Here is a 50004-nt window from a genome sequence, read left to right on the forward strand (position 1 = left end):
TCGTGAGGCGTTTAAGGAAAGATTAGACCATTATGCAGGTCAGTTTTTAATTGCCTTTGACGGGGATACGCCAATCGGTTTTATCGATGGTTTTGTATCTGATGATGAAATATTAACAGATGAAATGTTCGCCGATGCTTCCTTGCATAATCCTAACGGAGCATGGCAGATGATATTTGGACTAAATACATTGCCAGCGTATCGGAATCGTGGCATAGGTGGTAAGTTAATTGAAGCTTTTATCGACCTTGCGAGAGAGGAAAAGCGTAAGGGTGTTATTCTAACCTGTAAGGAAGAAAAGATTCATTATTATGCCAAGTTTGGCTTTGTGAATGAAGGTGAATCTGTATCTGATCACGGCGGTGCTAAATGGTATCAGATGCGTGTTGTGTTCTAGCCCTATAATTACATACAAAAGAAGAAGCTGAAATCTTGCAGAGTAGCATTGATTTCAGCTTCTTTTTTGTTGGGAAAATATGTATTTTTGAAGGAGTCTAATTAATATTCATTAAATAAAATTAATTAAATGATTTCCTTTACCTGCGCTACACCTTTATCGGTAAGCATATAGTAGCCGTTTGTTACATATAGCAAGCCTTGTTTCTTAAGGTGTGATGCGGCTTGGTGTGTATAGTCTGGCTTCCAGTTCAAGTGTTCGTGAATGGTGCCGATGCCGTTTTCAATGGCCGCTATAGGTGTATTCATATGGGTATAGATGTGACAGAGCATCATTGTTTCTCGATAGTGACGACGTAAGTGGCGTTGGCGACGATAGGTTGCTATATAGCCCGTCTTTGGCGTGCCAATAACAGCGATTAATAGGGCGAGACCTATGGTTGTGGCGATAGCACCTGCAATGGATACGTCTAGGGTGAAAGCAACTTCTGTACCGATGACAGCGCAGATAATGCCGATGATAATACTGCTAATGAGCATGGCTTTCACAGAGTCAGTCCATAAATAAGCGATGACCGCAGGTCCGATCATGAGTCCGATAACGAGGATGGCCCCTACCGCTTGGAAGGAAGCCACCACGGTAAGGGACACCATGGTCATGAGCACGTAATGGATGAGTGCTGGCATAAAGCCGAAGAGCCCTGCTAATAGTGGATCAAAGGTGGATAGCTGTAATTCTTTGTAGAAGAGCATAACCAATACGAGGTTGATAAGCGCCACCCCTAGAGAAATCCATAGCGATACGGGACCTAAGTCAGTGCCGTTTACAATCCATCTATCAAAGGGTGCAAAGGCGATTTCTCCTAGAAGTGCCGTATCTACGTCGAGGTGTGCGTTACCACTGTAGAGACTGACGAGGATGATGGCAATAGAGAAGAGGAGGGGGAAGATGATACCGATAGAGGCGTCCTCGTTGACGAGGCCCGTGTTATGGATCATTTCTGTAAGCCATACAGTGCCTACGCCGACTAGTGTTGCTCCTACTAGAAGCAAGGGCGAGTTTAAGTCTTCCGTCACAAAGAAGGCGAGCACGATGCCGAGGAATACGGTGTGTGTAATAGCGTCGGCCATCATGGACATGCGGCGTAGCACTAGGAATACACCAGGAATGGCGCATGCGATGGATACCGCGATGGCGATGAGTAAAATCTCTGTATGTACTGTCATGGGGCACCTCCTATGCGAGGCTGTCCACCCTCGGCTCTATATATCCTTTGTTGTAAATCAGCAGGACTTATCTTTGCAGTTTCCGATAGTAAAGCTCGTTTTGATTGTCTATTTTTACGAAGCTGCCAGAGCATACCTCTGTTTGGCGCAAAGATAAGGCTCAACAGTACGATAACCGATAGAATGACGATGATGGCAGGGCCTGTTGGTAGTTTTTGTACTGATGTACTCCAGATAGTGCCGCCGATGGCGGATATCATGCCGAAGAATCCTGCTAGTATACACATGGTACCTAGCTTGTTCGTCCACTGACGGGCCCCTACGGCCGGTGCAATGAGTAGGGAACTGATCAAGATAGCACCTACTGATTGAATGCCGATGATGATGGTCATGATCAATAGTGAACGATATAAAATGAGGGTAAAGGTGACGGGAATTTGCAAAGTTTTAGCGTATTCTACGTCAAAGGAAATGAGCTTTAGTTCTTTCCAAAATAAGGCTGTTAAAACGATAATGATGAGCGCTGCCGCCGATGTAATGTACACATCGCGGGCTAATATGGTGGCGGCCTGTCCAAATATAAATTTTGAAAGCCCCGCCTGACCTGCATTGTTTAGACTTTGAAGGTAGGTGAGTAGGACCATACCAAGACCAAAGAATGCAGATAGTATAGTAGCCAGAGCACCATCGAATTTGATTTTACTGTTTTCGACGGTAATGGTAATGAGCCAAGCTGCAGTAATCGAGGAGAGGGCGGCACCTATAATCAGTACCTCGATATCTTTAATGCCGGTCAGCAAGAACGCGATGACTACACCGGGCAGTGCCGCGTGGGAGAGGCCGTCACCGATGAGGCTTTCCTTGCGCAGTACTGCAAAGGTGCCTGCAATACCACTGGCAAGGCCTAAGAGAGCTGTGCCGAGCAATACCATCTGCGTCGTGTAGGATTGGAGTATGGTCATACAATCCTCCCCTTGCCGTAGGTGCGCTCGATGGCTTCTTCAGTAAAGGTCTCTGTGACAGGACCATAGGCAACAGTTTGCTTGTTGACCATCGTTACCCAGTCGAAATACTGAGGCACCGTATTTAAATCGTGGTGTACGACAATCACCGTTTTACCGCGCGCTTTCATTTCTTGTAAAAGGGAGATAATGGCGTGCTCCGTCGTTTTATCTACGCCCTTGAAAGGCTCGTCCATGAGGTAAATGTCAGCTTCTTGTACGAGGGCTCTCGCGAGGAATACACGCTGTTGTTGTCCCCCTGAAAGTTGACGAATTTGTCTGTTTACATAGTCGCTCATGCCCATTTTTTCAATCATGGAGAGGGCCAGCTCCTTATCCTTTTTACTTGGTCGTTTGAACCAACCTAGATGACCATAGCGGCCCATAAGTACAACGTCTAATACGGTAGTAGGAAAGTCCCAGTCTACGCTACCGCTTTGAGGAACATAGGCGATTTTCTTGTAATCCTTTTTGTCCATTGCAAGGTGGTGGTCGATATAAAACTTAACACTACCTGAGATAACTGTTAATAGGCCTAACATGGCCTTTAATAATGTAGATTTGCCGGCTCCATTAGGGCCGACGATGGCCGCTAAGGAACCGATGGGTACCTTCATATCTACGTCCCATAATACGGGTTTTGTCGTATAGGCTACGGTCATATCTTCAACTTCAACGGCCCATTCCATGGAGACCTCCTTTTATCAATAGTGCTACTATCGCTGTATTGTTAGTAGTACTTATACTTACATAGGACGTACCCTGTATGTCGTCCTTGTTTTGAAACGTTATTTGTTATTTAAGTGCTTTAGCGATGGTATCGATATTGGCTTTTACCATGCCAATATATGTGCCGCCTTCAGTGCCTTCAGAACCGAGGGAGTCGGAGTATAATTCACCACCGATAGCAACGTTCCAGCCTTTAGACTTAGCTGCTTCTTGAACGGCTTCAATTGTTTTGTGTGGTACAGAAGATTCTACGAAGATCGCTTTAATTTTGTGATCTACGATAAATTGAACAAGTTCATTCACATCTTGTGTGCCTGCTTCTGTAGCAGTACTTACACCTTGCAAACCTTTTACTTCAAAGCCATAAGCGCGAGCAAAGTATTGGAAGGCATCGTGTGCTGTTACGAGGACGCGAGATTCTTTAGGAATTGATTCTGCTTGTGCTTTGATGTATGCATCTGTTTCATCTAATTTAGTGAGGTACGCATCATAGCGTTTTTTGAAATCCTCTTTGTGAGCTGGATCTGCTTTTGCAAGACCTTCGTAAACCGCTTTGGCAGCAAGTTTCCAGTTAGCTACATCGAACCAAATATGAGGGTCTTTGGTTTTCACGCCATCTTCTTCGTCAAAGTCGAGTAGAGTAGCTGGATCAATGGCGTCAGATACGCGGATAGTAGCTTTATTTTGTTTTGTTAAATTGTCGAAAATGGAACCCATTTTACCTTCTAAGTGAATGCCGTTGTACACCACAACATCTGCCTTAGACATAGTTGTTACATCGCCAGCGCTCGCTTGATAGAGGTGAGGGTCTACGCCAGGGCCCATAAGTCCTTGGACGGATACATGGTCACCGCCAATTTCTTTTACTAAATCCGTTAACATTGTTGTTGTGGCAACGACGTTTAATTTCTTTTGACTGTCCTGTGCTGCATCCTTACCACAACCTGCAAGAGCTAATAACATAAGTGCTAATGATACGACGACTAATACGATTCGATTGAATTTCATGACAAACCTCCTTTTGGGGAAAATCAATTTAAAAACTTTAATACTCTAGTTTGAGGATATATTTCTCCTAATAATAAAACATTGAAGAAGGAGAATACTTCCCTAAATTTAAACAGAAAAATAGCCGCTACTAACGTAGCGGCTATTGGCAGTTATACGGTTTTCTGCTAAGGTCATGATCGTTTAGTGGATGAGAGATTGTAGATGGTTTGGCCCAATGATGGCAACAATACCAAGTACCATCATGACCTTCATTTGAATACGCTTTCTACGTCTCATGATGAACCTCCTTTGTGTAATTTTTTTTGTCATATCAACCTGATATGTAAGTCCGAACAGTTATCTTGAACCCAATATATCATAAATGAGAAAATTTATCAATAAGGAAATGTTCTTTAAATATTCATCTTTATTTAGTATGATATTATTCATAGACTTAAAATAAATAAGGAGGCATATTATGAATAAATTATTCCGATTCACTGCGGCGGCTTTACTTGTTGCATCCTTTGGCGTATTAGGTAACTATACAGCTGATGCGGCTAAGTTCTTAGAATCTCCGCGCGAAGTGGAAATTGTAAAACCTGAGTTGCCTGAGGTTCCTCAAACAGCTACAGTAGCGCCTAATATGCGTGTACGATTCTTGATTGATAAAAAAGGGAATGTAAAAAACGTATTCGTAGAACGTTCCTCTGGGTATGCACCAGTTGATGAAGCTGTGAAAAAAGCCATTCTACAATGGAAATTTACACCTGCTATCGGAGTAGACCAAAAGGCTCATGAATCTATTATTGGGATGACAATTACTCTACCTAAACAAGCTGTAACAGCTAAATAAGGAGAATGTGATGAATAAAGTGTTGCGTTGTACTGTATTAAGCGCATTGTTTGCAACTAGTATGGTAGCCTCTGTGTTGGCGGCTCCATTTCAATTGCCTGTAGCAATATCTACACCATCTATAGATCAAATTAATATTGCTGGTTATGGCGATTCCATTCATAGTGCAGATGTGCGTTTTACAATTAATGAAGATGGCTCTGTAGGGGATATAGAGGTCGTAAAATCTAGTGGAGTTAGTGCTCTTGATGAGGCTCTTGTTGATAAAATCTCCACATGGCGATTTAATCCGGCTACAGATTCTAATGGTAATCCTGTGGCATCTTCTAAAACTGAATATATAGATTTTAGAAATTAATAGAAGGCACTCATACATTGTATGGGTGCCTTTTTCTCAAATATATTTAAATGTGTATCCATAGCAACTGAAAATTACTTTCAAAATGGGTATAATAAAAGTATATTTAATATAGTAATAATATATTGTATATACTAATAGTCTTTGACCCGTGGAGGTATAAGCATATGAATCCATTACAGCAAAAGCTAGACATTAATAACGAACGGTACAGAATTATTGTATCTATTAAAGAGGATTATTTAGACGGCAAATTATCCTTAGAAGAGGGTAACCGTATTCTAAAAGAGAAGTTAGGTACTTGCACGCCTGATGAGTTTGCCTATGCAGAGCAAAGTTTGAAAGGTGTATATAAGGATGAAGAAATCCTAGATAAGATGGATGATCTATTGAACTTATTTGACGGTGTGTTGGTGCGTGCCGAAAATGAGTACCCTGAAAATCATCCGTTGTGGGTGTACTTAGAAGAAATTAATGCTGTTGAAAAGGTAGCTCTTGAAGCGGATGAATTGTTAAAGCACGATACGTTTATTAAAAATCCTTGGCTTGGGGTATTCGATTCCTTAGCACAATGGCGTATTCATCTATCTCGTAAACAAAATCAATTATATCCAATGCTTGAAGATCATGGATTTGATCGTCCTACCCGTATTATGTGGACCTTTGACGATGGTGTGCGTGATGCTATCTCTGCGTCTTATGCATTACTCCGTGAAGATAAATATGAAGAGTTTCTAACATCTGTACCAGATACATTGGCAAAACTTCGTGATTTAAACTCTAAAGAGTTAGAGGTTTTATTACCAACATCCTTTAAATTACTAAGCGATGAAGAATTTGTGCGCATGAGCAAAAATGATCATGAAATTGGTTATGCTATCATCAATCCACCAGGTTTGTATGTAGTGCCAGGCATCAATGATTCTGCAGCGCAACTAAATGCCAATAACTCCGGTCAAAATGGTGCAGTATCTAACGAATTCTTAAACGATTTAGCAGGCCTATTGTCTAAATATGTTGGTCCTGTAGGTGGAGCACAAGTTGGTAAGGATGCTGTCCTCGATGTAGCTACTGGCAAATTAACATTAGAACAAATCAATCTACTGTTCCGACATCTACCTGTAGATTTATCCTATGTAGATGAAAACGAACTTGTTAAGTTCTATAGCGATACGCCACATCGCATTTTCCCTCGCAGTGCTAATGTTATTGGCCGTGAGGTGAAGAATTGTCATCCCGCAAAATCTGTTCACGTAGTAGAAGAAATCGTTGAGAAGTTCCGTTCTGGTGAGCAAAGCCAAGCTGAATTCTGGATTAATAAACCAGGATTGTTTATCTATGTAATCTATACAGCAGTACGTGATGAATATGGTAAATTCCGCGGTGTCTTAGAAATGATGCAAGATTGCACTCATATACGTGAGCTTGAAGGATCTCGTACATTGTTGACATGGGATAAGACGGATTTTGTAGGAAATACAGATAATAATGGTAATGATAAATCCTTAGCTCAAGAGGCGGCAGAAGAGGTCGATGAAGAACCACTTACTACCGATGCAGATGGGAGATTCCATATCGATGCGAAGACTACGCTATCTAACTTGATTAAGCAAAGTCCTGAAGTGGTAGATTATTTAATTTCTTTGAATCCTAAATTTGAGAAATTGAAAACACCGATGGTAAAGGTTATGGCTAAGGTGGCTACCATCAAGATGATTGCAGAGCGCGGTGATTTTGATGTAGATGAATTAGTCGATAAAATTGATGGCTTTATTAATAAAGCTAAAAAATAAATATGTTGCACTAATTCAAAATAAACATACAATAATTTCCTATAATTCATCTATTTTATGTATACAAATTTGTCTGAAAAGGGTACAATAAAACATAATGAAAGTATTTGCGGATGCAGTATTTTCTTATCTTAAACTACTTTTACAAGAGAAATTACGTATATATTAAAGGTGAGGATCTGGATACTATGTCGACAAGACGCGTTTGGAAGCAAAGTGAAATTAAAACAAACCCATTATTTTCTAAGATGCGCAGTACTATTGAAACTGCATTTTATGGAAACAATGTAACGCCTATTACATCTGTGGCACAAGCGTACCAATTTGCCACTGAAGAACCAGGTGTTATCGTCCTCGATATGCCTGTATATAAACCATGCGAGCAAGGTTTGCCAGCTGATGCAAAGGTACTAGTTACAAACGATGGTAAAACTACAGGTCGCTATGCAAAAGCTCGTCGCATTATTGGCGATGAAGGCATTGACGAAGTGGAACTTGCTAATATTGCACGTGATGCAGTCTATGATAGCCGCGGTAAAGAATGGATTTCTGCTGATACTATCGTAGGTCTTGATAAAAAGTTCACAGCTCGTGCGCATTTGATGATTCCGAAAGACCATGCATCTATTTTGTATTCTTGGATCATGAACTTCAAGTTCTTTGATGCAGCTGTAAAAGAATTCTACAATGATAGCGTAGAAATTCCAGAAGGCGACATTTATATCTATTCTGATCCTGACTATGTGGTACCAGGTCATCCAGGTGGGCTTGCTATTTTTGACCCAGCTCATAACTGCGCTATGATTCTTGGTATGCGCTACTTCGGTGAACATAAAAAAGGTACCCTTACATTGGCGTGGTCCTTGGCGAATCGTTTTGATTATGTAGCATGCCACGGTGGTATGAAACGTTACAATCTTGACAATGGTAAAAGCTATACAATCGGTGTATTTGGCTTGTCCGGTTCTGGTAAATCCACATTAACTCATGAAAAGCATGATGGTCGTTATGATATTTCTATCTTGCATGACGATGCGTATATCATCAATACTAATGACTTGAGTTCTATTGCTCTTGAACCTACATATTTCGACAAAATGCAAGACTACCCTGTGGAACATCCTGCTAATGAATTCTTGTTGACTCTACAAAATGTTGGCGTAACTATGGATGAGGATGGCCGTAAGGTTGTGTTGGCAGAAGATGTGCGTAATAATAATGGTCGCGCTATTAAATCTCAATTCTGGACAGATAATCGTGTAAACTACGTAGATCAACCAGTTAATGCCATTGTATGGCTTATGAAGGATAAAACGTTGCCACCAATCCTTAAAATTAATGACCCTGTTTTGGCATCTACAATGGGCGCAACACTGGCGACACGTCGTTCTACTGCTGAAAAGCTGGATGCTCACGTTGATCCAAATGCACTTGTTATCGAACCATATGCAAATCCATTCCGTACATATCCATTGGTTCGTGACTATGAAAGCTACAAAAAATTATTCTCTGAATGTGGCGTACAATGTTACATCATGAACACAGGCTTCTTCTTGGAAGACAAAATTCCTAAAGAGGTAACTCTTGATTTATTGGAACGTTTGGTAGAAGGCACATTGGACTTCAAACCATTTTATAAATATGAAAACCTCTCTTATGTTGAGGTTCCTGGTTTTGAACCACCATTCCAAGTGCGTGAATACCATCACCAATTACACAAAGCGTTTGAGTTCCGCTATGACTATGTAGAAAAACTTATTGGTCATAAAAACGAATTGCCCCGAGAAGTATTGGATGTATTAAAAACGCTAATGTAATATATTGAGTCAGTTGCATTTCTGTCTTGAGATTATTTAAAACTTTAAAGAACGAGCCCTCCTTGTGGAGGGCTCGTTCTTTTGTGGTAATATATACTTATGATAAATCAATAATGTTTTGTTATAAGGTGTTTTTATGGATATAAAGGATATTAAATATATAAGTACCATCGTTGAGATGGCATCATTTTCAAAGGCGTCTAAAAAACTATATATCTCTCAACCTGCATTGAGTCAAAGTATTCGTCGCATTGAGGCTGAGTTAGGGGTGCCTTTATTTGCTCGAGATCGGACAAAGGTTGTACCCACCGCTGCAGCCTTACAAATTGCTAAAGAGGGTATGCCTTTAGTAGGAAAGGTAGAGGCTTTAACGCAGTCTATCATTAATCAAGGGTCTGATGCAGCTTATCATGTGCGGATTGGATTGTCTCAATTTTATGGCCATCATATGTTGGGGAAAACATTGAAGAGCTTTCAACAAATTGAACCGTCTTGGGAATTCCATGTAGTAGAAGGGGAGTCCCATTTTTTGGAGCAACAAATTTGTGATGGATTGGTTGATGTAGGTCTATTTCCAACACCAATTTACTCGCAAGCTCTTGAAAGTTATCCTGTGTTAGATGAGCAAATTTTATTAGCTGTTAGTGTAGAGAATAAAAAAGCTATAGCTATTGCTGACTCGCTTATGACACCGAATGGAATACATGAGATAGCACCATTTGGGTCTTTCCCTTTTATTCTCATAAGAGAAGGCCTTAAGTTGCGAACCTTGGTAAATCGTCTATGTCAGGCTGAATCCTTTGTGCCTAAAGCGGTTATTGGTTCTGAGAATCTTGATACTTGTAGATCCTTGGTAGAAGATGATTATGGTATTACATTCTTACCAAGCACATTAAATAGTAAGGGCGATGATGATAAAGTTAAATTCTATCCTTTAGCATCAAAACTATGTTTCCGTCAATTAGTTCTTGTAGCGAGATCAGATAGAGCAAAGCGATTCCATTTGCCTGAAGTGGCTCAAGTTATGCAACAATTCTTATAAATTATACAGATGGAATGTTAGAGTATTAAGTACTGTTTGCAAATAATAATTCATATAAAACAATATATAAATATAGTATTCTATAGATAAAAGAGGTTAATTCCCTGAGTTCACAGGAATTAATCTCTTTTGTTTTATGAAAGAAATCTGAAAGTATCGAATTTGATAAATGTAGTTATTATAATAATTTATAAGCATAAATGAGTCAAAAATTTCTCAAAATTTAATTGACAAATGTCCTTTCAGAAAATATACTTAAATAAGGTTAAAACATATTTAGGAGATAGGATTTAAAACCCACAAGTGTGGTGGATTTAAAAAATAAAATAAAAGTAGAATATGTTTTCTTATTATTGTTAGTTGGCCTACGTAGGCCCTTAGGAGGTTTATTATGAATAAAGATGTGGAAAACAAAAACACCCATGACCACAGCCATGGCGAACATCATCACCATCATGATCATGACCATCATCATGACCATGATCACTGCCATTGTGGCGGTCACCATCACGATCACGACCATGATCACCATCATGACCATGACCATAGTCATGGCAAAGCGTTGCCTACGGATAAATGGGTGCCACACACTCATGAACCAGGGGTACCTCATGAACATGGCGTAAACGACTACATGAAAGCCGTTGCAGAATATCGTAAAACTTGGCCTACAAAACAAGATGTTATCGAACAAACACCAGATCCAGCTGTACGCGAAATGATTCTTCGCATGGAGCAAATTGGTTGCGATACAGTATTTGACCGTTTCGATAAACAACAACCACAATGTACTTTCGGTATTGCTGGCGTATGTTGCCGTATCTGCTTCATGGGTCCATGTAAAATTACACCTAAGAGCCCTCGCGGTGTCTGCGGTGCTGATGCTGACCTTATCGTAGCTCGTAATATGACACGTGCTGCTGCAGGTGGCTTGACTCAACATGGTGCACATGCTCGTGAAATCTTGATTTCTTTGAAAGCTGCCGCTAATGACCAATTGGATATTCCAATTATGGGTGAAGAAAAAATTCGTACTGTATGTAAAGCTTTCAACATCCCTGAAGAAGGCCGTTCCTTAAAAGAAGTGGCTAATGACTTGGCAGATGTATTGCTCGAAGATTTGAGCCGTGCATTGCCTGGCGAATATAAAACAATTACAGCGTTAGCTCCAGCTGAACGTCGTGAAGTATGGAAAAACTTGGATATCTTGCCTATTTCTGCGTATAATGAAGCATTTGATGCATATCATCGTACATGCGTAGGTACAGATGGCGATTGGGAAAGCAATATGAAACAATTCTTGCGTTGTGGCCTTGCTTTCACATTCACTGGCGTAGTGGCAGCGGACATCGCAACAGATGCATTATTCGGTCTTGGTGGTCGTCGTACATCCAAAGTTAACATCGGTGCTTTGAAAAAAGGTTATGTTAACATCGCTGTTCATGGTCACTTGCCAACATTAGTATCCCAAATTTGTAAAATTGGTGCCTCTGAAGAGTACTTAGAAAAAGCGAAAGCTATCGGTGCTAAAGGTATCCAATTCTACGGTATCTGCTGCTCTGGTTTGTCCAGCATGTACCGCTACGAAAACGTTATTCCATTGTGTAATGCTATCGGTGCGGAACTTGTACTTGGTACAGGCGCTCTTGATTGCTGGGTAGCTGACGTTCAAGACGTTTACCCTGCTATCATGGACGTAGCACGTTGCTTCAACACAAAAGTTATTACTACATCTGATGCAGCTCGTTTACCAGGTGCAGAACACATCGGTTACGATCACCATCACACTAACTTGTCTGAAACAAAAGCATTGGCTCGCAAAATCTTGGATCGCGCTCTTGAAGCTCATGAATTGCGTAAAGGTATGCCTGTATTCATTCCGCCATACGAAATCACTGCTGAAGTTGGTTTCTCTCCAGAATCCACTGTTAAACATTATGGTTCCTTCAAACCATTGGCAGAGGCTTTAAAATCTGGTAAAGTTCGTGGTATCGTAAACGTAGTAGGTTGTTCCAACCCTCGCGTTATCTACGAAAAAGCAACTGTAGATATCGTTGATACACTTATCAAAAACGGCTGTATCATCTTAACAAATGGTTGTGCATCCTTCCCATTGATGAAACTTGGTTACTGTAATACAGATGCTATTAAGAAATGTAGCCCTGCATTGCAAGAGTTCTTGGGCGATGATCAACCACCAGTATGGCATGTTGGCGAATGTGTAGATAATGCTCGTTCTTCCGGTATCTTTGCTGGTATTGCAGGTGAATTAGGTCTTAACTTGCCACAAATGCCATTTGCAATGTCTAGCCCTGAATGGTCTAACGAAAAAGGTATCGATGCATCCCTTGGCTTCCGCTTGATGGGTATCAACTCTTACCACTGCGTTGAGCCACCTACACAAGGCTCTGATGCTGTTACAAAATGGCTTAAAGAAGACACTAAGGATATCTTAGGTTCTGTTATGTATGTAAATACTGATCCTGCTAAAGTAGCTGAAAAAATCTTAGCTGATATCGATGCTAAACGCGCTGCTTTAGGTTGGGCTGAAGTAAAATAGTTTATCTTTTGATAGATAATAATTTGTAGTTAAGTATAAAAACACCCTCTATAGATCTTATAGTTATTATGACTATTAGAATTAAGAGGGTGTTTTTTATTGTTTGTGGATATATTTTTTACTAGTCTTGTATTAGCCGTAGTATGATGTACTAATTGTTTTAGACCTATTAAAGTGTGATGGTTTCACCATCTTCAGGCACTGCTACATGGCTTTCAATGTTGTTGCCTTTGATAAATTTGCGCACATCCTCACGGCTTGTTGCTGTGTGATTAACTGTATCCATGTGAACCGCAATAATTTTTGCCTCTGGTTTGCGTACCACCATGCGGCCAATATCTTTTGTACCCATAATAATACTATCTTCAAAGCCTAAAACTTGAGCATATCCAGTGTTCATAATAATAACGTTAGGGTCGAAGCGAAGGAGGGCCTTCTCTACATCACTTGTCCAAACTGTATCGCCTACAAGGTACACAGTTGGTTCGTCTGCTGCTTCAAAAATAACACCCATCGCATCGCCTGCTAATGGTGCGAGAACTGGATTTGCATACATTTCTACCGTGCCGTGGGAGCCACCTGTTTTTCTTAATGTGATACCATTAAACTCCAGACTTTCAAAAATGATGCGTACATCATTAAAGCCTTGTGAAGTAATAAGTTCTTTGTCCGCTGTATTTTGTACAAAAATAGGAAGTGATTTTGGAATAGCATTAATTGCCGTTTCATCCCAATGGTCAAGATGTGTGTGTGTAACTACCACTGCAGTTACATTGCTTAATAGATTGTCCATTGATAGAGGTAAATCAACCATAGGCATTCTTTGTTGATAGTTAAATGTTCCTTCAAAACCAGGATAAGTATCTTTTGGTGCTAAAAATGGATCAATAAGGAATGTTGTATTTTTTATTGTTAATTTTCCTGTAGCATTTCGAATGTGAGTATATTGTGTCATAGTTATCTCCTTAATTAAATTATTGTCGATTTAATTGAATAGATTATTATTTGTAATCTCTAGAACTAGTGTACCTTGTTTTGTTATACTAGTCTCAACAATAATTAACACTATGTTTATTAATAGACACATTGTATAAAAGTGTCTATATTGGAGGTTATATGATAACTCGAAAAGAAATGACACGTATGTTGTTAAAAGAAGGCTTGCTTAGTTGTTTAGCAAACAATTCTTTTGAGTCTGTAACAGTAACATCGTTGTGTAAAGCTTCGGGTATAACTCGTTCTACTTTTTATTTACACTATAGTAATATCATGGAAATTGTTGATGATTTAGTGGATGATGCAATCGCTTATTCAAAGCCAGGAATGGTAGATAACAACAATTTACAAACTATAGCCAACACCTTATCAGCTGCTTCTAATTCTGTTTTGTTGAGAGAAGCATACGATTCTATTTTTGATAGATTGCCTTTATGTCAGCGTATTATACGACATAAAAAGTATTTACCTTTATTTTTAGATGAACAAATTTCAGAATATGTATTACAACGCATTATAGGACGTGAAAAAGATCGGCAAGGGCTCGTTATGGCAGAAGCACTTGGGGTTTCGTTTGATGTGGGGGTATCCGTTTTTGTATTTTTAGTACACGGTCTATATGCTGTTAATAAACAATATAAGTGGTCTCAGAGCGATGAGTGGTTAGAAGCTCAGAAAATTATTTTTGAACTCGTTTATCGTGGATTACAAAGTAAATAGAATTTATACACGCTTGTATTTTGAGATTTATTGAAGTTTTATATAACGAAAAAAGGACTCCAACTGGAGTCCTTTTTTCATGTAAGGGGAGTGTTAGTATTAATATCAAATGAACCATGTATTTAAACAAGTAGTAGGTTTGGGGTTAGTATTACTTGTCGGGAGATAAATACACGTATGGTAACCAGGGAATTGTTACCTCTATTTATCATTTGACATTGTCATTATAAGAACAAAAAATGAGTTGAAAATGAAATTTTTTAAGAAATTTCTTTTAATTTCTTGAAATTCTAAAAAAGATAATAATTAAGTTTAATTATTGTTGATAAATATGGGACAATTTTGGTATTATATATAAAGGAGAAGTTGTATATTTTATAAAGGTTTAATGGCTATTAAAGTTTTATAAAGTATACAGCTCTTAGGCATGAGAGGAGCAGTCATATGAGGAAAATATTAACCATATTGTCCCTTTTGTGGCTACTCAGTATAGGGGGGACCGCTAACGCAACGGACTGGTATTATGTTGGACCAGATGCGTCAGGAAACCAATTATTTATTGACAATGACAGTGTTCAAAAAAGTGATTATGATGCGCTTTTGTGGCTGCGGGTCAATGAACTGGGTGGCGACGAATTGCGATATAAAGTGTATATAAGTAGATATAATCGTACCATGGAAACGTTAAAGGTAGATGCGTACATGGCAGACGGTACACCTTATGAAAATGTAGAGTATAATGAAAACCCAGAACCTATTGAAGGCAATACAAATGGTCAAGCCATTTATAATTTATTGTGGCAATAAAAGAACCATCTAGCACAGCAAACTAGATGGTTCTTTTTTATATGTGTAAAAAATTTATAAATCTTAGGAATATTTTTTATATACAACATTCTCAAACGAGAATGGTATATACGAAAATTTAAACTTGGGCAGAATTGCGACTTAGCTCCAAGTCTTGAATCATTTGGAGATCGTCTTGTGGAGAGCGACCACCAGTTGTTAAGTAGCCACCAACCATGATGCCGTTAAGACCACCTTTTAAAGCATAAGCTTGTAAGTCACGAAGATTTACTTCACGACCGCCAGCTGTACGAATCAATGCGTTTGGCAAGATGAAACGGAACACAGCGAAGGTACGTAAAATATCTAGAGGACGTAATGCTTTATTATTTTCAAATGGTGTACCTTTAACAGGATTTAAAATGTTGAGTGGTACAGAGTCAATATGCAAACGTTTAAGCTCGAATGCCATCTCTACGCGTTGTTCTAATGTTTCATTAAGACCGAAGATGCCGCCAGAGCAAACTCGAATACCTGCTTTTTGAGCATTATCGATAGTAGACATTTTATCTTCGTAGGAATGGGTTGTACAAATATCTGGGAAGTGACTAGGCGCTGTTTCGATATTGGAGTGGTATCGAGTTACACCCACTTCTTTTAATTTGAGAGCTTGTTCGTAAGTTAACAAACCAAGAGAACAGCAAATTTCGAGACCTACTTCGTTTTTAATACGGTCTAATACGCGAATGATTTGGTTAAATTCATTTGGGTTATTAGTATTACGACCACTCGTTACGATAGAAAAACGAATAGCGCCTGCTTCTTTAGCTTTGCGCGCCGCATCGAGGATGCTTTCATCATCCATGAACGGATATTCTTGAACACCTGTTTCGTGATGGGCAGATTGGGCACAGAATTTACAGTTTTCAGGACATTTGCCAGAACGTGCATTTACAATGGCGCATACATCCACGGAGTTGTCATTGAAATGCTGGCGAATTTTATCGGCCATAGCAAGTAAAATCATAGTGTCATCATCTGAAGTATGAATCAGCTCGATTGCTTCTTTCTTAGTGATTTCGCCGCCGTTCATAATGCGGTTGGCAATAGTAAGGATTTTTTCGTATGTACCCACTTGGGTTGATTGTTGATCTGTAGGCAAAGCCATAATAGCCTCCAAGAATTGTTAACTTAATAAAAACATAAAATATTGACAATTTGATTGTAAACGTTCGTGTATAAATTGTCAACTTAATGTATTTTTAAGTTAACAAAAATATCGCAGTAGGTTTTAGACTATTTTGAATACAGGTAAGACCTATAGTTTGAATCTAATGGGAGATACTATATTTTAGTATCTATTTTGATAGATTGATTGATAGTTATTTTTAAGTAATCTTTACGGTTTTGTAGTATAATAAAATATTGTAATTACTATATATAACTATAATAAAAGTACTAATACAAGGAGTGGATATAGATGCAGCCATTTCGATTTATACACTGTGGTGACCTGCATTTAGGGGCACCCTTTCAATATGCTACAGGTATTAGCCGCGCCGTTGATCGTGCCGTGAGCGAATCTACCTATGTAGCCTTTGATACAATTATTGACACTGCTATTGATGAGCATGTTCATGCTGTTGTCATAGCTGGTGATATTTATAATAGCGAAGATCATAATTTAGAGGCACAGGTGCGATTTGTGCGCGCCATGTATCGCTTGGCAGAACATCGCATTGCAGTATATATGGTGCAAGGTAATCATGACCCTGCTGAAAGCTGGAAGGCTCAATTGCAGATGCCTGACAATGTGCATGTATTCTCTAGTGAACAAGTACAACGTTTCCCATTAATTGTTAACAATATAGAAATTGGTGGCGTTTACGGTATTAGCTGTGGCCATGGTAATGAAAGCGACAATTATGCGCGCCAATACCGCGCCTTTGAACGAGATGAGTTTTCTTTGGCTGTCATGCACGGCACAGTCGGTTCTAGTGTAGGCTCTGAAAACCATAATGTGACCGGCCCGTGCAGTTTAACTGATCTAGCAGAGGCGGCTATGGACTATTGGGCGTTAGGACATATTCACAAATCTCAAGTTCTTAGCGAGGAACCTCTTGTTGTCTATTCCGGTAATCCCCAAGGTTTACACCGCAAGGAAATAGGCCCTAAGGGGTGCTATCTCGTCTCTGTATCTCATAATGGTCATTGTGAACCTCGTTTCATTGAAACAAGTGCAATCCGTTTTGAAGAAATCAAAATTGATATTGCAGGCATGAAAACGGAAGCAGAATTCTTAGAAATTTTACGCCATAAAAAAGAGAATCTGCGTAAGCAACATAAGAAAAATATCTTGCTTTCCATTGTTCTCGTAGGTACAGGTCCATTGCATCGTTTATGTACACAAGAAGGTGTGCGCAAATTATGGTTGCAAGAGTCCCAAAGTGAAGAGAAAAGCAAGTCTATATTTGTTATGCCTTATCGCATGATGTGTAATACGCGACCTAGCATTAATTTGGCTGAACGTAGATTGTTATCCGATGTGGTAGGGGATTATTTACGCGCCTATGATGATATGGTTGATGGCAATGCGGTACAGACGGTACGTCAAATTTTGGCAGAACGACCTGAGTTTAAACGCTTAGGTGTATATGCCGATTTGTTGAGTGATGAATTATTGCTTCGCGCCTTGAAGCGCTGTGAAATTGAAGGTGTTACTGTATTGATGGGGGCTAACGATGAACATTAAACGCATACGATTTGATGAATTTGGCCCGTATCGCGACTGGTCTTTTACTACGGGAAATCATGGTGTTCAGCTCATGTATGGACCTAATGAGAGTGGCAAAACCTCCTTGCTGGAAGGGATGCGCACACTTCTATTTGGTGGTACGCATAAGGCTTATGGGCCTATGACGGGTGCCCTTGATGTAGAGCGTAATGGTGAAAGCTACTACATTGGTCGTAAGGGTAAACAACTAGACTTTTACAGTCCTGGAAATCCAGCCATTCATGAGGAGCCAGCTCAACACTGGTGGCATGGTATTGATAAAAAAACATATAACCGAATTTTTGCATTGACCCTTGATGATTTACAAGGTCTCGATGTTCTACAAGAGGTAGAGGTTCGGTCTCGTTTCTTCGGCGCTGAAGGGGGCGAGCATTTAGGTTCGGTCGTAAAAGATGTGGAAAAAGGCGCTACTGATCTATTAGTAGCTTCCTCCAATGGTAAACGGCGCATCAATGTGTTGATGGATGAGCTTAAAGAAAATCGTCAAAAATTAAGCCATTTAGTCGAACATGAAACGCAATATGTAGAATTGCAAAAAGCCTTTCACAGTACGGAACAGACTGAGGCAGAATTGCAAGGTCAGTTGCAAGAGTGGAAGGAATACCGCGATGGTATAGATGTGGTATTGCGCGCGTGGGATACGTATCGCCGTAGCGAAGAAGCGCGTATGCACATGCAGCAGTATAATAGCGAGCTTGCTTTGAGCCGTGATGAGTTCCTTCGCATCGATGAGGAAATCAAACGAGCTCGAGACAATATGCAGTTGTGGCAGGAAAAGGAAGCGGCCTTGATGCCAGCTAACTTTAGCCCGGATAGTCCATTTGGTACGTATGGTCAAGATATTGAAGACCTTATTCAACAAGGTGCCAAGTGGGAACAATTGCGCCGGGAGTGTGAAGAAGGGGATGCGTATATCTTTAAGGTACGAGAACAATTAGAGTTTTCTCGTTCTATGCATTCTGCATGGCGTGATGATGAGCCGATGGCTGACGATGTGAATTGGTTTGAAGGAGAGCGCTTAGCAAGTCGCTTACGCACTGCTAAAGATCAATTATTACATTGGCAATATCGCAAGCCTGCTGAGGCTTCTGATGATTTGCCAGTAGCCAATCTCGACGGAGCATCGTTACCAAATTACAGCGAAGAGGATTTGGCGAAAAAAGAGCATCTCGAACGTGAACTAGAGCTTATCATGATGGATATTGATCGAGTTACAGAAAAACGGGATAGCTATGGTCCTGATGCACAACCGACCAATTTGCCAAAGTGGTTACAACGCATTAGTGGCGTAGCTGCAGTGATTGGCGTTTTGCTCGTATTAGCAGGCTTATTAGTATTAGAGTCTGTACTCTATACGATTGGCGGCTTTATACTATTAATCCTATCTATGGCATTGTTCTGGTATGCTACATGGAGACGTCATAACGGCAATTCTGATGTGTCTAAACTGAATTATGAGTTACAAATCTTGTCATCTCGTAAATCTGATGTAGAACATCAGTTAGAGGCGCTTGTGAAAGCCGCAACACCTATGGTGAGCCCAATTCCATCCATAGAGGGTGCAGCACATCTTGATCGTTGGGTCCAAGAAGGTCATACGTTGCAAGCTATTTATGATGAAGCCCTTGCAGCTTGGCAGAATTGGTTACCTCAAGGGGCGGCGAAGAGTCTTAACGAAGATGATTTCTTTGGCCTCAAACAAGAGTATGATCAATATCATGAACAATTGCGCACCATTGAAGGTTATGAAAAGCGATTAGCTGAGCATAAAGAAGGGTTGCGCGTTATTGAAGATCAAGCGATGACCTTGTGGTATAACCTTGGTGTTGAAGCGCCAGTATCTCCAACAGAGTTAAAACGTATTTATAACCAATACAAAAACTTCCAACAAAATAAAATTGTGTGGGAACAAAAGGAAGCACAACGTAAAAGCTTCCGCAATGAATACGATAATTGGCATCGCAAAGAAAAAGAATTGCTACTTCGTCAACAAGAGCTATTGCATAAGGCTGGCATGGATAGCTCTAACGAGTATCGTCAACATCTTATTGATGAAGATCAATACAAACAATGGCAAACCATTTACAAGCAAAGTCAGGTTCAGTTAGATTTATTAGCGCCTGATGCGGAGAATAGAGATTTATTCTATCGCCGCTTGCGTGAAGGTAATAAGGATAATTGGTTAGATGAGTTAGCTCATTCTGAACGAGAAATAGCTTCCATTGAAGATAAGTTGGCTATCTTGTATGAACGTCGTGGTCAAATTGTAGAATCTATGCGTGCCCTAGGTTCCGACCAAGAGCAACACCAAATGCTTCAAGAACGGGAAGCGTTGCAAAATGAATTAGAATCTGCTCTCGAAGATTGGGCTACACAAGTGTTGATGAGTCACTGCATGGATAAGGCTCAACAGTCCTATGAGCAAGAAAAACAGCCTCATATGTTAGAGCTTGCATCTTCTTATATAGAACGTTTGACTGGCGGTATCTATACCTTTGATATCCTCGGGATCAACGAAGGCGTAGCACTGGTTAGTGGCAATGGAGAACGCTTAGAACTTAAGTTCTGGTCTAGTGGCTTAGCCGACCAAGTATACTTGGCATTGCGCCTAGCATTAGCTAAGGTATTCTCTTACCAAGTTGAATCCTTGCCAATTATCCTAGACGATATTCTTGTGCGCTTTGATGAAAACCGTCAACGTAGTGCGTTAGAATTATTAGCAGAAATAGGCAAGAACCAACAAATCTGGTTGTTTACATGCCAACGCTCTGTATTTGATATGGCTCAATCTGTTACAGGTATTGATCGGCATAGATTAAGTCGCAATTAAATGTAATCCCTGTGAAGGTATATAGCTTTCACAGGGAATAGTAATAGCAACGTTATAAGTGATGTAACTAAAGTAACTGTTTTAGTTATCATAGTGTGTTAGTATAAATTAGAAAGAAAGGGGTTGAGTACTTGAATACAGCATATTTAGATATGATCCAAGGGAAGAACCCTGGTGTAACACCTGTGTGGTATATGCGCCAAGCTGGTCGTAGCCAAGCGGAATACCGCAAAATCAAAGAAAAATATACGCTCTTTGAAATTACAAAAGAGCCTGAGTTGTGTGCTCGTGTTACAGAGCTACCTGTAAAAGAATACGGCGTAGATGCAGCGATCCTTTACAAGGACATTATGAGCCCTATGGTAGGCATGAATGTAAACGTAGAGCTCAAGGCGGGTGTGGGACCTGTGTTTAATACACCGATTCGATCCATGGCTGATGTAGATACATTAGATACCTTTGACCCTACAAAGGTAGATTATATTGGAAAAACGATTACATTATTAACATCTGGTATGCTCGACGTTCCGCTCATTGGGTTCTGTGGCGCACCATTTACGATTGCGTCTTACCTCATAGAAGGGGGACCAACAAAGAATTATAATAAGACTCGTGGCATGCTTATAGGTGCACCAGATGTGTGGAATGCATTGATGACAAAGTTAGCAGATATGTCCATTGAATATTTGTCTATGCAAGCCGAAGCCGGTGCGAACGCACTACAAATCTTCGACTCTTGGGTTGGTGCAGTGAATGCGGACCAATATAAACAAGGTATTTATCCTCATATGGAACGCATTATTAAGACTGTAAAAGATCGATACCCTCACTTGCCTATGGCCATGAATGGTGTTGGTACCGATCATCTCGTATCTATTTGGTCTCATTTGCCATTGGATGTAATCGCTCTTGATTGGCGTAGCTCCATCGTTATGGCTAATGAACGAGGCGTAACACAAACGGTACAAGGTAATCTCGATCCAGCCTACTTATTCGCTGATGAAAAAACATTAGCTCACGAAGTGGATCGCATCTTACTTGATGGTGTTCGTTATGGCCGTCATATCTTTAACTTAGGTCATGGCGTATTCCCAGAGGCAGATCCTAAAAAGCTTCATTGGCTTACAGACTATGTACATGAACGCAGTCGTGAATTATGGGCACAAGAGGGGTAAGCTAGTGAACATCGAGAAAAAAGGATTATTATTCTTATCCTATGGTAGCCCTTCGAGTAAGGCTGATTTAGTGCCATACATGACGAGTATTCGTCATGGTCGCGTGCCGACCGATGCTGAAGTTAATAATCTTACCCATCGTTATGATGTCATTGGTCAGTGGTCCAACGTAGAATTACAAACGATGGCAGAACGTCAATATAATAGACTGCTTACTTTGTTGCCATCCATACCATCGGCCATTGGATATCTTCATATGAAGCCGTCCATTGCTGATGCGGTAGATGCATTAGTCAAACAAGGTGTAGAGCATATTATCGCTATCGTAACGGCCCCATTCTTTACGTCTCTTGGTACTGGCGCTTATGAGAAACAAGTGCAGGCTGCAATTGGTGACTTTCAAGATGTAACCTTTGATGTTATTCGTGCTTGGTGGGATCAACCTTCCTTTATCGAGTATTGGGTAAAAGCAGTTTCAGACTGCATCAATGATACTAAAGATGTATTTGTTATTTTTAGTGCTCATAGCATACCTCTTATTAATAGTCATAATGCAGACTCTTATGCTTTGGCCTTAGAGGAAAGTGCAAAAGAAATCGCTCAACGTTGCGATTTAGAACAGTGGTCTGTAGCTTGGCAGAGCGCAGCCCCTCATGGACAATGGTTAGGGCCAACCGTAGCGGAAGCGATCAATCAAGCTTTGCGTAGTGGTGCGATACATATAGCCTTTGTACCATTTGGCTTTGTAAGCAATCATGTAGAGGTATTGTACGATAATGATGTAGAGTGCAAAGAACTCGTTGATGCTGGCGGCGCTGTATATATGCGTGCAGAAATGCCGAATTGTGATGAAACATTCTTGCAAGCGATGGCGAGTGCAATAATAGAAAGGATTCATTCGTGAATGTAACAATAGTGGGCGGTGGCCTAACCGGATTGACAGCGGCTTATTATTTAGGCCATGCAAAGCCGAACTGGACCATTACTCTTTATGAACAAGCACCACGATTTGGTGGGAAAATACAAACACAACGCGTCGATGACTTCGTGGTAGAGCTCGGACCTGATTCTTACTTAGGCCGTAAAACGGAAATGACGGATCTCGTCTATGATCTCGGATTAGGGGACACCCTTGTATCGAATGAAACAGGGCAAGCCTTTGTGTATGACAAAGGTTCTATTCATCCTATTCCAGGGGGCTCTATCATGGGCATCCCTACGGAAATGATGCCTTTTGTGAAAGCAACGCTTATTTCTTGGCCTGGCAAATTACGAGCTGGTTTAGATTACTTTAAAAAGCCATACCAGCTAGATAAAAATGGAGATGTATCTATTGGTCATTTCTTTCAATACCATTTAGGTCAAGAAATGATGGATAAGCTCATCGAGCCTCTATTGGCGGGGATCTATGGCGGCGACATTTATAAAATTAGCTTGTTATCTACATTCCCTCATTTTATTCAAGTAGAACAAAAATACGGGAATATGGTAAAAGGCATGATGGCTGCTAAGATGGGCCACTCTAAAGCGGGGGTTACTAAAGCGGCTAAAGGTGCCGTAGCTGAAGGCGACGTACCGCGTGCTGGTAAAGGGACTATGACAGACCGTCAATTTGAAAGTCATGAAGCGAAGTCCACTAAGGCCCATGCGGATATAGCGAGTCGCAAGGGCACTGCTGCTCAATCTGGCATGTTCCGTCAATTGACAGGTGGCCTTGAAAGCGTTATAACAGCCATCGTTGAGGCCATGCCTAGCAATGTACAGTTACATACGGGGACACTAGTATCTAATATTCGATATGTTGAAGGTATGTATGCTATCGATGTGGTGAATTCTGTAAACAATGCTTGTGGCTGTCAATCTACTACAGATTCAGCTACAGAGGTTCTTCTCGATAAAGCTCCTGCTATGGCGGATCATGTGATTATCGCGACACCGCCTGCCACATATACGCAATGGTTTAAGGATGATCCGGGTTTTGATTTCTTGCGCTCCATGGAGCAGTCTAGCTGCGCTATTGCTATTATGGCCTTTGATAAAGCTACCTTTGATGGTGATTTAAAAGGTTCGGGTCTCTTGATTACACGCAATACAGATACGCCTCTTACAGCGTGTACTATTCTTAATCAAAAATGGCCTCAAACAACGCCTGACGATAAAATCGTATTGCGCGTCTTTATCGGTAAACCTGGCAATGATGTGGTAGAACATCTCGATGATAAGGAACTTTCAGCATTAGCAGTAAAGGAAATTCAACGTATTATGAATTTCTCCACGCAACCTGAGTGGGTGCGCATCAATCGTCTCATTCACTGCATGCCGCAATATAATGTAGGACATCGAGCAGGCATCACAGCAGTACGTGAACATGTGGCAAAACACTATCCAAACTTACATCTCATTGGTACACCGTTTGATGGCATCGGTATTCCTGATGGTGTAAAACAAGCAAAAGAACTCGTAGAGTCTATTGCAGAGAGCAATTGAAAATTAATATTAATAAATAATTATAAGAAAAGACTCCATATGCTATAATAGTATATGGAGTCTTTTCGATTCTTAGAGTAATAGAAAGATATTCTTTAAATATAATCACCATAGATAGGAGTGATCACAATGGGAAAAGCAATCCCTACAGTAGAAGGTTGGCATAGCCAACACATGGTCTTTGCCATGGATTTCAGTGCATGGAACTGCTTTACAGCTGAAGAAAAAGCAGAAGCGCGCAACGAATTAAAAGCATTTTTAGCGGATCTTGAAGCTAAACATCAAGCTAAAGAAGGTAGCTATGCATTCTATGATTGTAATGGCGCAAAAGGGGACTTAATCCTATGGATCCTTGGTCCATCCCTTGAATACTTGGCACAAGTAGAACGCAAATTCCGTCGTTTGGCTATTGCAAGCGTATTAGTGCAAACATATTCCTATACATCTGTAACAGAAGTAAGTGCTTACGTTAAAGCTAAACTCGATACAGAAGAAGTTAACCAAAAACTATACCCTCATGTACCTCGTGACAAATACATCTGCTTCTATAACATGAGCAAAAAACGTGAAGGTGATGACAACTGGTTCATGCTACCACCGCAAGAACGAGGCATGTTGATGAAATCTCACGGTGAACTTGGTAAAACATACTTAGACGTTTTATCCGAATTTACAACAGGTGGCTGTGGCCTAGACGACTGGGAATGGGGCATTACAATCTTCAGTAATGACGACATCCAATTCAAAAAAATCGTATATGATATGCGCTTTGAAGTAGCCAGTGCAAAATACGGCATCTTCAGCGACTTCTACGTTGGTACCATCATCGACGATGCACTACTAGAAGAAATCTTTGGATAATAAAAGAAAACCCCGCATCGATCCGACTTACGAGGTCCTCCCTTCGTGCTTAGATAACAGAAACTATAATTTACATTCCCCTAAAATGCTAATACATGTCTAATTTTTAATAAAAGGCTTATAGGACAAAAAGTGTGTGTAAAAACCCTTATAACACTAGTAAATATCTAGTGTTATAAGGGTTTAATCTTTTTCTGGAGAAGTTTGAGGGTGGACAAAAAGTGTGGGTGAAAACATCAATTAACCCTTGTAATTACTGACTAAAATGAGGTTATATCTTCCTATATATAAACAAATATGGAGGAAGAGTTTATGCGACAAATAAAATGTCCTGATTGTAATGAAACATGCATTAAACACGGTGTTTTAAAATCTGGTTCTCAGCGTTGGTTTTGCAAACATTGTAAGGTGGCATTTACCGTTAAAATTAATAATTTAAGTAAAGAGTTAAGCCTATTCTTGAATTGGTTATTCAGCACCAATATTCAAGCTGATATGCCTGGTAAAGGTCGTACATTCAGGCGTAAAACCGCTAAATTTTGGTCCATATGGCCATTGCCACCAAAAGTGGAAGAAGTACATGATGTGGTATATCTTGATGGAATTTACTTAGCTAGGAATTTATGTGTATTGATTTGTTGCAATGATACTCATGTTCTAGGATGGTATGTCTGCCGTTATGAGCATGCTAGAGCTTGGCAGTGCTTAATGGAACGGATTGCTGAACCTAAAGTCGTTGTATCTGATGGCGCTAATGGTTTACCTAAAGCATTACGAAAAGTTTGGCCTCATAGTAGCCACCAAAGATGCCTATTTCATATTTTTTGTCAGGTTAGACGATATACGACAAGTAGACCTAAAACGTTAGCAGGAAAGGATCTTTATACTCTTGCTAAAGATTTATTTAATGTGAAAACAATGGATCAAGCTTTTATATGGATTAATAAACTTTCGGCGTGGCGAATGACATATTCTGATTTTTTACGAGAAATGACGATTGATGAATTCGGAAACAAACGCTCTACACATGAGCGTTTGCTTAAAGCTGAATCATCATTATGGCGTCTGATTAGGCAACAAACTTTATTTACATTTTTGGAATGTATTGATATTACAATACCTACAACAAATAATCGTATTGAAGGTGGAGTAAATGCTCAATTAAGAAGTATGTTACGGGCTCATAGGGGCCTTTCACTTGAAAGAAGACTAAAAGCGGTCTATTGGTGGTGCTATATGCACTCACCAAGACCGCTTTCTATTTCAGATATATTAAATTGTATGCCTACAGATGAATCGATTGCTGCTATCTACAAACGGTTATCTGATTATTGCCAAATAGATCGTTCAATCCCTCAATGGGGTGATGCTCCTGTTTGGAATGAGCTACATATGTCTACAGATTTTCCAACTTATTGGGATTAGTCACACACACTTTTTGTCCTATAACCCTAATAAAAGAACTCCCTCATAAAATCCGACTTGCGGGTTCAAGGCCTATGGCCGCAGAACCAAATCGCATGGAGGATTGTTGAGGGAGTCTTTTATTACCTTATTGGGTTGTAAATTATAGTTTCTGTTACACCCTATACGTTCATGTTTGCGCTTTTACGTACATAGAACCAGTAGCATACTGCTACAGTTACGATGTTGAAGGCTAACAATACAGCAAAGGCTGGATGGATATTACCAAATGTGGAATATACAAAGCCGAAGATTTTAGGTGTAATAAAGGCACCGTATGCAGCTACGGAAGCAACGAAACCTGTAATTAAAGAGGAAAGCAATGGATTGCCAAATACGTGTGGAATCATACGGAATGTTGCACCTGTTGCGAAACCACAGCATACGAAGGTCAATACGGACATTGCAAAGAAGAATGGGAAGTTGTGCATGTCTACGCCAACTGCAATCAGAGCCGTTGTAGCACATAGGCCGAGAAGGCTTACAAAAGTAACTTTTGTACCGCTGTTAATTTTATCGGCTAACCAACCACCTACAGGGCGAAGGGCACCTGCTACGAGTGGACCTACGAAGGCGATAGAAGCAAATGGAACTTCAGGGAATTCTTTGCCTACTAATAAACCAAGTGCTGCCGCGTAACCCGAGAAGGCACCGAAGGAACAAGTATAAAGCAATGTAAGTGCCCACGTGTGTTTGTTACCAAAGATTTGTACGAGGTTTTTAGGATTTGGTTTCTCCAAAGGCAAGTTATCCATGAAGCGTGTCATAAGAGCAAGGATAACAACGAGTGGTACGATCCACATGAAAGCCGCATTGGCAAGGTATACTGCATTACCTTTAATGATGGCTGGTGTTACACCAAATACGCTACCTAATGCAGCAGAACCCATAGCGAATGGAGCTAAGAAGTAGATTACGGAGACACCAAGGTTACCAACACCGCCGTTGATACCAAGAGCTGTACCTTTTTCAGATTTAGGGAAGAAGTTGCCAATGTACGCCATGGAGGACGAGAAGTTGCCTCCCGCTAAACCGATAAGGACAGTCAAAATCATGAATGTCGTATAAGAAGTTGTTGTATCTTGAACAGCAAAGCCAAGCCATACAACAGGAACTAATAAAATAAGTGTAGAAATAAATGTCCAGTTCTTACCACCGATTAAGGCTGGCATGTAGGTATATACGAAACGTAATGTAGCACCTACAAGACCTGGTAATGCGGCTAATGTAAATAATTGATCTGTTGTAAAGTTAAAGCCAGCGCCATTTAGTTGTGCTGCAATGGTTGCCCATAAATACCATACACAGAATGAAAGGGTTAATGCAATTGTGGATATAACCAAGTTTTGTTTAGCAATTTTTTTACCAAACTTTTCCCAAAATTCTGGATTTTCTGGTTGCCAATTAGCCACAATTTCGCTACGGCTTGCCCCTACTTGAGGCATTTTTAGTTCGCTCATTTTGAACTTCTCCTTACTAAAAAACTATACATGCAATGAAGACATGGAAGATACAATTATCAGTCAATGTATATGAATATTGCAATTTATAGAATTTCTATAGAAAATATTCGAATTACCTAGAGAACTGAGTTATAATTATTGTATCAACAAAATTTGCAATGTCTTATATCACAAATATATTATATATTGTAAAATTTTTTGTGAATGTGACATAAAACACACATATTCTGAAATTAATAAGTTATAATAATCTTATATATACAAAAAAGTATATAATACATGTGCTTTTACTATAAATAGATTAGTATAACTAATGGATTTTATTTTAAAAGTACAATGGAGTGGTGAAGGTATGGATAAAAATTTAATTAACCAATTACTTGCTTTGCCGGGCGAGGAACTCCATCTTAAAAAAGGTGATTTTCTCTTCCACGAGGGGGACAAGGCAGAACACTTTTACGTAGTGTTAAAAGGTAGAATGAGCATTAAGAAATTCGAATCTAGTGGGCACATTTTTGCGTTGCGTCTAGTAGGTCCGAATAATGTAATTGGTGAGGTTCCGTTGTATGAGGAGAACACAAGAACTTATGTGTTCAACGCCATCGCTCGGGAGGATTGCTCTGTTTATTCCATTCGCTATGATGTGTTAGAGCCAGCTATTGCAAAAGATCATTCATTGGCTATTGCGATGATGCAAATCTACACATTACATATGCGTCGTCAACAGGCAAAATACCGAGACTTGCTACTATATGGCAAGAAGGGAGCATTTTATTCTACCTTGTTGCGCTTAGCCAATAGTTATGGTGTAGAGCGCGAGGATGGTATCTTTATCGATATCGCCCTAACAAATCAAGAGTTGGCTGAATTTGCTGCCACATCAAGAGAAAGTTTAAATCGCATGCTAAGTGAGTTGCGTAAGTTGGGCTATGTAGCCTATGACAAACACCATCTAGTAATCTGTGATTTTGATGCTTTAATCGGATTGCTTGATTTAGAGGTTGATAATATAGACCCTAATATTAGTAATATCGAATAACAGTATTTTCTCCTTTGTGTTAGCTCAGCTAGCACAAAGGATTTTTTTGTAGTTTTGAAGGAGGACACGAGATGAGCTTGTTGTCTCAAAAGTTTAAGTTTCTTCGCAAGAAGAACGTATCTCCAAGCGGCCATCAAATAACTGAAGATGGCGGTCGCGAGTGGGAAAATTTTTATCGTGACCGTTGGTCTTACGATAAAGTTGTCCGCACAACGCATGGCGTAAACTGTACTGGTTCTTGTAGCTGGAATATCTACGTTAAGAATGGTGTTGTAGCGTGGGAAAATCAGGCTACTGATTACCCTGAAACACCAGATGATATGCCGGATTACGAACCACGTGGGTGCCCTCGTGGTGCAACATTCTCTTGGTATCTCTATAGCCCATTGCGCGTAAAATATCCATATGTACGCGGCGAATTGGCTGAGCTTTGGAGAGAAGCTAAAAAGCATGCTAAGAACCCGATCGAAGCTTGGAAATCTATCGTAGAAGATCCTGAAAAAGCGAAAAAATACAAATCTGCCCGTGGTATGGGTGGCTTTGTGCGCTCCACATGGGATGAAGCGACAGAAATTACTGCTGCATCCTTATTATATACTGCAAAAACATACGGCCCTGACCGCAACGCAGGCTTCTCTGTAATTCCAGCGATGTCCATGTTGTCCTATGCAGCAGGTGCTCGTTTCCTTAATTTAATGGGTGGTTCACCATTGTCCTTCTATGACTGGTATGCCGATTTACCACCTTCTAGCCCTCAAGTTTGGGGTGAACAAACTGATACACCTGAATCTGGTGACTGGTACAATGCTGGTTACATCATGACTTGGGGTTCTAACGTACCATTGACTCGTACGCCAGACGCTCACTTCTTAACAGAGGTTCGTTACAAAGGTACTAAAGTAGTATCCGTATCCCCTGACTATGCAGAATCTACAACTTCTTCTGATGCTTGGCTCAATGTAAAAGCCGGTACTGATGCGGCTCTTGCTATGGCAATGGGCCACGTAATCTTAAAAGAATACTACATCGATAAAGAAACTCCATACTTCAAAGAGTATGCTAAAGAGTTCACAGATATGCCATTCCTTGTACGCGTTGAAGAAATCAACGGCACTGTACAACCAGGCCGCTTCTTGAATGCTAAGGATTTGGGTCGCCAAGAGGAAGGCGCTAACTTCCAAATGGTATTAATCGATGATACAACTAATGAAATCGTTGTTCCTAATGGTACAATGGGCGAACGTCACACAAATCCACAAAAATGGAACTTACGCCTTGAAAACCGCGATACAGGGGCTAAAATCGACCCTCGCTTATCCGTGTTTGATCAACGCGAAGATGTGACTATTGTTAAATTGCCATACTTTGGCGATGAAGAGCACGAAGGCGTAATTGAACGTGCTATTCCTACCATTACAGTACAAACTGTAGATGGTCCTGTAAAAGTAACTACCGTATATGACCTTATTCTTGCTAACTATGGTATCGATCGTGGTATCGGTGGTGAAGTGGCAACATCTTATACAGATGACACTCCTTACACACCTACATGGCAAGAAAAAATTACTGGCGTAAAAGCAGATATCGCTATTGCCACAGCTCGTGAGTTTGCAGATAATGCAGAAAAAACTAAAGGTCGTTCCATGATTATCATGGGCGGTGGTATCAACCACTGGTACCATGCTGACGTGATTTACCGTACAATCTTGAACCTTATCATGTTCTGTGGTACAGAAGGTGTTAATGGTGGTGGCTGGGCTCACTACGTAGGTCAAGAAAAACTTCGTCCTATTGAAGGCTGGGGCGGTATCATGACAGCTAACGACTGGAGTAAAGCTCCTCGTTTGCAAAATGGTACATCTTGGTTCTACTTTGCTACAGAACAATATCGTTCTGATTGCATCGACTTGGCAGACCGCGTATCTAAATTAGCTAAGCCTCGTTATCGTCACCCTGGTGATTACAACGTATTAGCGGCTCGTTTAGGTTGGTTGCCATCATATCCTACTTTCAATAAAGGCAGCCAAGACTTGATTAACGATGCTCGTGCAGCTGGTGCTGGTACAGAAGCAGAAATTAATCAATATGTGGCGCAAGCGTTGAAAAATAAAGAATTACAATTCTGCGTAGAAGATCCTGCGGCTAAAGAAAACCATCCACGCAACTTGTTTGTATGGCGTGCGAACCTTATTGGTTCCTCTTCTAAAGGCCATGAATACTTCTTGAAACATTTATTAGGTACTAAAAATGCGGTATTAGAAGATGACGATGCACCTACACGTCCAGAAGAAATCAAATGGCGTGAAGCTGATGGGGCAGGTAAACTTGACCTCTTAATCGACATCGACTTCCGTATGGCTTCTACAGGCTTGTACTCTGATATCGTATTCCCTGCAGCTACATGGTATGAAAAAGAAGACTTGTCTTCTACAGATATGCATCCATATGTACACGTATTCCAAGCTGCTGTTGATTGCGCATGGGAAACTAAATCTGACTGGGATACATTCCGTACCCTTGCAGAAACAGTATCTCGCGTAGCAAAAGAGTCTGGCTTCACAGAATACGAAGACATCGTAGCATTGCCTCTTGGTCATGACAGCCCAGGTGAAGTGGCTCAACCAGAAGGTAAGGTTCTCGACTGGAGCAAAGGCGAATGTGAACCAATTCCCGGTAAAACAATGCCTAACCTCGTTCATGTAAAACGCAACTATAGCCAAATCTTTGAAAAATTCATTGCTTTGGGGCCTAACATCGAAAACAAAATGGGGGCTCATGGCTTGGCTTGGGATGTATCTGATGAATATCAAACATTGTACGCACAAAATGGTACAATCGATAATCCAGAATTCATTTCTCATGGCCGTCCAAGCATTTACGAATGTAAAGAAGCTTGTAATGCTGTATTGACATTGTCTTCTTGTACAAATGGTAAATTGGCTGTTCGTTCTTGGAAGGCAATGGAAGAAAAAACTGGTCTTTCTGATCTTGAAAAGAACGCAAAAGGTCGTGAACAAGAAAAAATTACCTTTGATGACATGGTTCGCCAACCACGCTTCATCATTAGCTCTGTAACAAGTACTGGTAAAAACGATAAAAACCGTCGTTATTCCCCATTCACAACATCTACAGAAGATAAAGTACCATTCCGTACCGTAACAGGTCGTCAATCCTTCTATTGCGATCATGAAATGATGCGCGATTACGGTGAAGCTATGGCGTTGTACAAACCTGTATTGTCCTACAAACCGGTACAAGGTGACTACAAACAAGAAGGTATTCCAGAAATTACATTGAAATACTTAACACCACATAATAAGTGGTCTACTCATAGTATGTACTTCGATAGCCAACAAATGTTGACATTGTTCCGTGGTGGTCAAACTATTTGGCTCAACGAAGATGATGCAGCAGAAATTGGCGTTAAAGATAATGACTGGGTAGAAGCTTTCAATAAAAATGGTGTAGTTGCAGCTCGTGCAGTTGTATCTCCACGTATTCCTCGTGGCATTTCCTATATGCATCACTCTCAAGATCGTCACATCAACGTTCCTGGTACGCAAGTTAAGAAAGACCGTCGCGGTGGTACACACAACGCACCAACTCATATTCACATGAAACCGACACACATGATTGGCGGTTATGGTCAATTGAGCTATGGCTTTAACTACTATGGCCCAACTGGTAACCAACGTGATATGACAATTGTGGCTCGTAAGTTGAAGGAGGTGGATTGGCTTGAAGATTAAAGCTCAAGTATCCATGGTCCTAAATTTGGATAAGTGTTTAGGCTGTCATACATGCTCTATCACTTGTAAAAATACATGGACGAACCGCGAAGGCGCGGAATATATGTACTTTAATAACGTGGAAACTCGCCCAGGTGTAGGCTATCCACGTAATTGGGAAGACCAAGAAAAATGGAAGGGCGGCTGGACGCTAGATAACTCTGGTAAATTAGCTCTTTCTACAGGTTCTAAAACAAATCGTTTGATGAAATTATTCTTCCATCCTGAACAACCAGAGTTGAAGGATTATTTCGAACCTTGGACTTACGACTATGAAACATTGATTCATGGCGGTCGTAAAAATAACCAACCAGTTGCTCGCCCTCGTTCTCTTGTAACGAAACAAAAAATGGAAGTTACTTGGGGTCCTAACTGGGATGATGATTTAGCAGGTGGTCAACATGCTCGCTCTGATGTGAACTTAACTAAGATGGGCCAAGATATCGTATTTGACTACGAAGAAGTATTCATGCGTTATTTGCCTCGTCTTTGTAACCACTGCTTGAACCCTGCATGTGTAGCTGCATGTCCATCCGGCGCGATTTATAAACGCGACGAAGATGGTGTGGTTCTCGTATCTCAAGATGTATGCCGCGGTTGGAGACATTGCGTTCCATCTTGTCCATACAAAAAAATCTTCTATAACTGGGAAACTAATAAAGCTGAAAAATGCGTATTCTGTTACCCACGCTTAGAAAATGGCTTGCCTCAAATATGTGCTGAAACTTGTGTAGGTCGTATGCGCTATGTTGGCGTTGTATTCTACGACATGGACAAAGTTGAAGAAATGGCAGCTACAAAAAATGAACAAGACATTTACGAAAATACATTAGATTTGATTTTGGACCCTCATGATCCAGAGGTTATCAAAGCGGCTCGTGCTGAAGGTATCTCCGAAGCCTGGATTAAAGCAGCTCAAAAATCTCCTGTATACAAACTTGTAAAAGAGTGGGGCGTGGCATTGCCATTGCATCCTGAGTATCGCACATTGCCAATGGTTTGGTATGTACCACCACTCAGCCCAATCTTGCAACGTGTAACATCTGATGTATACTTGCCAGATGCACATGAAATGCGCGTACCTGTACAATACCTTGCTAACTTGTTTACAGCAGGTAATACAGAAATTTTAGCTCGTACATTGCAACGTGTTCTCGACATGCGTGAATACATGCGCCGTCGTGAAACAGGTGACGGTCCTATTGAACATAAAGTTGATTTAACAGAGGATCAAATGTACGGTATGTACAAATTGTTGGCATTGTCCAAATACAATGATCGCTTTGTTATTCCATCTGACGTAAAAGTATCTCGCGAAGGTCGCCTAGAAATGCAACATAATCGCGGTTTTGCTTGCCCTACAGGGGGATGTCAATAATGAAGGATGCTCAGAAAATCGCTCTTATTGCGTCATTTCTTCTACGCTATCCTGATGAACAATGGTATAACGAACTACCTGAATGGAGAGAGGACGCCCAATCTGTTGGGCATCCTCAACTTCGTCAAGGTTTATTAGAATTCTTCGACTATGTAGAGGAATCCGATAAAAAAGAATTTGAAGACCAATATGTTCGTACCTTTGATTTTAGTCAAAATACAACTATGTATTTGTCGACTTATGAATTACAAGGTACTGGGGAACAAGCAGAAGAACTCGTTAAATTTAAAGCTTTCTTCCTAGAAAACGACTATGATTTGCCAAAAGAAATGCCAGACTATGTTCCAGCACTTCTTGAATTATGTGCCGTTATCGATGATGAAAAAGCAAAAGAAATTTACGACTATTGTAAGCCAAAATTGGAATACATTAGAGAACGCTTCATTGAGGCTAAATTGCCTTATGCATTCTTGTTTGATATTATCTTGTCTGTTGCAAATGGATTGGAGGACGGTGCACGATGAATCTATTCCTTTGGGGCGCTTTGCCTTACATCGCTTTCACCTTCTTAATCGTAGGTACTTTGGTTCGTTTCTTCTACTTTGAAAGAAACTGGACTACAAAATCGAGTGAATTTTTAGAGAAAAAACAATTGCGCATTGCCAATCCATTGTTCCACTTTGGCTTGCTTTGCGTTATCGGTGGTCACGTAGTAGGTGTGTTAATCCCTAAAACTTGGACTGCTGCAATCGGTATTAATGACCATTTGTACCATGAAGGTGCGTTATACATGGGTGCTGTAGCTGGTATTATCTTCATCGTAGGCTTCTTGCTCTTGATGAAACGCCGCTTTACTGTGCCTGCTATGAAAGTTAACACATCTGGTCTTGATAAATGGTTATATTTGTTCTTAACATTAGCCATTTTCAGTGGTATGGCTGGTACATTGCTTAATGCATCTGGTTTCTTTGATTACCGCGTATCTATCGGCCCTTGGTTCCGTAGCTTACTATCCTTTATGCCTGATCCATCCTTGATGGAAGGCGTACCATTCATGTTTAAATTCCATATGTTAGCGTGGATGGTGGTAGCTATTATCTTCCCATTCAGCCGTTTGGTACACTGCTTGAGTGTTCCACTCAACTACTTAATACGTCCGTTCATTGTATATCGTAAACGTGACGAAAAATAATTAGGATAATGATTGATTTGTATGCCCTTCATGATATGACAAATTAATCTTAGCCCCTTGTAATAGTGAATGCTGATGCTCACTACTACAAGGGGCTTTTATTTATTAATTTTTGTTAGAGTAGTTTAGATAACATAACATAACATAACATAACATAACACTCTTTCTGATTGAATTACCTAGCTTTTACCGAAACACTTTTGAGTTGTTTATATAGTTAGAATGAAAGACTAAATTAGAATTATTCTTATAATGAATGCTACCTATCTAATATAAGTAATCTGCAAATTTCGATTTAAATGATAAAATATGTTAAGTAAAATTGATATTTCAGGAATTATGTTAGAGAGGTTTATGATGAATCAAGTGGAAACGAAACAGTATAAGAGTATTTACCATATCTTTATATGGATTGCAGTATTCTCCTTAATTATGATCGGTTTGCTAGAGTGGGGCTATATCGTAGGTGGTCGTGCCTTCGGGAACTATAAAGTCTATACAGGTCTTGTACCTTGGTGTACGTGGATTGTGATGACTTATTTGGCAACTCGTCCTAAATGGTTTACAAGTCGTTATAATTTATGTGAAATGTTCAAGGTTCACCGTGCATTAGGTATTGCATCTGTAGCTGTTATTGCATTCCATTTGTATCTCTATTTCGGTAAAGCTGCTAAATCCGTTCTCGGTTGGTGGGGTGGCTATGTAGCCCTTACTTCCTTCGGTATTGGTACAATCTCTGGCCTTGCGTTCTTGACGCCAAAACTTAGAAAAGTAACTGCATCTAGCCGTAATATTGGTATTTGGCTTCATCGTTTAAATCTTGTAGCATTAGTTGCTGCGGATATCCATATTCATGGTTTTAATCGTATTTCTAAAATGGTACCATTCTTACAAGTCTTTGATATCATTACATATGGCCTTGTTATCTACTGCATCTACTTGATGTTTAAAAAGAAATAATAAGATACATACAAATCCCTTCTGTATTATACAGAAGGGATTTTTTCGTTATTGTCTTTAGACTGGTTCGCGACGTAGTCGCGAATCATTAAACCACCCGCTATGCGGGTGCGGCAACGAAAGTTATACAAAAAAATCACCTTGCTTAAGTATAATGTAGGTGTTCAAGCCGCATTATATGCAAAAGAAAGGTGATTTTATATGGCAACAAAGACACAGAGCCTTGCGCACACAAAATGGTTATGCAAATACCACATAGTATTTACACCTAAGTATAGACGTAAAGTTATATATAATCAATACAGAAATAGTTTACGTGAAATACTGAGACGTTTGTGTGAATATAAGGGCGTCAAGATTATAGAGGGGGAGCTTATGGCAGATCATGTGCATATGCTAGTATTAATCCCACCTAAAATATCAGTTTCATCTTTTATGGGATATCTAAAGGGTAAAAGTGCACTAATGATGTTCGATAAACACGCAAACTTAAAGTATAAATTTGGAAATAGACACTTTTGGTCCGAGGGATATTATGTAAGTACGGTAGGTTTAAATGAAGCTACCGTAAAAAAATATATACGTGAGCAAGAGTTACATGACCAGATGAAAGATAAACTTAGTGTAAAAGAATATGAGGACCCTTTTAAGGGTAGCAAGTAATACATATCCCCTTTAAGGGGAGCGTTACGAGTCAATGGCTATGCGGCTTGAACGTAGTGAAAGCCAGCGCCTTTAGACGCTGGCCTAGTACTACGGGCTTATAGCCCGTGAGCAAACCACCCGTTTTACGGGTGGTTCTGATTTATATTTTTATTTTCTAAGAAATAAAATATTCTATATTATTAGTTTAATGCATAATTGATTATGAGATTGATATACATTCTCTCTTTACTGACCAGATGAAAATTGCTATTATCTTTATGTTAAATATGATAATGATAATTATAGTCATATAATTCATTATTTCTTCATTTTTTTATTAATCATTATTTATTGTGTGAGGTTTATTATGATTAAACGTAAAATGACCAGTGCTTTTGCAGTGGCAGCCATGATGGGTGTGGCTACAGCCTTTGCTGTTAATCCATTTTCCGATGTTCCGTCCGATAGCTGGGCATACCAAGCAGTAGATCAATTGGCTACAGCTGGTATTATCAATGGTTATCCTGATGGTACTTTTAAAGGCCAAAATAACATTACTCGTTACGAAATGGCTCAAATGATTGCGAAAGGCATGGCTAATCAAGATCGTGCTAATGCAGAACAACAAGCTATGTTGAACCGCTTGGCCGATGAGTTTTCCAATGAATTGAATACACTTGGTGTGCGTGTAGCCAAATTGGAAGACCGCGTAGGCAATGTAAAGGTTACTGGTGATGCTCGTATCAACTACATCGGTAAAGAAGGTATCGATGGTTATGATTACGAAGATAAAATTACGACTCGTGTACGTTTAGGCCTTGATGCAAAGGTTAATAAAAACACATCTGTGAAAGCTCGTATTACAACAGGCTCTATTGAACTAGGTGATAGTTCTAAAGATGCTCAAGCTAATTGGGATTTAGCATATGTAGAGCATAAATTCGGTAAAAATGTTGTAGTTGATGCTGGTCGTTATACCCAAAAATTTGGTGGTGGCTTGATTTATAGCTCTAACTTTGATGGTGTAGGCGCTACAGTGAAGCTAGGTAAAAAGGTTACATTAAATGGTGCTTATGGTTATATGACAGCAGGTCGTTTTGCTAAGACTAGCAGAGAAGATAATGGTGATGTAGGTCTTATCAATGCCAATGTAGTTGTTAATGATCGCTTTGGCTTCGGCGGTATGCTCGCGCATGTTGGTACTGCAAACGTTCGTATGGGCAATGGCTTGAAAAACAATGATTTTGATAATGTATATGGTTTCAATGCACATTACAATGTTGGTAAATTCGCCGTTGAAGGGGAATGGGTAAAAGCATCTGGCTTGAGTGATTCCGATATTTGGAACGTAGGCGCTAAATGGGGCGATTATAAAATCAATAAGAAAAACTCTTGGGCAGTACGCTTAGATTACTTTGATCAAGCTAAAAATGCACCTGTATTTAAAACGCAAAAATATGAATCTAATGATTTATTGAAGAAAACACGGTTTGAAGGTTATAAAGCATGGCAATTAGGTGCATCTTATGCACCGGAGAAAAATATTGGTATTAATGCATACTATGGCTTCCATGCGAAAACACAAGATGGTAACCGTGTAAATGATTTCTACCGTGCAGACCTCAACTTCAAATTCTAGTTCTAATTTTAGGATGGATCTGGATTTAATAACTAATTAGTTTTAAGTTCTAAGTAGAATGCTATGTGGATTGAAATTGTTAGCATGCTACATTAGGCCAACTAGATATATACTAGTAGTTTGTATAAGAAATAGTGAGGTTTATATGGCAGAAGTAGTAAAAAAACAGTTTAAGAGTAAATACCATATTTTAATATGGATTGCGGTTTTATCCCTAATATTTATGGGAATGGTAGAATATGGTTATGTAACAGGCGGTAGATCATTTGGTAACTGGAAGGTTCACTTAGGTCTTATTCCTTATGTTGCATGGCTTGTATTAACATATATTGCAACAAAACCAAAATGGTTTATCAAACGATATAATCCAAAAGAAATGTTTGAAGTTCATCGCATCGTAGGTATCGTTAGTGTTGTTCTTGTATGTGCACATTGGTATGTATACTTCTTGAAAGCATTGAAGTCCTTCTTAGGATTCTGGGGCGGTTATATCTCTCTTGGAGCCATGTTTATTGCTCTTATCTTTGCCGTATTGTACTTAACGCCTTGGGTAGGCAATATGGCAAAATCTGTATCTCGTAAAAAAGCAATCTGGATTCATCGTTTGAACCTTATTGCTATCATTGCAGCAAATATTCATGTTCATGGTTTTGGACGTTTGTCTAAAATGGTACCATTCTTGCCTGTATTTGATGTAGTGACGTATGCACTTGTTATTTACTACATCTATTGGATGTTCAAACAAAAATAAATAATGTATACGTACTTTTATTCTTATAAAAGTCGTATAATCATAGAATTAAAAAGAGACCATCTCTACCCTTTATATGTGGAAGAGATGGTCTTTTTTTGTAGTTTACGATACAATAATATTATGAGTATATTCTATTATTTTGTGCAAGTATATACTGATAAGAAAGAAGGTCACTATGGATTCTTCTTGGAAACGAATTATCTATTTAATCTGTATTATACAGATCGGTGGGGGAATAACAATTATAGGGGTACTATCATTCCTACCCTTATTTCTTATAGAGTTAGGTCTACATAATCCAGGTGAAGCTGCTATGTGGGCAGGTATTGTATCCGGTGTAACGCCGTGTATGGTAGCGCTTAGTGCACCGTATTGGTCGCGCAAGGCAAACCAGCTTGGGCCACGTAAGGTAATGATGTTTATCTTATTCACCTTAATGGTTACGGTGGGGGCCTGTGCTTTCACACAAACCCCGTCTCAGCTGTTGGTTCTAAGAATTTTGCAAGGTGTAGTAGGCGGCTATGTGCCGATAGGACTGGCCATTATTGTACTCATAACACCTGAGGAAAAGGTGCCATGGGCGATGGGGCTGTATCAAGCATCTATGGTGATGGGCCTCGTCTTTGGTCCTCTTATGGGTGGCTTAGCGGCTGATCTATTAGGTTATAGAGCGCCATTCTTTATATTTTCCGGATTGACTGGCATTTGCTTATTAGGTATTTATTTCTTAATGCCTAATTTACAGTTTAAGCATAAGGTGGACGCTCAAGAATCACAGGTTTCTTTGATTAAATCATTTCTCATGATACCTCGAGTTCGTCTATTAGTGGCGATGCAGTTTTTATGTAACTTTGGTATTACTGGTATTGGTCCTATCTTACCGCTTTATATCAAACACTATATGGCCGTGAATGATGAATTTGTGGCTACCATTGTAGGAATTATTATCTTTGGGGCTGGTTTGTTTAGCGCCTTAGCATCCATTTCAATCGGTAAGGTAACACAACGATTGACCATGCCTCGTATTATCTTTACTGCTACATGGGCGGTGGGATCTTTATTTATTTTGCAATACTTAATGCCTAGTATATGGGGACTTGGTGTATTCCGTGCTATAGCCGGATTCTTTATGGGCTTTATTACGCCAATTGCAAATACGCTGATATCCAAGGCTGTCCCTGTTGAGCGACGGGGCATTGTCTTTGGTGCCGTATCTAGCGTAGCCATGATGGGTAATGTTTTAGGCCCTGTTATTAGTGGTGTTATTGCGCGTGCCTTTGGATATGGTGCTGTGTTTTGGTCTACGGCGACAATATTCTTTGTGGCGTCCTGGTTTGTATATCGTAATTTAGTTATGTCTCGTGAAAGCAGTTCATCATAGTGAATCTACTTTCAATGAAATATAATAATTGTAGTTGTAGTTGTAGTTGTAGTTGTAGTTGTAGTTGTAGTTGTAGTTGTAGAGAAAAATATTATGTGAGTAGCAAATACCAATGAGAGGGGTTGGTGTATGTTGTGTAGTGGACTAGTAGATAGAGTAAGGCTACTAATTATAAGAGAGATGAGAGTGTATCGTTATGTTGTTGAAACAATTAGAGTATTTTGTGTGTGTAGTTGATAATAATAGTTTTACTCAAGCTGCGACTGAGCAGTATGTGTCTCAATCTGCTATTTCACAACAAATTAAAGCCCTTGAAACGAGTTTAGGCGTGGAGCTGATGGTACGAGAAAAACGAAGCTTTTACCTAACACCAGCGGGGCAATATTTATATCGATCTGGTAAAAAATTACTAGAACGCTTTCACGATATTAAGGTAGAAACAACCCGCATTGGTACAGATGCACGTGTTAGCTTACGAATTGGCTATTTAAATCGCTATAGTGGGATGGCTATGCAGCAAACGGTCATTCGCATGGCTAAACGCTATAAAAACCTAGATATCCGCATGTATAGTGGCAGCCATGAGGAACTATATGGCATGTTAGATGATCGTCGCGTAGATGTGATTTTTAATGATCATTGGCAGATTTTATCTGATGATTATGAAAGTCATTTGATTGATAAGGCGACCACAGTAATCGAGGTGCCACAAGGTTATACAAAGGAAGGTAGCGTCGAAATTAAAACTATTGATGACTTACCACTTATCTTAGTATGTCGCGGTAAGTATACGCTAGCTGAGGAAGAACATTATCGTAAGGCCATTGGTTATGCTGGTGCCTTTGCCTATGCTCGTACATTAGAGGAGGCGCGCTATTTAGTAGCAGGTCAACAAGGACTATTGTTGCTTGATCGTTTTAAATATTTAACCGACTCCATGCCAGGTATTGAGCGCAAGGTATTAACTAACCATGGTAAATCGATGGAGCGCAATTACTACTTTGTATCGCAACAAAATCAAAGTAACACCTATGTAGAAGCCTTTAGAGAAATGTTTAAACAAGTTTTAGCAGAGTTTTAATGTATCAAAGACGGATTATGTAAAATAAATTTAATCGTCATATAACAAATAAACAATTACAATATAAAAGCCGTTAGCATATGCTAACGGCTTTACTGTCTATAGATTGCGTTATTAAAGTTATTTTAATTAAAATATTCTAAGAACATTGTGACTCCATCGATAAATAATTTTATGCCATAAATGACGAGTACTGCACCACAGAAGCGATTGATCCAAGCCATATGGGTAATTTTTATTTTTTTAGCTAATAAATGCATGGTGGCAGCCAAGGCTCCAAACCACATTGGGGTCATAGCTAGGAAGCCTCCAAAGAAATAATAAATACCTTCTTCAGGTATATTAGCTTGAAAGGCGCCGAGCATCATAGTTGCATCAAGAACGGCTTGAGGATTCCCCCAGGATACAGCGATAGCGGATAGGATAATTTTACGAATTGGAATATTCGTATTTACATTGCGTATATCTGGCTCAGTTCTGAATATATTAAAGCCCATATATACAATCAGTAGGCCCCCAAAAAGGAGTACGATAAGCTTTGTAAGCGGCCACATTTCAAGAATGGCGCCGACACCAAAGAAGGCTGCCGTACTGAGGCTCATATCAAATAGTGCCAATATGATAAGGGTCAATATGATACGACGTATAGGCTGTACCAATGCTGTGTTGATGATGAAGAGGTTTTGCATGCCAACAGGGGCAAATGTTGCGAGACCGACAAGAAGTCCTTGTAAGAAGTACATGTTAACCCTCCTAACTATAGTATGATAAAGTACTAATAAGGTGAATAGTAGCACGAAACCCCTCCATTACTGGAGGGGTTATTACTATTCTAACTATATACAATTATATCATATTAAAATAGGTATGTATATTTCTTACCATAAACCAATCATATGTTGTGTAGCTAGGCTGACTGCTGTGATGGCAATCCAGCAACAAGCACCCATTGCAAGGGCAGAACCACCGGATTTTATCAATTTTACGATATTAGTATTAAGTCCGATAGCAACCATGGCCATTGTAATAAAGTATTTGGAAATAGTTTTGAATACACTCAAGAATTGAATATCTACATTCGCATAGGATAATGCTGTTGTAATAAGAGAACAAATCACAAAGTATAAAACAAATTTAGGGAAGATTTTAGCGATGCTAACACTGCTACCATCAGCTTGAGCAGCACTTTGTTTTGCTTTATATACTTGGTAACTTGCTAAACCTAAACAAATAGGAATAATAGCGAGGGTACGTGTTAATTTAACGATTGTCGCATATTCTAGTACTTGTGTACCAGTACCTTTCATACTATCCCATACGGCAGCTGTAGCTGTTACAGAGGATGTATCGTTTACGGCGGTACCAGCAAATAGACCAAAGCCCATATTGGAAAGACCAATAGCATCACCAAATGGAGGGAATACAAAGGCAGCTACTACATTGAAGAAGAATACAACAGAGATAGCCTGTGCAATATCTTGATCCTCTGCCTTGATGACTGGTGCAGCTGCAGCGATAGCAGAACCACCACAGATGGAGGAACCTACGCCGATAAGTACGGCTGTATTAGAGTCGATATGAGTAAGGCGATAAATAATATAGGATACGATTAAAGATGTAGCGATGGTTGAAATGATGACAGGTAATGAAATCCAACCTACATGTAAAATTTGTGTAATGTTTAAGCCAAAGCCCAATAAAATAACGGCCCATTGTAAAATCTTTTTTGATGTAAATCCAATGCCGGCACCAGTTTTTTCGCGTTTCCAAGATGTGAATATAGAGCCAATAATTATACCTAAGATGATAGCAAAGATCGGGCTACCGATTAGATGAAACTCTAGGCCTAATAGCCAACAAGGAATAGCGAGGACCGCACAGAGCAGAATGCCTGGCAATGTTTTTTGATTGATACCCATAATAAAAAACCTCCTTACTGTACATACAGTTCACGTCATATGTGGTATCATGTGGCGTTTTTTCTATGATTTTAATAGTACCACATTAGGGGAATTAAAATCTACTAGTAATGTAAGAAAAATACGGTATATTTATTTTTGTGAATGTATAAGGTTGAAAAGTATAATAAATGAATATTAATTATAAATATAGAATTAATACGATTTTTATGGATTTCTTATGAAGGATATAGGTTATAATAAATATTTATATGTGATTAAAACCACTTGTTTTGTATTGAATATATTGTATATAATGAATAGAATCTATTTTATAGATAGAAATGTAAATGAGGTACCTTATGATTGATATTAAACAAATAATTGAAACCAATAAAGAGTATGTGAAAAACCACCCAGAATTACCAAAAGCAGGATTAACAAGCCATCCTACTAAAAAACTAGGTATTGTCACATGTATGGATACGCGTTTAGTCTGCATGCTAGAAGATGCATTAGGTTTTAACCGTGGTGAAATCATCGTTATAAAAACAGCCGGTAATAGTGTAACACAACCTATCGATAATATCGTACAAAGCTTGCTTGTTGCTACCTATGGTATGGAGATTGAAGATGTATTAGTCATCGGCCATGAGAACTGCGGCATGATTGACTTCTCTGCTACAACTTTTATGGAGTCCATGAAAGAAAAAGGTATCAGTGAAGATGCGATTCGCATGATCGAACCAGGACTTATTGACTGGATGGATCGTTTCCACATCTCCGAAGACAATGTAATCTATACAGTTAACTTCTTGCGTCACCACCCACTATTCCCAAAAGGAATGGGATTCTATGGAGGGATGATGGATCCTGATACAGGCGAATTCCGCTACCTCGAAATATAACCTTTGATTTGATGGGGCCCAAGTTGATTTGTACATTTAAGTGAAAAAGGACGAGAACTAACCTCTACGCTCCAAAGCGAGCTAAGTCGCTAATCGGTTAGTTCTCGTCCTTTTTCTAACTGTACCTATGAATTAGTCCCATCAAATCTAAATGTCCATTAACGAGTTAGCGTAATTTCGCCGTATCGAGAGTGGGGGAGAAATTAATGGGGCCCCTTTACATAAGTACATTTAGGTAAAAAAGAGTGATGACTAACCTCTACGCTCCAAAGCGAGCTAAGTCGCTAATCGGTTAGTCATCACTCTTTTTCTTTTTCTCCATATATAGCCAACCTATTATTCTCTCATTTATGGTTGTAGATAGGACTATATGGGACTGTTACATAAGTACAGCCATAAAAATCACAGAACCTAGTAAAGAGCGACTTAGCTCGCTTTGGAGCGATGAGCTAGGTTCTGTGATTTTTAACAAGGCTCGCACTAATGTATGGGGGCCCCATATAGTCCTATCACGGTAAACCTTAAGCGTAATAATAGGTTGACTATATATTCCCTTTGGCTGTATATTGTAATTAGATTGTAAACTTACTCACATAAATTGGTTAACCTATGCGGCGTTAAGTATCGCTGAGAGGAGACGTGTATGAAGCAGTTAGGTATTTCTATAATTGGAACCGATACAGATGTAGGCAAGACGTTTGTGACAGGGTTGTTAGGGGCTATGGCTGTAGATGATGGCTTTGCGGTTGGTATGGTTAAACCGGTGTCCTCCAGCGCAGTACCTTTTCCTGAATGTGTAACGATGGATGAGGATAATTATAATGTGGATCTTGAAAGCAAGGATGCTACATATTTGATGCGTTCCGCTGGCATTCCTGAGTCGCGCCGTCACGAGGTTAATCCATATGCTATTGCTGGAGATTTTTCTCCTCGTCTGGCAGCAGAATTGGCTGGTATAGAAATCAATTATGATGGTGTAGTAGCTCATACATTAGATGTTGTTAATCGCTATGATCTAACCTTTGTAGAAGGTGCTGGTGGTATTACAACACCTCTTTACGGCGATAAAACATTCACGGATTTAATGAAAGATATTAAATTACCGGCCATCGTTGTAGCTGATGGACGGTTGGGCTCCATTAATCGCGCTATTTTAACTTGTGAATACGCGAAGATGCATGGTATTGAGGTGAAAGCCATCATTGTTAATGATACAACGGCAGTGGATCCGTTCTTGTTGAAAACAAATGTGGAAGACATGGAACGATATACAGGTATTCCTGTAGTGGCTGTAGTACCGCCATACCAAGGTCCGGATATCCAAAAGGTTCAGCTAGGTTGGGCTCGGTCCTTTGTGGACTCTAAGAAGGTGTGGAATACAGTATTAGGCATATAGTAGTTAGATATTGTAATTTAATCTGGACTATTCATTTATATTAATAGATTGTTATAGTAGTAGATTGTTATAGTAGTAGAGCTTTATAGGGATAGGGAATTATAGTTTGTAAAATTGTACGTATGAGGTGACGAAATGGCAGAGAAACAGCTTTCACAAGCAGCACAATGGGATCATGAGTTTGTATGGCATCCATTTACACAAATGCAAGATTGGTTGGCACAAGAACCAGTCGTAATCGAACGTGGTGAGGGGGTATACCTCATCGATGAGAATGGTAAAAAGTATTATGATGGCGTTTCCTCATTATGGGTTAATATTCATGGACATAATCATCCTGTATTAAACCAAGCGTTGAAAGAGCAAATTGATAAAATTGCCCATAGTACATTATTAGGTCTCGTAAGCCCACCATCTGCACAGTTGTGTAAAGAATTAGTAGAGCTCGCTCCAGAAGGTTTAAATAAAGTATTTTTGTCTGATGATGGTAGTACAGCTATTGAAGTTGCTATTAAGATGGCCTACCAATACCGCCAACTAGTGGGACAAACGAAAAAAACTAAATTTATCGCCCTTAATGCAGGCTACCATGGGGATACATTAGGTACTGTATCTGTAGGTGGTATTCAATTATTCCACCAAGTATTCCATAATTTATTATTCAAACCTTTGACATTGCCAAGCCCTGGCGTATATCGTGACGTAGCAGATCGAGAAAAGGCCTTTGAAGAGTCTTTGGCTGAACTAGAACGCATCCTCAATGAAGAGGGTGATGAAATCACAGCTCTCGTTATGGAACCATTAGTACAAGCTGCAGCAGGCATGCTCGTAATGCCTCATGGCTATTTGAAACGGGTTCGTGAATTAACGGCGAAACATGATGTATTCCTCATTGTCGATGAGGTAGCCACAGGCTTTGGCCGTACTGGTAAATTCTTTGCCTGTGAACACGAAGGTGTGGCTCCAGATTTCATGACCTTGTCTAAAGGGATTACTGGCGGTTATATGCCTCTCGCTGCCACATTGACTACACAACGTGTATTCGATGCCTTCCTCGGCACATTTGAAGAAAAGAAAACCTTCTACCATGGACACTCCTATACAGGTAATGCCTTGGCTTGTGCCGTTGCATTAGCTTCGTTGAAAGTATTCCGCGATGAAAAGGTTATCGAAGGATTACCTAAGAAAATTGAGGCTTTCACTAATGCATTGAAGCCAATCGAAAACCTGAAACATGTTAAAGAGGTTCGTCAACGTGGCCTCATCGTAGGTATTGAACTTGAAAAAGATGTGGCTACGCATGAAGCATATCGTCCAAATGATGCGGTAGGGGCTAAGGTGGCCATCCTTGCTCGTGAACAAGGGCTCATTTGCCGTCCGATCGGTGATGTGGTGATCCTCATGCCTCCATTGGCGTCCACTGTGGAGCAATTAGCGGACATGGTTCGCATTGTTGGTGAAAGTATTCAACGAGCTACCGAAGAAGAGGGAATCCTCGAAGATTTACGCCCAATAATTCTATAACAATTTACGTCTAAGTATTTAATAAAGATTTAGGGCAAACGTAAAAGCTATATATGTCATGATTCTACGGTTCTAGAGTCGTTGGCATATATAGCTTTTTATATGTTTAGCGTATAATGTTTCGTTAAGTCTTTAAACTATAGACTATACATTGTGAAAATTCGATGATATTTTTGCATATCTATGATACTATATACGTATAAAGGAGGTCATCGTATGGACATTTATGTAATTATGCAAGTTATTATTTTATTTGGTGCCATCTTCCTTGGTGTTCGCCTCGGTGGTATGGGCATCGGTTACGCTGGCGGCCTTGGGGTAGTATTGTTAAGCCTTGGTATGGGTATGTTCCCTGGACAGATTCCGTGGGATGTAATTCTCATCATCATGTCTGCTATCGCTGCCATCTGTGCCTTACAGTTAGCCGGTGGTCTTGATTATTTGGTGCGTATTGCGGAAAATATTTTGCGCAAAAACCCTAAACACATCAACTATTTAGCACCAACAGTAACGTATTTCTTAACTCTATTAGCTGGTACTGGTCATACAGCATTTTCTATGATTCCGGTAATCGTAGAGGTGGCAAAAAGTGAAAACATTAAGCCATCTGTACCATTATCCATTGCCGTTGTAGCGAGCCAAATCGCTATTACAGCGAGCCCAGTATCTGCAGCAGTTGTTGCTATGAGTGGTTTCCTTGAACCATTTGGTGTAAACTACCCAACATTACTCGCTATTTGTATTTCTACAACATTCGTAGCAGTTATGATTACTGCCTTTGTTATGTCTACATTTGCGAATAATGATTTGTCTTCTGATCCAGTATACCAAGAACGTTTGGCAGCAGGTCATGTGGCTCCACCTCGTGAAAAGAGTGCTGATTTCCACTTGAAACCAGGTGCGAAAACTTCTGTATTGATTTTCTTGATTGGTATTATTTGTATCGTATTCTATGCAACTGCCATCTCCAAGAACATTGGTCTTATTAAACCAGTTATCTTCGGTCGAAATGATGCCATCGTTGGATTCATGATGATTATTGCGGCTGCTATTACATTCTTCTGTAAGATTGATACAGCACAACTTGTTAATACAAGCACATTTAAATCCGGTTTATCCGCATGTGTCTGCGTATTAGGTGTAGCATGGTTGGGTGATACTTTCGTAAAAGGTCATATCCCTGAAATCAAAGCTCTAGCATCTAGCTTGGTAACAGCTTATCCATTCCTATTAGCCGTAGCATTCTTCTTTGCTAGTACATTGTTGTATAGCCAAGCGGCAACTACGCAAGCGTTGGTACCAGCCGTAATTCTAGCTCTCGGTATTACTCCAGAGAACCCAGGATCCGTATACATTATCATCGCATCCTTCGCAGCTGTATCTGCACTCTTCGTATTACCTACATACCCAACACTTTTAGGGGCTGTACAAATGGACGATACCGGCTCAACACGAATCGGTAAGCTCGTATTTAACCATCCGTTCTTCATCCCTGGTGTACTATCCATTGCTATCGCAGTAGCACTTGGCTTTGTAGTAGCTCCATTGATGCTGTAGTTGGTAAAAGCTAAATAAGGCTAATTCAAACATATTCAAATAAGAAATGGACGTAACTTTCAAAAGTTACGTCCTTTTTGTTGTACGCCGAATAGGCATGACTAAACCCCCAGTTAAACTGGGGGTCGGTAAAAATTCTTAGAGAAAAGGAAAGAACCTCCTAGTGATAGAATGAAGTTGGTCTGGCAACCACAACATTTCAACATAGGAGGTTCAATGTCAATGAATGACGTAAAAAGCTTATCACATAGTAAATGGAGATGTAAATATCATATTGTTTTTGCTCCAAAGTATAGAAGACAAATAATTTACGGTCGGATAAAAGCTGATGTAGGTAAAATCTTACGAGATTTATGTAAGAGAAAAAATGTAGAGATAATAGAAGCGGAATGCTGTCCGGATCATATTCATATGCTAGTAACGATACCACCACATTTAAGCGTATCGAGTTTTATGGGATATTTAAAAAGTAAAAGTAGCCTCATGATATTCGATAAACACGCAAATTTAAAATATAAG

Annotated in this window: 41 protein-coding genes (1 of these 41 cut by a window edge); 32 read left to right on the top strand and 9 right to left on the bottom strand. The window is 39.8% G+C overall.

Annotated features, from left to right (window positions below; translation table 11 throughout):
• Positions 1 to 397 carry the 3' portion of a GNAT family N-acetyltransferase gene (locus tag O3607_RS06905; protein WP_303881119.1) on the top strand. The gene continues 92 nt to the left of window position 1, outside the view, so only the last 397 of its 489 coding nucleotides appear in the window; its start codon lies beyond the left edge, outside the window; its stop codon occupies positions 395 to 397.
• 125 nt (positions 398 to 522) lie between these two features.
• On the opposite strand, the gene O3607_RS06910 is transcribed toward O3607_RS06905, so the two are convergent.
• The 4 genes from O3607_RS06910 to O3607_RS06925 form a co-directional block, all read right to left on the bottom strand.
• Entirely contained in the window at positions 523 to 1623 is a 1101-nt protein-coding gene (locus O3607_RS06910; RefSeq protein WP_371443607.1) for a metal ABC transporter permease, read from the bottom strand.
• Positions 1620 to 2585, bottom strand: coding sequence for a metal ABC transporter permease (locus O3607_RS06915; protein WP_129823586.1), 966 nt, complete (start codon positions 2583 to 2585; stop codon positions 1620 to 1622). Before O3607_RS06915 ends, O3607_RS06910 begins: the two co-directional genes overlap by 4 nt.
• On the bottom strand, positions 2582 to 3313 hold the full coding sequence (locus O3607_RS06920) for a metal ABC transporter ATP-binding protein (RefSeq protein ID WP_129823587.1): 732 nt from the start codon (positions 3311 to 3313) through the stop codon (positions 2582 to 2584). Before O3607_RS06920 ends, O3607_RS06915 begins: the two co-directional genes overlap by 4 nt.
• Before the next feature lie 106 nt (positions 3314 to 3419).
• Entirely contained in the window at positions 3420 to 4361 is a 942-nt protein-coding gene (locus O3607_RS06925) for a metal ABC transporter solute-binding protein, Zn/Mn family (protein ID WP_129823588.1), read from the bottom strand.
• Between the two features lie 460 nt (positions 4362 to 4821).
• Here O3607_RS06925 and O3607_RS06930 point away from each other — a divergent pair, with 460 nt between their 5' ends.
• The 6 genes from O3607_RS06930 (at position 4822) to cooS (ending at position 12769) form a co-directional block, all read left to right on the top strand.
• Positions 4822 to 5199, top strand: coding sequence for an energy transducer TonB (locus O3607_RS06930; protein ID WP_024064750.1), 378 nt, complete (start codon positions 4822 to 4824; stop codon positions 5197 to 5199).
• 10 nt (positions 5200 to 5209) lie between these two features.
• Positions 5210 to 5557, top strand: a complete 348-nt coding sequence (locus O3607_RS06935; protein ID WP_295204101.1) for an energy transducer TonB — start codon at positions 5210 to 5212, stop codon at positions 5555 to 5557.
• A gap of 167 nt (positions 5558 to 5724) precedes the next feature.
• Positions 5725 to 7350 (top strand): PAS domain-containing protein, encoded by a 1626-nt coding sequence (locus O3607_RS06940; RefSeq protein ID WP_371443608.1) that lies wholly within the window; start codon positions 5725 to 5727, stop codon positions 7348 to 7350.
• A 188-nt stretch (positions 7351 to 7538) separates the two neighbouring features.
• Positions 7539 to 9167 (top strand): phosphoenolpyruvate carboxykinase (ATP), encoded by a 1629-nt coding sequence (locus O3607_RS06945; protein WP_371443609.1) that lies wholly within the window; start codon positions 7539 to 7541, stop codon positions 9165 to 9167.
• A 136-nt stretch (positions 9168 to 9303) separates the two neighbouring features.
• On the top strand, positions 9304 to 10209 hold the full coding sequence (locus O3607_RS06950; protein ID WP_005387617.1) for a LysR family transcriptional regulator: 906 nt from the start codon (positions 9304 to 9306) through the stop codon (positions 10207 to 10209).
• 391 nt (positions 10210 to 10600) lie between these two features.
• On the top strand, positions 10601 to 12769 hold the full coding sequence (gene cooS / locus O3607_RS06955) for an anaerobic carbon-monoxide dehydrogenase catalytic subunit (protein WP_371443610.1): 2169 nt from the start codon (positions 10601 to 10603) through the stop codon (positions 12767 to 12769).
• A gap of 169 nt (positions 12770 to 12938) precedes the next feature.
• Here cooS and O3607_RS06960 read toward each other — a convergent pair whose 3' ends face one another.
• A complete protein-coding gene (locus O3607_RS06960) occupies positions 12939 to 13724 on the bottom strand; it encodes an MBL fold metallo-hydrolase (RefSeq protein WP_105094603.1) in 786 nt (261 codons plus the stop codon).
• Between the two features lie 161 nt (positions 13725 to 13885).
• Here O3607_RS06960 and O3607_RS06965 point away from each other — a divergent pair, with 161 nt between their 5' ends.
• The gene (locus tag O3607_RS06965; protein WP_295822080.1) at positions 13886 to 14485 is read left to right on the top strand and encodes a TetR/AcrR family transcriptional regulator; all 600 of its coding nucleotides are present in this window, start codon (positions 13886 to 13888) and stop codon (positions 14483 to 14485) included.
• A 444-nt stretch (positions 14486 to 14929) separates the two neighbouring features.
• Positions 14930 to 15292 carry a hypothetical protein gene (locus O3607_RS06970; protein WP_005387626.1) on the top strand — a complete coding sequence of 121 codons (363 nt, stop codon included), beginning with the start codon at positions 14930 to 14932 and terminating at the stop codon, positions 15290 to 15292.
• Between the two features lie 118 nt (positions 15293 to 15410).
• Here O3607_RS06970 and bioB read toward each other — a convergent pair whose 3' ends face one another.
• Entirely contained in the window at positions 15411 to 16439 is a 1029-nt protein-coding gene (gene bioB, locus O3607_RS06975; protein WP_105086429.1) for a biotin synthase BioB, read from the bottom strand.
• Between the two features lie 312 nt (positions 16440 to 16751).
• On the opposite strand from bioB, the gene O3607_RS06980 reads away from it, so the two are divergent.
• The 7 genes from O3607_RS06980 to O3607_RS07010 all read left to right on the top strand — a co-directional run bounded on the left by O3607_RS06980 (position 16752) and on the right by O3607_RS07010 (position 26843).
• Positions 16752 to 18023 carry a DNA repair exonuclease gene (locus O3607_RS06980; protein ID WP_105090070.1) on the top strand — a complete coding sequence of 424 codons (1272 nt, stop codon included), beginning with the start codon at positions 16752 to 16754 and terminating at the stop codon, positions 18021 to 18023.
• Positions 18013 to 20895, top strand: a complete 2883-nt coding sequence (locus O3607_RS06985) for an AAA family ATPase (protein ID WP_371443611.1) — start codon at positions 18013 to 18015, stop codon at positions 20893 to 20895. Before O3607_RS06980 ends, O3607_RS06985 begins: the two co-directional genes overlap by 11 nt.
• Positions 20896 to 21026: 131 nt before the next feature.
• Positions 21027 to 22070 (top strand): uroporphyrinogen decarboxylase, encoded by a 1044-nt coding sequence (hemE, locus tag O3607_RS06990; RefSeq protein WP_156719435.1) that lies wholly within the window; start codon positions 21027 to 21029, stop codon positions 22068 to 22070.
• 4 nt (positions 22071 to 22074) lie between these two features.
• Complete coding sequence (gene hemH, locus O3607_RS06995) at positions 22075 to 22974, top strand: ferrochelatase (protein ID WP_371443612.1); 900 nt, start codon at positions 22075 to 22077, stop codon at positions 22972 to 22974.
• On the top strand, positions 22971 to 24557 hold the full coding sequence (hemG, locus tag O3607_RS07000; RefSeq protein ID WP_371443613.1) for a protoporphyrinogen oxidase: 1587 nt from the start codon (positions 22971 to 22973) through the stop codon (positions 24555 to 24557). The genes hemH and hemG overlap by 4 nt, the downstream gene beginning before the upstream one ends.
• Before the next feature lie 129 nt (positions 24558 to 24686).
• A complete protein-coding gene (gene hemQ, locus O3607_RS07005) occupies positions 24687 to 25418 on the top strand; it encodes a hydrogen peroxide-dependent heme synthase (RefSeq protein WP_060923924.1) in 732 nt (243 codons plus the stop codon).
• A gap of 312 nt (positions 25419 to 25730) precedes the next feature.
• Positions 25731 to 26843 carry an IS1249 family transposase gene (locus O3607_RS07010; protein WP_371443614.1) on the top strand — a complete coding sequence of 371 codons (1113 nt, stop codon included), beginning with the start codon at positions 25731 to 25733 and terminating at the stop codon, positions 26841 to 26843.
• Positions 26844 to 27004: 161 nt separating this feature from the next.
• On the opposite strand, the gene O3607_RS07015 is transcribed toward O3607_RS07010, so the two are convergent.
• Positions 27005 to 28342 carry an MFS transporter gene (locus tag O3607_RS07015; RefSeq protein ID WP_316066965.1) on the bottom strand — a complete coding sequence of 446 codons (1338 nt, stop codon included), beginning with the start codon at positions 28340 to 28342 and terminating at the stop codon, positions 27005 to 27007.
• Positions 28343 to 28697: 355 nt separating this feature from the next.
• Here O3607_RS07015 and O3607_RS07020 point away from each other — a divergent pair, with 355 nt between their 5' ends.
• The 11 genes from O3607_RS07020 to O3607_RS07070 all read left to right on the top strand — a co-directional run bounded on the left by O3607_RS07020 (position 28698) and on the right by O3607_RS07070 (position 42202).
• The gene (locus tag O3607_RS07020) at positions 28698 to 29384 is read left to right on the top strand and encodes a Crp/Fnr family transcriptional regulator (RefSeq protein WP_105086443.1); all 687 of its coding nucleotides are present in this window, start codon (positions 28698 to 28700) and stop codon (positions 29382 to 29384) included.
• A gap of 71 nt (positions 29385 to 29455) precedes the next feature.
• Entirely contained in the window at positions 29456 to 33133 is a 3678-nt protein-coding gene (locus tag O3607_RS07025; protein ID WP_371443615.1) for a nitrate reductase subunit alpha, read from the top strand.
• Complete coding sequence (gene narH / locus O3607_RS07030) at positions 33123 to 34550, top strand: nitrate reductase subunit beta (protein ID WP_105086438.1); 1428 nt, start codon at positions 33123 to 33125, stop codon at positions 34548 to 34550. The genes O3607_RS07025 and narH overlap by 11 nt, the downstream gene beginning before the upstream one ends.
• Positions 34550 to 35074 (top strand): nitrate reductase molybdenum cofactor assembly chaperone, encoded by a 525-nt coding sequence (gene narJ / locus O3607_RS07035; RefSeq protein WP_054748527.1) that lies wholly within the window; start codon positions 34550 to 34552, stop codon positions 35072 to 35074. The genes narH and narJ overlap by 1 nt, the downstream gene beginning before the upstream one ends.
• Positions 35071 to 35742 carry a respiratory nitrate reductase subunit gamma gene (gene narI, locus O3607_RS07040; RefSeq protein WP_371443616.1) on the top strand — a complete coding sequence of 224 codons (672 nt, stop codon included), beginning with the start codon at positions 35071 to 35073 and terminating at the stop codon, positions 35740 to 35742. Before narJ ends, narI begins: the two co-directional genes overlap by 4 nt.
• Before the next feature lie 357 nt (positions 35743 to 36099).
• Positions 36100 to 36702: a hypothetical protein gene (locus tag O3607_RS07045; protein WP_371443624.1), complete on the top strand. Its 603-nt coding sequence runs from the start codon at positions 36100 to 36102 to the stop codon at positions 36700 to 36702.
• 201 nt (positions 36703 to 36903) lie between these two features.
• Complete coding sequence (tnpA, locus tag O3607_RS07050) at positions 36904 to 37365, top strand: IS200/IS605 family transposase (protein WP_005380067.1); 462 nt, start codon at positions 36904 to 36906, stop codon at positions 37363 to 37365.
• A gap of 349 nt (positions 37366 to 37714) precedes the next feature.
• Positions 37715 to 38986, top strand: a complete 1272-nt coding sequence (locus tag O3607_RS07055; protein ID WP_371443617.1) for a putative porin — start codon at positions 37715 to 37717, stop codon at positions 38984 to 38986.
• 145 nt (positions 38987 to 39131) lie between these two features.
• On the top strand, positions 39132 to 39737 hold the full coding sequence (locus O3607_RS07060) for a hypothetical protein (protein WP_060923917.1): 606 nt from the start codon (positions 39132 to 39134) through the stop codon (positions 39735 to 39737).
• 178 nt (positions 39738 to 39915) lie between these two features.
• Complete coding sequence (locus O3607_RS07065) at positions 39916 to 41121, top strand: MFS transporter (protein ID WP_371443618.1); 1206 nt, start codon at positions 39916 to 39918, stop codon at positions 41119 to 41121.
• Positions 41122 to 41317: 196 nt separating this feature from the next.
• The gene (locus O3607_RS07070; protein ID WP_371443619.1) at positions 41318 to 42202 is read left to right on the top strand and encodes a LysR family transcriptional regulator; all 885 of its coding nucleotides are present in this window, start codon (positions 41318 to 41320) and stop codon (positions 42200 to 42202) included.
• A 125-nt stretch (positions 42203 to 42327) separates the two neighbouring features.
• Here O3607_RS07070 and O3607_RS07075 read toward each other — a convergent pair whose 3' ends face one another.
• Positions 42328 to 42945 carry a LysE family transporter gene (locus O3607_RS07075; protein WP_314108833.1) on the bottom strand — a complete coding sequence of 206 codons (618 nt, stop codon included), beginning with the start codon at positions 42943 to 42945 and terminating at the stop codon, positions 42328 to 42330.
• Positions 42946 to 43080: 135 nt separating this feature from the next.
• Positions 43081 to 44121, bottom strand: coding sequence for a YeiH family protein (locus O3607_RS07080; RefSeq protein WP_371443620.1), 1041 nt, complete (start codon positions 44119 to 44121; stop codon positions 43081 to 43083).
• 341 nt (positions 44122 to 44462) lie between these two features.
• Here O3607_RS07080 and O3607_RS07085 point away from each other — a divergent pair, with 341 nt between their 5' ends.
• From O3607_RS07085 to tnpA (O3607_RS07105), 5 genes are all read left to right on the top strand, one after another.
• Positions 44463 to 45008: a carbonic anhydrase gene (locus tag O3607_RS07085; protein WP_308522393.1), complete on the top strand. Its 546-nt coding sequence runs from the start codon at positions 44463 to 44465 to the stop codon at positions 45006 to 45008.
• Positions 45009 to 45651: 643 nt separating this feature from the next.
• The gene (bioD, locus tag O3607_RS07090; RefSeq protein ID WP_295214640.1) at positions 45652 to 46404 is read left to right on the top strand and encodes a dethiobiotin synthase; all 753 of its coding nucleotides are present in this window, start codon (positions 45652 to 45654) and stop codon (positions 46402 to 46404) included.
• A 135-nt stretch (positions 46405 to 46539) separates the two neighbouring features.
• Positions 46540 to 47928: an adenosylmethionine--8-amino-7-oxononanoate transaminase gene (gene bioA, locus O3607_RS07095; RefSeq protein WP_371443621.1), complete on the top strand. Its 1389-nt coding sequence runs from the start codon at positions 46540 to 46542 to the stop codon at positions 47926 to 47928.
• A gap of 216 nt (positions 47929 to 48144) precedes the next feature.
• Entirely contained in the window at positions 48145 to 49485 is a 1341-nt protein-coding gene (locus O3607_RS07100; protein ID WP_156719708.1) for an anaerobic C4-dicarboxylate transporter, read from the top strand.
• Between the two features lie 222 nt (positions 49486 to 49707).
• Positions 49708 to 50004 (top strand): IS200/IS605 family transposase (gene tnpA / locus O3607_RS07105; RefSeq protein ID WP_371443622.1); only part of this gene is annotated, 297 nt, incomplete at its 3' end.

It is taken from the genome of Veillonella sp. 20925_1_51, from assembly GCF_041431445.1.
In the GTDB taxonomy this organism is placed as follows: domain Bacteria; phylum Bacillota; class Negativicutes; order Veillonellales; family Veillonellaceae; genus Veillonella; species Veillonella nakazawae.

Excerpts from the sequence above, each read along its gene's own strand:
- O3607_RS06910 (WP_371443607.1), bottom strand. The coding sequence starts at position 1,623 with ATGACAGTACATACAGAGATTTTACTCATCGCCATCGCGGTATCCATC.
- O3607_RS06915 (WP_129823586.1), bottom strand. The coding sequence starts at position 2,585 with ATGACCATACTCCAATCCTACACGACGCAGATGGTATTGCTCGGCACA.
- O3607_RS06920 (WP_129823587.1), bottom strand. The coding sequence starts at position 3,313 with ATGGAATGGGCCGTTGAAGTTGAAGATATGACCGTAGCCTATACGACA.
- O3607_RS06925 (WP_129823588.1), bottom strand. The coding sequence starts at position 4,361 with ATGAAATTCAATCGAATCGTATTAGTCGTCGTATCATTAGCACTTATG.
- O3607_RS06930 (WP_024064750.1), top strand. The coding sequence starts at position 4,822 with ATGAATAAATTATTCCGATTCACTGCGGCGGCTTTACTTGTTGCATCC.
- O3607_RS06935 (WP_295204101.1), top strand. The coding sequence starts at position 5,210 with ATGAATAAAGTGTTGCGTTGTACTGTATTAAGCGCATTGTTTGCAACT.
- O3607_RS06940 (WP_371443608.1), top strand. The coding sequence starts at position 5,725 with ATGAATCCATTACAGCAAAAGCTAGACATTAATAACGAACGGTACAGA.
- O3607_RS06945 (WP_371443609.1), top strand. The coding sequence starts at position 7,539 with ATGTCGACAAGACGCGTTTGGAAGCAAAGTGAAATTAAAACAAACCCA.
- O3607_RS06950 (WP_005387617.1), top strand. The coding sequence starts at position 9,304 with ATGGATATAAAGGATATTAAATATATAAGTACCATCGTTGAGATGGCA.
- cooS (WP_371443610.1), top strand. The coding sequence starts at position 10,601 with ATGAATAAAGATGTGGAAAACAAAAACACCCATGACCACAGCCATGGC.
- O3607_RS06960 (WP_105094603.1), bottom strand. The coding sequence starts at position 13,724 with ATGACACAATATACTCACATTCGAAATGCTACAGGAAAATTAACAATA.
- O3607_RS06965 (WP_295822080.1), top strand. The coding sequence starts at position 13,886 with ATGATAACTCGAAAAGAAATGACACGTATGTTGTTAAAAGAAGGCTTG.
- O3607_RS06970 (WP_005387626.1), top strand. The coding sequence starts at position 14,930 with ATGAGGAAAATATTAACCATATTGTCCCTTTTGTGGCTACTCAGTATA.
- bioB (WP_105086429.1), bottom strand. The coding sequence starts at position 16,439 with ATGGCTTTGCCTACAGATCAACAATCAACCCAAGTGGGTACATACGAA.
- O3607_RS06980 (WP_105090070.1), top strand. The coding sequence starts at position 16,752 with ATGCAGCCATTTCGATTTATACACTGTGGTGACCTGCATTTAGGGGCA.
- O3607_RS06985 (WP_371443611.1), top strand. The coding sequence starts at position 18,013 with ATGAACATTAAACGCATACGATTTGATGAATTTGGCCCGTATCGCGAC.
- hemQ (WP_060923924.1), top strand. The coding sequence starts at position 24,687 with ATGGGAAAAGCAATCCCTACAGTAGAAGGTTGGCATAGCCAACACATG.
- O3607_RS07010 (WP_371443614.1), top strand. The coding sequence starts at position 25,731 with ATGCGACAAATAAAATGTCCTGATTGTAATGAAACATGCATTAAACAC.
- O3607_RS07015 (WP_316066965.1), bottom strand. The coding sequence starts at position 28,342 with ATGAGCGAACTAAAAATGCCTCAAGTAGGGGCAAGCCGTAGCGAAATT.
- O3607_RS07020 (WP_105086443.1), top strand. The coding sequence starts at position 28,698 with ATGGATAAAAATTTAATTAACCAATTACTTGCTTTGCCGGGCGAGGAA.
- O3607_RS07025 (WP_371443615.1), top strand. The coding sequence starts at position 29,456 with ATGAGCTTGTTGTCTCAAAAGTTTAAGTTTCTTCGCAAGAAGAACGTA.
- narJ (WP_054748527.1), top strand. The coding sequence starts at position 34,550 with ATGAAGGATGCTCAGAAAATCGCTCTTATTGCGTCATTTCTTCTACGC.
- narI (WP_371443616.1), top strand. The coding sequence starts at position 35,071 with ATGAATCTATTCCTTTGGGGCGCTTTGCCTTACATCGCTTTCACCTTC.
- O3607_RS07045 (WP_371443624.1), top strand. The coding sequence starts at position 36,100 with ATGAATCAAGTGGAAACGAAACAGTATAAGAGTATTTACCATATCTTT.
- tnpA (WP_005380067.1), top strand. The coding sequence starts at position 36,904 with ATGGCAACAAAGACACAGAGCCTTGCGCACACAAAATGGTTATGCAAA.
- O3607_RS07055 (WP_371443617.1), top strand. The coding sequence starts at position 37,715 with ATGATTAAACGTAAAATGACCAGTGCTTTTGCAGTGGCAGCCATGATG.
- O3607_RS07060 (WP_060923917.1), top strand. The coding sequence starts at position 39,132 with ATGGCAGAAGTAGTAAAAAAACAGTTTAAGAGTAAATACCATATTTTA.
- O3607_RS07065 (WP_371443618.1), top strand. The coding sequence starts at position 39,916 with ATGGATTCTTCTTGGAAACGAATTATCTATTTAATCTGTATTATACAG.
- O3607_RS07070 (WP_371443619.1), top strand. The coding sequence starts at position 41,318 with ATGTTGTTGAAACAATTAGAGTATTTTGTGTGTGTAGTTGATAATAAT.
- O3607_RS07075 (WP_314108833.1), bottom strand. The coding sequence starts at position 42,945 with ATGTACTTCTTACAAGGACTTCTTGTCGGTCTCGCAACATTTGCCCCT.
- O3607_RS07080 (WP_371443620.1), bottom strand. The coding sequence starts at position 44,121 with ATGGGTATCAATCAAAAAACATTGCCAGGCATTCTGCTCTGTGCGGTC.
- O3607_RS07085 (WP_308522393.1), top strand. The coding sequence starts at position 44,463 with ATGATTGATATTAAACAAATAATTGAAACCAATAAAGAGTATGTGAAA.
- bioD (WP_295214640.1), top strand. The coding sequence starts at position 45,652 with ATGAAGCAGTTAGGTATTTCTATAATTGGAACCGATACAGATGTAGGC.
- bioA (WP_371443621.1), top strand. The coding sequence starts at position 46,540 with ATGGCAGAGAAACAGCTTTCACAAGCAGCACAATGGGATCATGAGTTT.
- O3607_RS07100 (WP_156719708.1), top strand. The coding sequence starts at position 48,145 with ATGGACATTTATGTAATTATGCAAGTTATTATTTTATTTGGTGCCATC.